This is a genomic window from Streptomyces blattellae (assembly GCF_009709555.1).
GTDB lineage: Bacteria > Actinomycetota > Actinomycetes > Streptomycetales > Streptomycetaceae > Streptomyces > Streptomyces blattellae.
Genome location: NZ_WJBG01000003.1, coordinates 57672 through 100645 on the forward strand (window position 1 = coordinate 57672; position 42974 = coordinate 100645).

Below are 42974 nucleotides of genomic sequence, written 5' to 3' on the forward strand. Positions count from 1 at the left end.
GGGCCACTGGTCGAGATGGCTGAAGGCGCGCGGCAGGGACTCCATGACGTCCAGGAACCACGCGCGGTCCTGGTGGAGGCGGACCATGTCATGGCGCAGGCCGGCGGGGAAGTGGTCTCGGACCAGAGGCTGTTGCCAAGCCTCGCCGTCGTCGAGCAGTTCCTGGCCGAGCGTGTTGCTGCTCACGTACTGCCGCAGGAAACCGCGGGTCAGCCACGGCATGTCGTCCGGGTGCACGGCTCCCTGGGCGGCGCCCAGGCGGCGGGCGTGCTCGACATGCCGGGCGAGAGGCCAGGCGGTGCCCGGTTCGCCGGGCACGTCTTCCAGCCACAGCGCCACATCGCCGTCCGCACGTTCGACGCAGGCCAGCAGCCGGGGCGCGCGGATGCCGTACTGCTGCCAGAGTTGCGCGAGCCCGGACTCGTAGAGATGGGCCTCGCGGCGCCAGTGGTTCCAGTGCCGGGGTTCGTCCGAGGCGGCCCACCGTCCGGTGGCCGCCTTGTTGCGGGTGAGCAGCTTCAGAACGGCCGAGCGGTCCCCGGCGGTGACCCGCCAGACGCCCGCCGTGACACCGTTCTTGGGGTTGTGGACGAGAGGTTCGAAAACGGCTTCTTCGGTTCCGAGGACCTCGCGCGCCTCGGCGTCTCCATCCAGGACAGGCATGCGGCAAGGCTAGCTATGGCCTGTTCTGAGTTGCCCCGTCGTCCGCGCGGAACGCGGGCGCAGCGGCGGAGTGGGGGGGGAGCGAGCGGCGCCGTGCGGCATGGGGGTCCCCCGCTCAAGCGAAGGGGGCGCAGTTCAGGGGGTGCGTAGCTAAGCGGTCATGGCTAGGTCAAGTGCTGATCCCTCTCGGCGCCCGAGCCCCCGACCGCGGGCCCGCGCCGCGGTCCGCCGCCGGGTGTGGAAGCTGCTCCAGCAGCGCGAGGACGGCTTCCCCTGGATCACCGTGAACGGCAGGCCGCTTGAAGGCTGGACCGTGCTGGACTCCGACGCCGCCCCGGTGGCCGGCGCATCCGAGAAAGAGGGCGCCGCCGGCACCTGCAAGAAGGGCGTCTTCGGCCTGTGCCCGTGCTGGTGTACTGCGACACCCGCGGCGAGATGCTCGCCCAGAAACTGCGGCCCGGCGACGCCGGCTGCAACGACACCGACGACAACATCGGCACCTTCGTGCAGGCCGTTGAGCAACTGCCCGGCCCCCACCGCAAGAAGATCCTGTTCCGGACCGACGGGGCCGGGTTCTCCCACGGCCTGCTCGCCTGGATCGCCTCCGCCGGTGGATGACTCCACCCCTGCTACACCTGGGAGTACTCCACCAGTTGGACCTTCACCCAGCGAGATGGACGCCGTGCTCGGCGTCGACGCGCTGGAGCAGCGCACCAGCCGCACGCTGTGGGAGGCCGCGCTCCAGGCCGACGGCACGGTGCGCGAGAAGGCGTTCGGGGTGGAGGTCACCGGCCTGCTCGGCGACTTGCCCTCCTGGCCGAAGGGCCTTGACGTCCTCGTGGTCCTGTTCTGTCCCTCTTCCTGCCCTGCGGGTCAAGCCTTGCGGGTCAGCGCCACGCTCCCGACAGGTCCCGGGCGACTACCGCGGTCAGGACCCGTACGCCGTGTGTCGAACCCGGGTCGAGGTCGGTGAGTTCGCTTACGCGGCGCAGGCGGTAGTCGAGGGTACGGGGGTGGATGTCGAGGGCCGCCGCGGCGGGGCCGCGGTTCATGTCGTGGCGGTAGTAGGCGTCGAGGGTGACGAAGAGGTCCGGGCCCGTCTCCAGGAGCCGGGCCGTGGAGCGGAGCCAGCTGTCGACGAACGGCACCTCCACCACGCCCAGTTCGACGAACACGTCGGCCAGGGTGTGCGGTCTCAGCCGGGCCGACGTCCGCAGCGGGGCCGCCCTGCTGATCCGCCGGGCCCGTTCGAGCGCCGAGGCCAGGCCGGTCACCGGCGCGGTGGCGGCACCGGCGGCACAGCGGCGGCCGAGGGCGTCGGCGAAGGGCGGTCCGGGACGAGAGTGGCTACGGCGGGTTCGGGGTCGGAATCCGGCAGTGCGGCAGTGCGGCAGGGGCGGAGTCCGGGATCAGGGCGATCAGTTCGCCGCTCTCCGCTCCCGTGCCTGGGGCGTCGGCGGGCTCCCGTTCCGTGTGCCACCTCATCGGTACCTGGTGGGTCTTCAGCAGGGCCTCGATGTCGTTCTCCGGGTCGCGGTCGCCCGGTGGGCGGCCCGGGACCCGGACCACCAACACCGTGTAGGCGTCGGCCAGTTCCATGTCGGCGCGCTGGGCCAGCTCCGCCGCTGCGCCGTTCTCCGACGGCAACGCCCTTGCCAGCATGGCGACTTGTTCGGCGTACGGCATACGGCGGCGCAGCACCGACTCGTAGCCGCCGCGGTAGGCGTGGATGCCGCGCTCGCCCTGCGGGGGCGATCCAGCGCATGAGGCACATGAGTTCGTCGAGGTCACCCCCGCGCAGGGTGTCCGTCGCCTCGTTGATCTCGCGCAGCATCAGCTCGGTGTGGATGCCCAGGACGAGTTGGCGCGAGTCCAGCGACATGCCCGCCTCGGCCCGCACCTCGCCCATCGACGCGATGAAAGCCAGGTCCTCGTCGGTCAGCATGCCGTTCACCCAGGGCGAGGGGGGTGCCGACAGACGAAAACCGGATGCCCGTTTATCACTCCGGGTGAAACCGTGAAGGGTGTGCGGGCACGGTGTTTGTCACAGTGCGCAAAGTTCGTTTATCGGGGCGCACTTGTGGCTCGATTCCCTTGTGAGCGGGCTGGGGCCTCGGCTTAATGAGACCCGTGCCCGCCGCCCGAGCAGGGACCGATTCGGAAAAGGGACCACTCCGAATTCGCGGGGCGCGGGCCACCCACTGACCTGTGTTCAAACGGGAGGCCAACAATGCTGAAAGCCATGAAATCCGGGACCCGGAAGAGAATCGCGACCGCCGCCGCCGTCGTGACCGCGGCCACCGCGCTCATCGTGACCTCGCCGGGCTCCGGCTCCGCCGCCGTCACCGCCACTCCCAGCCTGCAGGCGTTCGGGATCACCGGTGACGGCCTGACCATGGCCAGCTTCTCCACCGACGCCCCAGGGATCCTCAACTGGGTCCGGGATGTCACCGGACTCAGCGGCGACACCAGGCTGGTCGGTATCGACCACCGGGTGCAGAACGGTCTCATGTACGGCCTCGGTGAGAAGGGCGGCATCTACACGATCACCACCCCGCCGCCCGGTAGCAGCAACAACGTGGTCGTCACCAAGGTCTCCCAGCTCCAGGTCGCGCTCTACGGCACCACCTTCGACATCGACTTCAACCCGGCGGCCGACCGGCTGCGGGTGATCAGCAACAACGGCCAGAACCTGCGCCACAACCTGAACGACGGCACCACGGCCACCGACAGCAGCCTGAACATCCCGCCGGCGACCACGGCCGCCACCGGCGTGACCGGCGCCGCGTACACGAACAACGACCTGGTCGGCTCCACCGGCACCACGCTCACCAACGTGGACACTTTCAACGACCAGATCACCATCCAGTCGCCTCCGAACGCCGGCAACCTCGTCCCGACCGGCCTGCTCGGCTTCGACGCGAACCTCGACGCCGGCTACGACATCTTCAGCACCCTCACCAACGGCAAGACGACCGCCAACACCGCCTTCGCCACCATCACGCCGTACAACGGCAGGGCGTCCTTCTACAGCATCGACATCCTCACCGGCGCACCGACGCTCATCGGTACGTTCCCGAACTCAGTCCAGATCACGGACTTCACCATCACGATCAGCGGCAGCTGACCCCGCCGGGTCATCGCCTCACCTTCTCGCCGCGGCCCGCTACCTGGGCCGCGGCGAGTCCGTCTGCCTGCCCCGGCGCAGGGCGCGGGCGCACCAGCCTCATCTCGCCTGGCGGCTTCCGGGCTGAGAGGGCCGAAGAGGACGGGCGCGTCTGGGAAGGGCGTGATCGTAACCCGGCATCCCGCATCGTGAGCCACCCGTCCATCTACTGGACCCAGTCGGCTGTTCGTCGCGTGTTCGACTAGCGTCGGTGCATGACCAGCGACACCCCCGATGCCGTGTCCTTCGCGGACGCCACCCTCACCGAGGCCCTTGCCGCCGGAACCGTCGTTCTCGACGGCGGTATGTCCAACCAGCTGGAGTCCGCCGGGCACGACCTGAGTGACGGGCTGTGGTCGGCGCGGCTGCTCGCCGAGGAGCCCGAGGCGATCACCGAGGCCCACCTCGCCTACTTCGAGGCGGGCGCGAACGTGGCGATCACCTCCAGTTATCAGGCCACCTTCGAGGGCTTCGGCAAGCGGGGGATCGGACGGGCGCGGGCGGCCGAACTGCTCACGCTCAGTGTGGAGCTGGCCCGCGAGGCCGCTCGTCGCGCGCGGACGGGCCGGCCGCTGTGGGTGGCCGCGTCGGTGGGCCCGTACGGGGCGATGCTCGCGGACGGCTCCGAATACCGGGGCCGGTACGGGCTGAGCGTCGATGAGCTGGAGCGTTTCCACCGGCCACGGCTCGAAGTGCTGGCCGGCGCCCGGCCCGACGTACTGGCGCTGGAAACGGTTCCCGACGCCGACGAGGCCGCCGCGCTGCTGCGGGCGGTGCGTGGACTCGGCGTCCCGGCCTGGCTGTCGTACACGGTCGACGGGGATCGTACGCGTGCCGGGCAGCCGTTGGCGGAGGCGTTCGGGCCGGCCGCCGAGGCGGACGAGGTGATCGCGGTCGGGGTGAACTGCTGCGCGCCCGAGGACGTCGACGCCGCGATCCGGATCGCGGCCCGGGTCACCGGAAAACCGGTCGTCGTGTATCCCAACAGCGGTGAGGCCTGGGACGCCGGGGCCCGCGCCTGGACCGGCCGGTCCAGCTTCGCGCCCGAGCAGGTGCGGGGCTGGCAGGAGGCGGGGGCGCGGCTGATCGGCGGGTGCTGCCGGGTGGGTCCGGAGGCGATCACGTCGATCGCGCGGACGCTGGCGCCCGCGTAAACGCTCCGCTGGAAGTGCGGCGCTGTGCCGTCGGCCGTCTGCGGCGCCGTCATGGCTGGTCGCGCGGTCCCCCGCGCCCCTACAGGGCGCCTCCGAACCGCAGCCGGCTTCGCCCGGCCCGCGTGCGCAGCGTGAGATCCCGGCGTTCCGCCCCTCGTTCCTGCCGCTTCCCACTGCTAGCCTCCGGATTGGGAACCGGTTTCCACCGTGTTGCCGCAGCTGACGAAGGGGGCGGGGCGGAGCATGACGAGGAAGAGCGCGGACGCGAGTCGCAGCACCATCCGGGACGTGGCGGCGCGCGCGGGTGTGTCCGCGTCGACGGTGTCGCGGGTGCTGGGCGGGGTGTATCCGGTGAGTTCGGCGACCCGCACTCGGGTGATGCGGGCGGTGCGCGAGCTGGACTATGTCGCCGACGCGCGCGCCAAGGCGGTGGCGGGTGTCGCCACGCCCACGCTGGCGTTCGTGCTGGAGGACATCACCGGACCGTCGTTCGCGCACATGGCGCACGGCGTGGAGCGGGAGGCGACCCGGCTCGGGCATCTGTGCGTGGTGTGCAGCACGGACGGCGACGTCCGGCACGAGCTGGAGTTCGTCGAGATGATGCGCGCCCAGCGGGCCGCCGCCGTGATCCTGGTGGGCGGCTCCGCCGACACCCCCGAGTACCGCGAGCGCACCCGCCGGATGGCCGACCAGCTGGCGTCGGCGGGCTCCCGGCTGGTGCTGTGCGGCCGCCCGCCGCTGGGGCCCGGGGCGCCGGTGACGGTCATCGAGTACGACAACGAGGGCGGCGCCTACGCCCTGGTCGCCCATGTCCTCTCCCGGGGCCACCGCCGGGTGCTGTTCCTCGGCGGCAAGCCCGACCACACCACCGCGCAGGGCCGTGAACGCGGTTACCTCGCCGCGCACCGCGCCCGCGGTCTGGAGCCGGACCCGGCGCTGCTCCTCCACGGCGACTTCACCCGCGACTCCGGTCACCGTCTGCTGCGCGAGGCACTGAAACGGGGACTGGAGTTCACGGCCGTGGTGGCCGCCACCGACATGGTCGCCGCGGGCGCGCTCACCGCCCTGCACGAGGCGGGCCTGGACGTTCCCGGCGATGTTTCGCTGGCCGGTTACGACGACATTCCCTTCGCCCGTGACCTCCACCCGGCCCTGACCACGGTCCACGTCCCCTACGAGGAACTGGGCCGTCTCGCCGTCCGCACGGCACTGGGCCGCACCCCCGAAACCCCGGACGAGCACCTGCTGTTGGGCACGCACGTGGTGGTGCGGGACTCCGTCGCGGCGAGGTGACCGGCCCCGGTATCGTCCCCCGGCCTCAGGGCCGCCCGCCCGGTGTCAGGAACGCCCGCCCGATCTCAGGATCCTCCACCTGACCTCAGCAACACCCGCCCGACCCCAAGACCCTCCACCCCACCCCAGCAACACCCACCCGACCCCAAGACCCTCCACCCCACCCCAGCAACACCCACCCGACCCCAAGACCCTCCGACCAGCCGCAGGATGCTCCGGCCCGCCTCAGGACCCTCCGACCAGCCGCAGGAGGCCCGCCCGGCGTCAGGAACGCCGTACCGACCCCGGCAGCCGCAACCGTCGTACGACCGACCGGATTTCCGCGCCGCGCGCGAGCGCACCGTCCGCGGGAGCCGAGTCCGGAACCGCTTCCCGCGCCCGTGCGTCGGCCGCCCACAGGGCGAGTTCCGCGTCGCGCGGGCCGAAGGCGATCTCCGGCTCGCCGTCGCCGAACAGGCGGACCGGATGGGTGCCGTCCCAGTGCCGCCAGCCGGGGTCGCCATCGGTCGCGAACCGCACCCACGCCGAGTGCATCGCGTCCGCCAGCTCCTGCGGTCCACCCTCGCCGGCCAGTTTCCGCGCCTCGGGGAGGTCGCCGGTGCCGAAGACGAAGCCGAGTTCCAGGGCGTGGCAGGAGCCGAGGCCGGGGAGGCCGGAGGGCCAGGTGAACTCGTAGACGTACGACGACTGCGGGCGGGCGTCGGCCAGGCGGTGCAGCGGCAGGCGCAGCAGGTGGTCGGTGACCATCTGGCCGACGATCTCGGCGGTGCCCGCGTCGGGGTGGAGGGCGCGGTAGCCGCGCGGCACCTCGTGACCGCAGCGGCAGCGGGCCATGGCCCCGGCCAGGGCGACCGGGCCGAGCCGGTCGACGCGCTCCAGGAGCCCGCCGGGCACCAGCCACAGCCGGTACTCGTCGCGGGTCCAGCCCATCATCAGCTCGACGTCCCGCGCCGCGTCGCCCTCGGTCAGGGCCGCCAAGGGGTCGCGCGGGACGACATCGCCGTCGACCACGATCCCGAAGGCGGGCCCGCCGAGCACCGGGCTGCTGAGCCTGCCCACGTCGGCCTGGGTGCGCAGGAGGAGTTCCCGGTCGACGTCGGCGAAGGCCGCGGCGGTGGCGGGGATCTTCAGCCGGGTGGCCATACGGCGCACCATCCGCCGTACCTTGTCCCGCTCGGCGGCCTCCGGCGGCCCGCTCTGCAGCACAGCCCGCCGGATGAGGCCCTGCGCCTGCGGGGCGGCGAGCAGCGCTCCGATGCTGATCGCCCCGGCCGACTGGCCGAACAGGGTCACCCGGTCGGGGTCGCCGCCGAAGGCCGCGATCGAGGCGTGCACCCACTGCAGTGCGGCGAGCTGGTCGCGCAGACCGGGGTTGGCCGGGGTGTCCGGAAACAGTCCGTAACCCTCTACTCCCAGTCGGTAGTTGACCGAGACGAACACGATGCCGTCGCGGGCGAAGTGGCTCCCTTCGTACACGGGCACGCACGAGGAGCCGCGGGTCAGGGCGCCGCCGTGCAGCCACACCATGACCGGGAGCCGGGCGCCGGGGCCCGGCTCGGGGGTCCAGACATTCAGGTTGAGGCAGTCCTCGCCGGGGACGACCGGGTCGGACAGGTACTGCCCGAAGGCCTCGGAGTACGGCGGTTTCGGCGGGGTCGGCCCGAAGGCGCCCGCGTCCCGCACCCCGTCCCAGGGTTCCGGCCGCTCGGGCGGCCGGAACCTGCGGGTGCCGAACGGGGGCGCCGCGTACGGGATGCCCCGGAACACCGCGACGCCGTGCTCGTACCGGCCGCGCACGGCCCCGTACGGCGTCCTGATCACCGGGTCTTCGGCCGGCTCCGTCACCTGTCCCGTCTGGTCCGCCGTCATGCGCCCACCTGCTCTCGCCGCACTTCGTGCACCCTGCACATGTCAGAGCACCACATCACGAACGACTATTCCGGTGCGCGAGACGGCCTGGCGGGCGATGGGGCATACGCCCCGGAAACAGCTACTTGGCGTACATCAGCGTGCCGAAGCCGAGCTGGTCGTAGCCGCCGCTGGCGGAGCCGTAGTCACCTCCTCCGCCCTCGGGCGCGATGGAGAAGCACATCTGCGAGATGTACCTGTCGTCGAGGTACAGGCGCCGGTTGTAGTGGTAGTGGAGCATCGCCCAGACCGGGCGGACCTCGCCGCGGGCGGTGGCGGAGATCGCCGTCTGGGACTGCTGGGCGCAGTTCTGCCCGGTGCCCCAGGTGTAGGTGGTGAAGGGGACGCTGCTGCCCAGGTTGTACTTGGCGACGTACTGGGCGGCCTTCATGAAGCGCCGGCTGTCGTAGGAGTACAGGTCGTCGCCCTGGTTCCAGGCCATCTCGCAGAGGGCGCCCATCTGGCCCATGCCCATCATGGTGTGGCCCTGGTCGCGTCCGGACTCCTGCCACTGGCCGAGGTCGTAGCCTTCGACGTTGCTGTACAGGAACGGCACGGCGCGCTGGATGGAACCGTTTCCTCCGCCGGTCTTGAAGTAGTTGACGGCCTGGTCGTACTTGGCGCCGTCGTCGCACAGGATCCCGATGGCCATGATCGAGGCCATGTTGCACAGGTCCCAGTTGGCCCAGTAGTTGGTGATGCAGGCGTCGTTGTGCTGGCGGAGGAACTGGTCGTTGAGCGGGTAGAAGACGTTGAGCATCATCGTCTTGAACCGGTTCAGGTCGAACCCGGCGTAGCCGCGCATGAGTTCGGCGACCTGCGCGAACTGCCAGCCGTAGAGCCCGGCTGCCAGGAACCGGTCGGCGTTGCCGGTGACCGAGGTGAGCCTGCCGGACCAGGCGTTGAGGATGCGCACGGCGCAGTCGCCGTGCGCGGCGGTGCCGCCGACGTGCCAGCGCAGCGCGTTCTGGTAGGCGGCGTGGATGTCGTTGTAGAGGATGCCGTAGTTCTGGCCGTCGCCGCCGCGGATGATGGTGGCCTGCGGGTTTGCCGCCCAGGTCGACTGGGAGTGGGAGTTGGCGGTCAGCCGGTTCCACCCGGACAGCCAGGGGTCGGTGCCCTCGGCCACCCGCACCCGGGCGCGGTTGATGTCACCGGCGTTGTGGAGCATGCCGGGGTGGGTGAAGGTCGCGGGGGCCGCGCCGGCCGTGCCGCCCGTCAGCACGGCCGTGGACCCGCCGACGGCGAGGGCGGCGGTGAGACCGCCGGCGGTCTTCAGCAGACCGCGGCGGCTCACCTCTGGTGTGTGGAGTTGCTCGTGGGGGGAAGTGCGGCTCATGGGTGCATCTCCATTCCTTGGAGGATCTAGAGGATCTACATGGGGGTGATGCTCACCTCGTCGAACTCGGTGGTGCAGCGGGCCAGCTGGTTGCGGGAGCAGACCACGAGGCCCACGTAGTAGGGGGCGTCACCGAACCCGGGGACCTCGCCGGTGGCGACGGTGGTCCAGGTGGCGCCGTCATCGGTGGACAGCGCCGCGGTGAAGGCGGTCCCGACGCGCTTCAGCCGCAGCAGGGAGGGAAGGGCGGCTGCCCCGTTCCCGGTGAACGCCGACCGGCCGGCGACGGCCGTGCGCAGCATGAGCTGCGCGGTGGTCCCGCCGGTGACGATCGCCCCGGCGGCCTGGTCGAACGGTGACAGCGACTTGGCCATCAGCAGGCCCACCCGGTCGGCATTCGCGCCCGTGCGGGAGACGAGCCGGGCGGTGATCTCGCAGTCACCGGTGACGGGCTGTCGTACGAACTGACCGGTCATGCCCTGGTTGTTGGCGGTGAGTTCGTACCCGGCACCGCGCACCGTGAAGGTCCCGTCCCTGTGGGCGGTGCTGCCGGGCGTCCGGACCGCGACCACCCCGAACGCGCCGTAGTCGCGGTCGTCGAGGATCACGTCTCCGAGGTCGCCGTACGTCCAGGGCGCGGGCGGCGGGGTGCCGACCGTGAGGGTGAGGGTGCCGGTGGCCTCACCGGCGGCGTTGCCGGCGGTGGTGGTGACGGTGAACTCGCCGGCCTGGGTGGGTGTTCCGGAGATGAGTCCGGTGCGCCTGTCGACGCGCAAGCCGTCCGGCAGACCGTCCGCGGTGAACCGTATGGGCTCGTGCGAGGCGCGCAGGAGGTGCTCGAAGGGCACGCCCTTGTTCGCGAACGCCGCGCCGGCGGAGGTCAGTCGGGGCACCGAGGGGGTCGGCATCGTCGCCGTGGCGGACTCCGACAGGGGCCCGCGTCCGGCGCAGTTGGTCTTGGCCACGGCGTAGTGGTAGGTCGTGCCGGGCGTGCCGGTGGCGTCCGCGTACCGGGTGCGGGTGCCGAAGCCGACCGGGCCGATGCCGGTGGCGATCGTGTCGTAGGGGCCGTCGGCCGCGGTGGAGCGCAGCACCTTGTAGCGGGCGGAGAGGTCCGGGTCGGTCCAGGCCAGCTCGACCGCGTCGGCTCCGGCGGTGGCCGTGAGGCCGGTCGCGGCGCGGTCCGGGCGCGGCACGGACCAGACCTCGCCGAAGGCCCTGGAGACCACGCTGACGTTGTCGAAGGCGCCGGTGCCGGTCTCGGCGTACTCCGCGTCGACACCGAGGCAGGAGGTGAGGACCAGACCCGCGTAGGCGATGCGGCCCAAGTCGACCTCGGACGTGCCGACTTCGGTCCAGTGGACGCCGTCCGGCGAGATCGCGCCGGTGCAGCTGCGGCCCCTGCGGGTCACCCGGACCCAGTAGGGCGCCCGCAGCCGGTATCCGTCGCCCGCCCCTTCGACGTACGGGGCCTCAAGCGGTGTCGCCGACTCGGGCAGCGTGCCGAGGTCGGAGATCGGGAACGCGGCGGCGCTGGTGATCGCCGTCTGCTGGGACGGCGGCACGGGGGTACTGCCGGTGCCGGAGACGGGCGCCCCGGCCTTCGGGCGGACGCTCCACACTCCGCTCCAAGTGTGCAGCGGCAGCCCCTGGATCAGCATGGCGGCGCTCGCCGCGTCCGCGTCGAGGGAGTCGCGCAGAGTGACGCCGATCTTGGAGTACTGCGAGCTGAGCGGGAAGACGACGCGTGCGGTGATCGCTCCGTCGCCGGGCAGCGGGAGGTGGGCGATGCGGTACGTGTCGGCGGTGCCGCTCGCCTCCAGCACGAACCGTTCCCCGTCGAAGGCCGCCCAGCCCGGGATCCGCACCTCACCGAGGTCCTGGGTGGACCAGGGCTCGGGAAGGCCGGCGGTGAGCGCGGTCGGCAGGGAATCGCCGCTGCTGCCCTGGGAGTTGGCGGCTGCGACGGTGTAGTAGTACGTCCGTCCCGGGCGTACGCCGGTGTCCTTGTAGGCCGGCGTGCCGATCCCGGAGGCGACCTCCTCGTAGGGGCCGTCGAGGCGGGTGGCCCGGCGGACCGTGTACGTCGTCGCCCACGCGGACGGCAGCCAGGTCACGGTGACGGAGCGGCCCTCGCCGCTCGCGGTGACCCCGGCGGGGGCCGACGGCGCGGTGGGCGAGGCGGCCGTCGTCCCGGCGTAGGTGAGCGTGCCCCAGCCCGGGTGGTCCTCCTGGTAGCCCTCGACCACACGCGTCCCGCCGGTGCCGCGGAAGACGGCCTTCTCGGTGTACGGGGCGGGCTTGCCGAGGCGTCCGGCGTAGTGCGCGTACGCCATCTCCCACAGCGGTCGCCACGCTCCGCGCTGCCGGTCCGACACGGCCGTCTTGATGTACTTGCCGGTGCGGTCGAGGTCGGGGGTGAACGGTACGGAGTCGTCGCCGAGGTTGTAGCGGGCGAAGTACTCGAAGTTGGCGAGGATCCGGTCGTCCGCGAAGCCGTACAGGTCCACGCCCTGCTGCCAGGCGATCTCGGCCGCGTCCGCGAGCAGGCCGACGGCGAGCTGCTCGTGGGCCTGGTCGCGGCCGGACTCCTGGCCCTGGCCCGCGGCGGTGACGATGCGGTGCAGGACCGAGCCGTTGCCGGTGCCGGCGGCGGCGAAGCGCAGGGCGTCCTCGAACATCACCCGGTTGTCGCAGAAGACGGCGATGGCGAGGATGGTGCGCAGCGCCGCGACGTCCCAGTTGCCGTTGGCGTAGAGGCAGTAGCCGGACAGGGCCGGGTACCAGACGTCGGTGAAGGAGCGCTCGCAGCGGCGTATCGACTCCTCGGGCCAGCCGTCGTAGCCGCTGTGCCGGAGGATCTCGGCGGCGTTGACGAGCTTGAACCCCTGGATTCCGGCGCCGAGTTGGCCGTCGGCGCCGGTGATGCCGGTGAGCGAGGCGGCCCAGGCGTCCAGGATGTCCCGGGCCTTGTCGGCGTGGCGGACGTCGCCGGTGACCGCCCACATGAGGGCGTTCTGGTAGGCGGCGGCCGCGTCGGTGACGGCCTGGCTGGTGTTGTCGGTGGGGCCGCGGCCCCAGGTGGTGATCTGTCCGGTGTTGCGGACGGCGTAGCCGTGCTGGGAACGGGAGTCGGCGGCCAGCGCGGCGAAGCCGGCGGCGATCGGGGCACGGCCGTCCGCCACCGCGGACTTCATCCGGTCCAGGTCGGCACGGGAGTGGAGGAGGCCGGGGTGCGCGAAGGAGAACGCCGCGTCGGCGGCCTGGGCCCATGCGGGCGTGGCGGCGAGGGCGGACAGCAGTCCGCTCCCGGCCAGGCCCGCGAGTCCCGCCGCTCCGAGGAACGTTCGTCTGCTGAGAGGGCTGAGGGCTTGCACGGTTTCTCCTGGGTTACGGGTGCTGCACGGTGAGCGTGACGGACTTGGTCGCCGTGCCCACGCTGTTCGTGGCGGAGACGGTGACCGGGTAGGCGCCGGGGACCTGCGGGGTGCCGGAGATCTGGCCCGTGGCCGTGTCGATGTCCAGGCCCTTCGGCAGCCCTTCGGCGCTGAACGAGGTCGGCAGTGCGCTCGCGGTGACGAGGTGGTTGAAGACCTGGCGTGCGGTGGCCGTGGCCTCACCGGCGCTGGTGATCTCGGGCGCGGTGGTGGAGGCCGCCGTGGCCGAGTCCAGGAAGCGGAGGTTCTTCACGTGCTCGTTGGCGTACATCGGGACCATGTCGGTGGTCAGGTACCAGCCCGGCTTGCGCATCTTGTCGTAGACGACCGTGCCGTTGATCGCCAGGTTCTGGAACGTGACGCTGTCGATCGGCCGGTCCGCGTTGTAGCCGGTCATGATCGCCATGTTGGCGTGGGTGCCGTCGTACGTGAGGTTGCGCACGTACACGTTCTGGATGCCCCGGCCGGGCGCGGCGTTGTACCGGTTGGCCATGACCCGCATGTTGATCAGCTGGCCCCAGGTGAAGTCCTCCACCCGGACGTCCTGGATGCGCACGTTCCGGATGAGGTTGCTGTCGCCGGGGTTGAGGGCGAAGCAGCCCTGGTAGAGGACCTGCGGCTCGCGGTGCTGGAGGATGTCGATGTTGCTGAAGACGATGTTCTCGATCGTCTCCGGCTTCTCCGGGTTGCCGTGCGTGCCCATGTTCACCGGGTGCGCGACGTCGGCCCACAGGGTCGAGTTGCGGACGGTGACGTTGCGGCAGTCGCCGTAGTAGTCCCAGCGGTGGGCGTAGATGGCGATGCAGTCGTCGCTGTTGCGCATCCAGACGCCCTCGATGAGGACGTCCTCGCTGCTGAACACGTCGATGCCGTCGCCCCACTGGCCGCTGCTGTAGGAGTGCAGGTTGCGGACGGTCACCTGCTTCGACTGGCCGATGGTGCACGAGTAACCCGTCTTGAGGTTCATCACGAGGATGCCGTCGATCTCGATGTTCTTCGAGAACGCGACCGTGGTGCCGCCGTCCGTCTCGGCGATGATGCCGCGGCCGGTCAGCCGGGCGTTCTCCACGTTCTTGAACGACACCTGGGCCTTCAGCACGGCGCCGCCGGCCAGGTAGACCGTCTTGCCGCTGGGTACCTGCAGCAGGTTGTTCGGGACGGTGTGGACGCCCGGACCGAAGTAGATGACGTCGGGGTCGTCCGCTTCGGGCCGTGTCATCTCGATCGGGTTGGCGTGCAGTTGCAGGTTGCCGTAGATGTCGCCGTCGATCTCGATGGAGAGGTTGCGCGGCTCGGTGAGGCTGAAGGTGAGGGTGTCGCCGCTGACCTCGGGGGTGATGCCGTACGACAGCGGGCGGATCCGTGCGGAGGGGATGGCGCCCTTGGACCAGGTGACCTGCACCTCGACGGTGCCGGTGAAGTCGAGGCCGGCGACCGAGGTCTGCCGGATGATGCCGCCGCCGGTCTTCTCGTTGATGGTCTTCGTGCCGACGCGCAGCACCGGTACCGGCTTCCACTGGCCGCCGGGCGTGCGGGCCTTGACGACGAAGGTGGTGTTAATCGGCATCGAGCCCGGGACGGGGTGGATCACCAGCCGGTCGGCGGCCTCCGGTCTGTCGTCCGCCGCCGCGGTGCCTGCCGCGGTTCCGACCAGGGAGTAGGCCGCCGCGGCGGCTCCCGCGGCCTGGATGACGGTGCGCCGGGACAGGCCGGTGCTCTGAGTGTCGTTCATCAAAAGCTTCCTTGAGTAAAGGGGGGGTGCGGAATAGAGGGGGGTGCGGAATAGAGGGGGGTGCGGAATAGAGGGGGGTGCGTTACTTGAGTCCCGAGGTGGACATCCCGGCGACGAAACCGCGCTGGGCGACGAGGAAGATCAGCAGGATCGGGATGACGTACATCACCGAGGCGGCGGCCTGGAGGTTGGCGATGGGTGTTCCGGCCGAGGAGATGTAGGTGGTCATGACGGCGACGGAGAGCGTGGTCTTGTCGGTGGACAGCAGCAGCTGGGGAGCGATGTAGTCGCCCCAGGTCCAGGTGAAGGCGATCACGAAGCTCGCGCTGAGCACCGGCCAGGACTGCGGCAGGAAGATCCGCCAGAAGATCTGAGCGTAGCCGCAGCCGTCGACGATCGCGGCCTCCTCCAGCTCGCGGGGCAGGCCGGCGAAGAACTGGCGGAAGAGGAAGACCAGATAGGGGGCGGACGACAGGCCCCACAGCACCCACGGCCAGTAGGTGTCGACCATGCCGAGCTTGGCGAAGATCAGGTAGGTCGGCAGCAGGGTGATCATCTGCGGCAGCATCATCGAACCGAGCAGTATGCCGAACAGCGTCTTCTTGCCGGGCGCGTCGAGGCGGGCGAAACCGAAGCCGACCCAGGCGGAGCTGAGGGTGACCAGGACGGCGTAGATGGAGGCGATGATCAGGGAGTTGCGGGCGTAGCCGAGGAAGTCGATGAGCTGGTAGGCGTCGGCGAAGTTGTGCCACTGGAAGGTGTCGGGCAGCCAGTGCACGGGAGCGGCGGCCAGTTCGTCCGGTGCCTTCAGGCCGGTGAGCACAAGCCACCCGAAGGGGCCGAGGAACAGGCCGGTGACGACGACGAGGACCGTGTAGAGGACAAGGCGGTTGACACGTATCCGCACGCGGAGCGGCGGCTTGGGGTTCAGACTGGTGGCCGTCACTTCTTCGCCTCCGGGTCGACGTTGTAGAACACCACGCCCGACGTGAACTTGAAGATGAGGCCGGTCGCGATGAGGATCAGTACGAAGAGCACCCACAGCAGTGCGGAGGCGTAGCCGTAGCGGCCGAGCGCGAAGTACTGCGAGAACACGTGGATCATGTACGTGTAGTTGGACTGCGGGACCGTGGTGAGCCCGGCCGGGGTGCTGAGCGGCGCCAGCAGCATCGGCATGATGGTCTGGACCGAGGCGATCATGCCGGTCACCGTCTGGAACAGCAGCACCGGCGACAGCAGCGGCACCGTGATGCTGCGGAAGGTCCGCCAGGCGCTCGCCCCGTCGATGCGGGCGGCCTCGTGGAGTTCACGGGGGACGTCCTGGAGCCCGGCCAGCGAGATGATCATGATGTTTCCGGCGGCCCAGAGCACCGTCATGACGAGGACGTAGCGGGCGTAGGGGTCGGCGAGCCAGCCGACGGCGTCGAAGCCGAAGAAGGTCAGCGCACCGTTGGCGGCACCGGAGTTCTGGTCGAAGACGTTCTTGAAGGCGATGCCCGCGCCCACCGGCGGCACCACGGCCGGCAGATAGAGCAGGGTGCGGAACACCCCGCGCGCCCTGATGGGCCGGTTCACCAGGACGGCGAGCCCGAGTCCGGCGATGATCGACAACGGCACCGAGATCACCGCGAACAGGCCCGCGCGGCCCAGGGCGTCCCAGGTCACCGAGTCGTTCATCAGCTCGCGGTAGTTGCCGAGTCCGACGTAGTGCCAGTTGGGCGAGATGCCGTCGAACGTCGTGAAGCTCAGCCACAGCGCGTACCCCATGGGCGCGATGGTCAGCAGCAGGAACCCGATGATCCACGGTGAGGTGAACACGTAGAACGCGCGGTGTCTGCGGGCGGTCATCGAGGCACCCGGCCGCCTGGCGGGGCGCGTCCGGCCGGCGTCCGCGGACGAGCGCGGCCGGTCCGCCACGGAGGAGATCTGATCGACGCTCATCCCACTTGCTCCTTACCGCGCTTGAGCTGGTCGTTGATGACCGTGTTCAGGTTCTTGGCAAGCGTGTCGACAGACATCTGTCCGTTCATCGCGGCCGGAGCGGCCCGGCTGAAGAGCGCGTCGATCGCGTCCGCCGTGGCGTAGGGGGTGAAGGCGACCACCGAGAAGTGCTTGAGTTCGTTCTCCTGCACCTGCAACGCCCGTCTCTGGTAGTCCTCCTGGGCGGGCATCAGCTCGCGCAGGGACTTCAGGGTCGGAATGCCCCAGCCGCCGGACGCCCGGGACTTGGCCGGTGCCTCGCCGAAGTACCACTCGAAGATCCGCCACGCGGCGTCCTTGTTCTTCGCCTTCCTCGGCATCCACAGGCCGGTGCCGCCCTGGCAGGCGCTGATGCGGGCGCCGCCCGCGAAGACCGGGGCGGGGGCGAGCCGGGCGACTTTCGCCAGCTTCGGGTCGGTGTTGATCATGCCGCCCAGCCAGTAGCCGGAGTTCGACATGGCCATCCGTCCGGCCTGGAAGGTCGGTCCGTCCCAGCCGTTGGGGTCGGGCTGGATGAGGCTGGGGCCGACCTTGAGCTTGCAGTAGTCGATGTACCAGGCCAGCGCCTTGCGGGCCTCGGGGGTGGTGAAGTCGACCTTGGAGAAGTCGTCGTTGAAGAGGCTGCCGCCGGCGGAGGCCGTCATGGTCGCCAGCAGCGTGGTCCGGGTCAGACCGCTGTAGCTGCCGCCGAAGACGAGCGTCTGGCCCTGCGACCGGCGTACGAGCCGCTTGGCGTTGTCGATCCACTCCTCGAAGGTGATCGGCTCGGTCTCCGCCGGGTACGGGACGTCCCTGTCGTCGAAGACCGTCGTGTTGTACCAGAACATGGAGTCCTGGGAGAAGTCCTTCGCCATGCCGTAGCGGGGGCCCTTGCCCTGTGACCGGCCGTCGTAACGCCACAGGTCGTTGACCGGGTCCAGGTCGTCGAGCCTCAGCACGTCACTCTTGGCGAAGTACGGGTCGAGGTCCTGCATCACGTCCCGGGCCGCGAAGTAGGCCCCGTCGGTGGCACCGACACCGCGCACCAGGTCGGGCGGGTTGCCCGCGGTGAGCATCGCGATCAGCTTGGTGATGTCGTAGTCCACCCGCTCGATCGTGATGCCGGTGTCCTTCTGGGCCTGCTGGACCAGTTCGGGCGTGATGTCGTCGGCCTTGACCATCATCGTCACGGTCTCGCCCGAGCCGCCGCCGACCCCGGTGGACACCTCAAGGGCGCAGCCGCTCAGCGCTGCCGCGCCGACCGTGGCACCTGCTGTGGACAGGGCGAGGAATCGGCGGCGGCTCAGGGAGGCACCGGCACGTGGGTGCATGAACGCACTACCTCTCACTTCGTTTTGTTCGATATTTCGAACGTGAGTCGAAAGCCGACCGTGAGGTTGGACAACCGGTTGTCGAGCAGTGGGGCAGAGCTTCTTCCTGTCCGGAAACCACGTCAAGACTCTTGGCGAACTTTCGAAAAGTCTGTGTAACCTCAGCGACATCGGCCACAGGTCGGGAACCGGTTGCCGCGAGGCATGGCACAGCCCAGCTCCGGCCGGTTCCACGTCGGCACCACCAAAGCCTGGGAGCCACAAGTAACCGATTTCAAGTCTGCTCCCCCACCAACCGATTGACCACTGCTTCCCCGCAGACCTACGGTAGAAGACGCTTTCTGAAACCGTTTTCCGTCAGCTGTTCCACTCAGCGCCTCAGGAGAGACATGCCCAGCCCACAGCCGCCGCGGGCCGTGTTCGCGATGGATCCGGTGCACCTGCCCCTGCTCTTCCCCCCGCCCCTCATGGCGCGGCTGCAGAAGGCCACCGACCTCGACACGGCACTTGTCGTACGGGACTTCACCGACCCCGCGGCAGCAGCCACCCTCGCCGCCACCGAAGTGCTGATCACCGGCTGGGGCTGTCCGCGCCTCGACGCCGACGCCCTCGCCGCGACCCCCCGGCTGCGCACCGTCCTGCATGCCGCGGGCTCGGTGCGCTCACTGGTCGGCGAGTCCCTCTGGGAACGCAAGATCACCGTTTCCAGCGCCGTCACCGGCAACGCGCTGCCCGTCGCCGAATACACCCTCGCGATGATCCTGCTGGCCGGCAAGGACACCTTCACCCACCGGGAACGGTTCCGCGCCACCCACGCCCAGCCGACCCACGCCGAGACCGCGCACACCGGCAACGTAGGCCGCCGGATCGGCGTCATCGGCGCCTCGCGCGTAGGCCGCCGCCTCCTGGAGCTGCTCCGCCCGTTCGACTTCACGGTGCTGCTGCACGACCCCTACGTCACGTCCGCCGAGGCCGAGGCCCTGGGCGCCCGCCTCCTGCCGCTGGACGACCTCCTCGGCGCCAGCGACATCGTCACCCTGCACGCCCCCGACATCCCCGAGACCTACCGCATGCTCGACGCCGGCCGCCTCGCCCTCATCAAGGACGGCGGCGTCCTCATCAACACCTCCCGCGGCGCCCTGATCGCCCCTGACGCCCTCACCGAAGAACTCGTCTCCGGCCGCCTGCACGCCATCCTCGACGTCACCGAACCCGAACCGCTGCCCGCCTCCTCGCCCCTGTACCGGTTGCCGAACGTGTTCCTCACGCCGCACATCGCCGGCTCGCTGGGCAACGAGCTGGAGCGGCTGGGCCGGATCGTCGTAGAGGAGTCGGAACGCCTGGCGGCGGGGCTACCGGTGATGCACGAGGTAAGACAGGCGGACCTGACCCGTGTCGCCTGAACCGCACCCGAATGAACCACACCCGAAACGCACCCGCGGTCGCGCACGGCGGCAAGGGGACGCGCCGGGTGTGTCCGCCGGCGGCGGTTGCCGCGTCAGCGCCCGCGACCTGCCCGGAGAACGCTCCGCGACGTTCCGGGGCCGGACACCGTCGGCAAGGCCCCGCCCCACCACGCCCCGCAGGCGCTACGCGAATCCCCGCCCATCCGCACGGGCCGCCGCAGGCATCGCCGTCACACACCCACCCACCTGCACGGACCGCCGCAGGCACCACGCACACCCCACACACCCCGCACCCACCTGCGCGGGTCCGTGCAGGCACCACGCACACCCCACCCGCACAGGCCCACGCCAGCGCTACGGCTACCCCGCACCCACCAACGCGGACCCGCGCAGGCACCACGCACACCCCACCCCCACCCGCACAGGCCCACGCCAGCGCTACGGCTACCCCCGCAGCGGCTACAGCCACCCCCACCCACCCGCACAGCCCGCCGCAGGCACCCGCACCGCACCCCACCCACCCGCACAGCCCGCCGCAGGCGCCCGCACCCGTTATCCACAGGCCAAGTGGCCCGGTGCAGGCATGGGATACGGTTTCGGAACCCGGCGTCGGGGTGGGCCGGCCGCGGGTGTGAGGAGAGCACGATGGTGAAGGAGCCGCAGGGGTGAGTCAGCGCAAAGCGGCCGGGGATGCCGGACGGGCCACCATCCGTGACGTCGCTTCACGGGCGGGCGTCTCCGTCGCGAGTGTCTCCCGGGTGCTGTCCGGCAACTACCCGGTCTCCGAGGACCTGCGCCGCCGGGTGATGAAGGTCGTCCGGGACCTGGACTACGTGACCAACGCCCACGCCCGTTCCCTCGCGGGCGGCGGCACCCCCACCGTGGCCATACTGATCAACAACATCACCGGCGCGGCGTTCGCCCACGTGGCCAAGGGAGTCGAGGGCGCCGCCACCCTGCGCGGCTGGCTCTCCCTGGTCGGCACCACCGGAGACGACCCCGAGCGAGAACTCGCCCTGGTCAACCTCATGCGCCAACAGGGCGTCGCGGCGGTGGTGTTGCTGGGCGGGGCCTACGACTACGACGAGTACCAGCTGCGCATGGCCCGCTTCGCCCGTTCCCTGGACGCGGCCGGCTCGCATCTGGTGCTGGTCGGCCGCCCCCCGCTGGAGGGCGACGTCCCGGCGACGACGGTCGACTACGACAACGAGGGCGGCGCCTACGCCATGGCCAGCCATCTGCTCTCGGCCGGACACCGACGGGTGCTCGTCCTGCCCGGACACGCGGAACTCACCACCGCCCAGGGCCGGCTGAAGGGCGCCCAACGCGCCTTCGAGGCGTACGGCGTGGAGCTTCATCCGGATCTGGTGCGGCACGGCCAGTACGACTACGAGCACGGGTACGCGGCCGTCGCGCGGGCACTGTATGAGACGCCCGGCTTCACCGCGGTGCTCGCCGGTACGGACGTGGTCGCCGCCGGTGCGATGCAGGCGCTGCGCGCGGCCGGGCTGCGCGTGCCCGAGGACGTCTCGATCGTCGGTTACGACGACATTCCGCTCTCCGCCCAGCTGACGCCGCAGCTCACCACCGTGCACGTGCCGTACGAGGAGATGGGCCGGGTCGCGCTGCGTGCGGTCGCCGACCGCCGCGAGGTGGGCCCGGACCGCCGCAGGGGCGCCGACGGCGACCACCTGGTGCTGGGCACCCATGTCGTCGTACGCAACTCGGTGAAACCCCCGTCTACGCTGCGCGGCTAGGGCTGCCACCGGCCCGTCCTCACCCCCACGGTCGTTCGTTTCGTAAACGCTTTCCCCGCAGTTTCTCGACTTGGCCCAACAAATCGCGCCGTACCTCTTGCTAGGACGGCATCAATCCGCCTACCGTCCACAGCAACCGGTTACTACAGCTTGCGCTTGGCCGGCCCGACCGGGCCGTGAGCCAACGCCCTTCGGCCGTCTTTCCTGGCCAGTACCGAGCCGCCGTCCTCTCGTTCTGAGACGCCTAATTCCGAAGGATCACGGTCAGATGAACTTCAGCAGCCCCCGGAGAAGAATCGCCCACGCCACCGTGGCCGGGCTCGCGCTCACAGGTCTGCTCTCCGCATGCGGGGGGTCGGACTCCGGGGACACCGGGGACTCGAATGCCTCGGGTCCGGTCACCCTCCCCTACTGGGGCTGGGCCAACGGCCAGGAGGCCGTCGTCAAGGCGTTCAACGCCAGTCACCAGGACGTCAAGCTCAAGTACACCAAGGTGACCGACCAGCTGGCCATGCAGACCCAGCTGACCAACGCGGTCAAGGCGGGCAACGCGCCCTGTCTGGTCCAGAACACCGCCGAGTATGTGACCAGCTGGGTGTCGGAGGGCGCGCTCGCCGACATCACGCAGTACGTCGAGGGTGAGAAGGACAAGTTCAACACCGGCTCCTGGGCGAGCGCGCAGGTGCAGGGCAAGGTGTACGGCGTTCCCACCAGCTCGTCCCCCAACTTCACGATCTACCGCACCGACATCTTCGAGAAGTACGGCATCGAGCCGCCCGCGACCTGGGACGACTTCATCGCAGCGGGGAAGGAGCTGAAGAAGCACGGCGTCAAGATCACCAACTTCGCCGGTGAGGACCCGAGCACCCTTGAGGTGCTGGCCATGCAGGCCGGGGCGCACTGGTACTCGGTCGACGGCGACTCCTGGAAGGTGAACTTCCAGGACGAGGGCACGCTCAAGGCCGCGGAGGTGATCCAGGAGATCATCGACAACGACCTCAACTCCAAGCTGTCCTTCGCCGACTACGCGGCCGTGCAGCGCAACTACGACGACGGCGGCACCGCGACCCGGCAGATCTCCACCTGGCAGATGGCGGGCATGGTGCAGAACTTCACCAAGTCCTTCGGGGAGTGGGCGCTCGCGCCGTGGCCGACGTACACGGGTGAGGCGGCGAAGACCCCGGCGGGCACCAACCTGACCGGCAGTGTGACGCTGGTGACCGAGCAGTGCGAGCACAAGGAGCAGGCCGCCGAGGCCGCGCTGTGGATGTCCACCGACCTGGGCGCCGTGAAGACGATGGCGAGCCCGGAGACGGGCAACGGCGTGATGCCGGCCCTGGCCGACAGCGACGCGTATGTCGGGGAAGCGGTTTCCCAGAAGCTCCTCGGCGACAACTACGAACCGGCCCAGCAGGTCGTGAAGGACAGCCTGAACACGGTCACCACCGACTGGACCTTCGGCCCCAACTGGACCGCGATGTTCACGGAGATGCAGAGCGGCTGGGCCAAGGTCGTCAGCAAGGAGCAGAAGGTCACCGATCTGCTGGCGCACATGCAGGAGTGGACGGTCGACGACCTGAAGTCCCGCGGTATCAGCGTCAAGGGCTGAGGCATTCCTGATGATTCGTTCCCTGCGCTGGAAGGGTGCCGCGTTCACGGTGCCCTTCCAGCTCGGCTTCGTGTTCCTGTACCTCCTCCCGATCGGGTACGCGGTCTACCAGTCGCTCTTCGTCGAGCAGCAGTCCGGCCTGGGGCTCGGCGGCTCGACGGAGGAGTTCGCGGGTCTGGACAACTACCGAGAGGGCCTGACCGACTCGGCGTTCATGGGCGCCGTGCTGCGTGTGGTGCTGTTCGCCTGTGTGCAGATCCCGGTGATGCTGCTGATCAGCCTGGTGCTGGCGCTGTTGCTGGACGCGGTCACCTCGCGGGCGGCGAGCCGGTTCCGGGTGGTGCTCCTGGTGCCGTACATGATCCCGGGTGTGGTCGCCGCCGTCGTGTGGGTCAACCTCTACAGCCCGGACGTCGGCCCGCTGACGCCCCTCGGTGACGCATTCGGTTTCGACTGGAACTTCTTCGCGCCGTCGATGGTCTGGCCGGCCATCGGCAATCTGCTCACCTGGCACGGCATCGGTTACAACATGGTGATCATCTACGCCGCGCTGCAAGGCGTGCCCCGCGAGCTGTTCGAGGCGGCGCGGCTCGACGGTGCCTCCGAGCGACGGATCGCGCTGAGCATCAAGATCCCGTATGTGCGGGGGGCACTGGTGCTGACCGGCATGCTGTCGATCATCCAGATGCTGCAGATCTTCAACGAGCCCGCGCTGTTCCGGAACGTGACACCGCAGACGGTCGACGGCAACTTCACCCCGATCATGATCATCTACAATCAGGCGTTCAACGCCGGCGACTACCACTACGCCGCGACCCTGTCGGTGCTGCTCGCACTCATCCTCGGCGTGGCCTCCTTCCTCTTCTACCGGCTCACTTCGAGGGAGGCGGACTGATGACGCTCACCGAAAACCGCGCCCAGCAGCCCCCGACAGACTCGCGCTCCGTCCGGCGTCTCACCCACCCGGATCCGGCGGCCCGCACGCGCGGCGGGCAGCGGTTCCTGCTGATCGGACTGGTCCTCGCAAGCGTGTACAGCCTGTTCCCGGTGTGGTGGCTGATCGTCGCCGCAACCAAGGACCGGACGGGGCTGTACCAGAGCAACGGCCTGTGGTTCTCCGGCTGGCATCTGTGGGACAACCTGCATCAGCTCTTCACCTACGAGGACGGGATCTTCCTGCGCTGGACGGCCAACTCGTTCCTGTACGCGGGCGTCGGTTCCCTCGGCGGCACGCTGATCGCCCTCGCAACCGGTTACGGACTGGCACGCTTCCAATTCCCCGGCCGTAACCTGGTGTTCGCCTGCGTGGTCGGCTCGTTCCTGATCCCGATCGCCCTGCTCACCCTCCCCCTCTATCTGCTGTTCTCGGAGATCGGGCTGGTCGACACGCCCTGGGCGATGCTGATCCCCTGTCTGATCAACCCGTTCAGCGTGTATCTGGCCAAGGTGTACACCGAGGCCACGGTCCCCTTCGAGCTCCTCGAAGCGGCCCGCATCGACGGCGCCGGCGAGCTGCGGATCTTCTTCAGCATCGTGCTGCGCATGATGACGACGGGCGGTGCCACCGTGTTCCTGCTCGCCTTCGTGAACACCTGGAACGCCTTCTTCCTCCCGCTCACGGTGCTGCGCGGCGAGGAGAACTGGACCCTCAACCTGGGCCTGTACAACTGGTCCGGAAAACGCCTGGAATCCGGTGTCGACCTGACCAGCCTGGTGCTGACCGGCGCGCTGCTGTCGATCGTCCCGATGGCGATCATGATGGTCGCGATGCGCCGTTACTGGCGGACCGGCGTCACCCTGGGGGCCCTGAAGTGACCCTGCTGCGCAATCCGGTCATCCGCGGTTTCGCTCCCGACCCATCGCTTGTGCGCGTCGGGGACTGGTATTACGTGGCCACCAGCTCCTTCGAGTGGTTCCCGACCATCCCCGTCCACCGCTCCCGGGATCTGGCGCACTGGCAGTACGCGGGCCATGTCCGGGGCGCCGTCCCCGGCGACTCGCTGGCCGGGGTGCCCGATTCCGGCGGCGTCTGGGCGCCGTCCCTGAGCTGGGACGGAGAGCGGTTCTGGATGACGTACTCGATCGTCCGGTCGGTCGGGACGCCGTACTTCGATCTGGACACATACGTCACCACGGCGACCGAGATCGACGGCAAGTGGTCGGCACCGCGCCGGGTGGTGAGCCACGGTTTCGACCCGGCGCTCTTCCACGACGAGGGGCGGCTGTGGCTGGTCAACCTGCAGAGTGATCACCGCCCCGGCGGCAGTCGCTTCGCGGGCATCGTCCTGACCGAGCTGGACCGGGACACGCTGGCGCCCGTCGGCGGTACGCATCTGCTGCTCCAGCACGAACGGCTGGTCGAGGGGCCGAAGTTGCTCAGGCACGACGGCTGGTACTACCTCGTGCTCGCCGAGGGCGGCACGGGGTTCGAGCACGGGGTGCTGGTGGCGCGCAGCCGCCGCGTGACCGGACCGTACGAGCTGGACGACCGGCCGCTGCTGACGTCACGGGACGATCCGTCACTGCCGCTGCAAAAGGCCGGACACGCCGAACTGGTGCAAACACCGGGCGGGGACTGGGTGTTGAGCCATCTCGCCGCCCGCCCGCTGCAGACGCCGGACGGGCCGCGCTGTCCCCTAGGCCGCGAGACGGCGATCCAGCCGGTGACATGGGACGCGGAGGGCTGGCCGAGGCTGCGGCACGGGGGGCATCATCCGGCGGTCGAGGTCGACGTACCGACTCAGCCGGATGATCTGGAGCCCGGTGCACCCGCTGTATCGACACAACCGGTGGATCTGGAACCCGGTGCACCCGCTGTATCGACACAACCGGTGGATCTGGAACCCGCTGTATCTACACAACCGGTTGCTTCGGAATCCGCGTTGGGCTGGCCCTGGAGTTCCCCTCGCGGATATCCCGACCCGTCCTGGGCCGACACCACCGCACGCCCCGGCTGGATCCGGCTGCGCGGGCGGCACGGTCCCGAGTCGCGCTGGGCGCACAGCCTCCTCGCACAGCGCATCACCGAGCACCGCGCGGAGGCCGAAGTCACGCTTGACGCAAGGCCGTTCAGTTTCACGCAGGGTGCCGGGCTGGTGCTCTGGTACAACACGGAGGCCTACGTCGCCCTCGACCTGACCTGGGCGGAACCGGAGGGCGAGGGGCAGCACGGCCAGCAGTGGCGGGGCGCGGGCCGGACGGTGCTTCGTCTGGTGGAGCGGGACGAGGAGGGCACCGCGCAGACAGCGGTTGCCGACGCGACGACGCCCGTCACCCTGGGCGTGACCGTCGAGGAAGCCGAGGCCCGGTTCTGGTACGTACGGGACGGTAACCGTATTCCCATCGGGTCGCCGCTGGACTTCGGCAAGCTCTCCGACGACCACGGTTCGCGGCTGCGTTTCACCGGAGTCATGGTCGGAATCCACGCGTGGGACCTCGTCGAAGCGGAGTTCACCGCCGACTTCACGGGTTTCCGGCTGGACTGCGCGGCCGACTGACCGGACCGCACGTCCGGCTGACGGGCAGGCCCGCCGGACGGCCGCCTGAAATGGCCGCCAAATTCCGTTCGAGGCTCGAAGTTTCGAAAGCCGAGCCCGCGGACCCCTCTGAACTCCGGCCTCTTCCCGAGGAACTGCAGCGAACCTACTGTAGGAAGCGCTTACTGTCTGCTCGAAACGTTCGAAGGCCCTCGGGCGGGCCGGAGAGGTGGTTCCCGATGGTCCGTACGGGGAGTGCGAGCGTGACGGCCGGGCCGACCCTGGCGGTCGTGGCCCGGGAGGCCGGGGTGTCGGTACCGACCGCCTCCAAGGTGGTCAACGGCCGCGAGGACGTCGCACCGGAGACCCGCCGTCGGGTCACCGAGGCGCTGCACCGGCTCGGTTATGTCCGCAGACCCCGCTTCGACGCGGGCAAGCCGCCGGGCCTGGTCGACCTGGTGGTGCATTCGCTGGAGAGTTCATGGTCGGGGGCCGTACTGCACGGGGCGGAGGAGGCCGCCCATGACTCGGGCCTGGAAGTGGTGGTGTCGGCCGGCCTCTCGCGGAGCCGGGGTGACCAGCCGGACCGCGGCTGGCTGGACAAGCTCACCGCGCGCGGTTCGTCCGGAGTGCTGTTCAACCTCGCGGAGCTGACGCCGTCCCAGTACTCCTGGCTCGACCAGCACCGCATCCCGTTCGTGATGATCGACCCGGTCCTGGAACCGCCGCCGGGCGTGGTGTCGGTGGGCGCGGCGAACTGGCACGGCGGCGTCACCGCGACCGAGCACCTGCTGTCGCTCGGCCATGAGCGCATCGGCGTCGTGGCCGGCCACCGGCGCACCATGGCCGGCGACGCCCGCCTCGCCGGCTACCGCTCGGCACTCGCGTCGGCCGGGCTGCGGCAGCGCCCCGAGTACGTCCGCCACGCCGGCTTCGACGAGACGGCCGCCCGCGTGCGCATGCTCGAACTCCTCGACCTGCCGGAGCCGCCGACGGCCGTATTCGTATGCTCGGACCGGATGGCTCTGGGGGTGTACGAGGCTCTGTCCGAGCGGGGTTTGAAGGTCCCCCACGACATGAGCGTCGTCGGCTTCGACGACCTGCCCGAGTCCCGGTGGGTCACCCCCGCCCTCACCACCGTCCGCCAGCCCGTCTCCGAGATGGCGGCCACCGCCCTGCGCCTCCTGGTCCGGATGATGGACGGCCACCGTCCGGAGAGCACCCGGACGGAACTGTCCACACGGCTGGTGGAGCGGTCGAGTACGGCGGGCCCCGCCGAACGGCGCAGTTGAACGGCTCCGAGGGACCCGCCCCCCTCAGCCGGTGTCCCCACCTCGCTGTCGGGCGCCCCGTTGTCAGGCGCCCCGTTGTCCAGGCGCCCCGATTGTCGGGCGCCCGTCTCCGACGGGGGGCGCCGCGGTCCACGGGTTCGCCGGCGTCCGGGGGCGGCAGCGGGCAGGAGGGGGTGTCGAGTTCGGCGTCGGACGGCTGGTGGGCGGCGAGAGCGGCCTCGCACAGGACGTCGCGCGGAACACGGGTGCCGAAGGCTCCGGGGCCGAACTGTCCGATTCCTTCAAGACCCACGGCCGCGGCGCTGCCTACGGTGACCGCATGACTCCACGTTTCGATGCCATCGGCCTGGTCGTCGCCGACCTGGCCGCCTCCGTGGCCTTCTACCGCCGCGTCGGCTTCGCCTTCCCCGAAGGGGCCGAGAACGAGCCGCACGCCGAGGCCCGACTGCCCGGCGGAGTGCGGCTGATGCTGGACACCGAGGAGATGGTCCGGTCCATCGTTCCCGGGTGGCAGCCGCCGGCCGGTGGCGGCCGGCATTCGCTGGCGCTGCTGTGCGATGGCCCGGGCGAGGTGGACGCGGTGTACGAGGACCTGGTCGGTGCCGGGTACCACGGGGGACAAAAACCGTGGGACGCCCCCTGGGGCCAGCGCTACGCGGTCGTCCACGACCCCGACGGCCACGGGGTCGACCTGTTCGCGCCGCTGGCGCCCGAGTGACTCCGCCGGCGGCGCGAACAGGTCGACAGATCCGTCAGCGTCCCCGTGTCGTCTTCCGGGCCGGGACGGCATGGCCGGACATACGGCGAGCGCGCGTGCAGCGCGAGCGTCCGCTGCCGCGCCCGGCCGCACCGTGGCGTAGACCCTCCCCCGGCCGCACTGTGGCGTAGGCCCAACCCCCGGGCCGGGCGGGGGCGGGCTCCCAGCCGCTCGGCGGGCCGCTGACGAGATCAGTGGTAGGCGTGAACGACGGCATGGCCCTTGCCACGGCCGATCATCCACTTGTTGAGCGGGGTGGTGATCACAAAGGCCACGGCGAAGCCGCCCAGCAGCGCACCCCAGAACAGCGCCTCGTCCAGGTGAGCGTCCATCGCACCGGGCGTGAGGGCGATGATCCCGTTGTCGACCAGCTCCATCACCGCGATGGAGACGGTGTCGGCGGCCAGCGCCACCTTGATCGCGGCCTTGAGGTCCAGTCCGGCCCGCAGGACGGCGAACAACGTGAGCGAGTAACCGAAGAGGAACGCCAGCCCGACCGCCAGCGCCATGGTGGGGACATTGCCCCACAGCAGGGCGGTGCCGATCGCCATACCGGTGATCTCACCGACGGCGCACCCGGTCAGGCAGTGCAGGGTCGCCTTCGCCGCCGTACTCCAGGACGCGCCGGCAGGCCCGCCCTGGTGACCCTCGTGCACTGCGCTGGCTTCGTGAGCGGTGTGGTCCATGGCCTTCATCCCCATTCCCGTCCAGTGTGGTCCGTTCCCGGGCCCCCTCACCAACCATATACCCCCCAGGGGTATCATTCCAGTGATGGCTGATCCCGCGAAGGGCCGTTGGAGCACTGTGCGGGGCGCTGGATTCGCGGACGGTATCGGGGCCCACCGCGGGGCCTGGCAGACGCCTCCCGGCCCCGCGGTGGGCACGTCGGTACGGGGTCAGTCCTTGCCGAGCAACTCGTTCATCCGGCTGATCTCGGCGGTCTGCGAGGTGATGATGTCCCCGGCCAGCTTCTTGGCGGGGGCGTAGGCACCGTCGGCCTGCTCGGTCTTGGCTTGTCCATCTCCTCGGCGCTCATCATGCCCTCCATGTCGCCGTGCATGGAGTAGTCCATGGCGCCCTCGGCGGGCACCTCCTCGCCCCAGGACGTGAGCCAGCCGGACATGGTCTCGATCTCCGGATCCTGGGCCTTCTCGATGTCCTCGGCGAGCTTCCTCACCTCCGGCGACCGCGTCCGGCCGGGGGCGAGGCCGGCCATCTGCACCGCCTGGCGGTGCGGGGGATCATCCCCTGGGCGAACGCGACGTCGGCGGCGTCGTGCCGGCCCTGGTCGGCGGACGCCGACACCGAGGGCGACTTCGAGGCGTTACCGCCGTGCCCGGCCGAGCTGTCGCCGTCGCCGTCGCTGCCACAGGCGGCCAGGACGAGCGCGCCCCCCGACTGGGCGGTTCCTGGACGCGATGCCTACGGTCACGCGATCACCGTACGGTCACGCGCCCATCGATACGGTCACGCGCCCATCGTGCGGTCACGTGCCACAACCCGTACGTCACCGCAGCAGTGGGCGGTGCCACGCGCCGGAACCCGGTGTCCCAGCACAGCGAAACTTCATGCTCAACCCGTCGGACTTGACAGAGAAAGCTCCGTGAGCGTCCTGCCCGCCAACTCCCTTACGTCACGGGCGAGATGGGCCTGGTCGGCGAAGCCCGCCCGAGTCGCCGTCTCGGCGAGGGACAGGCCGCCGCGGGCCAGCGCCAGGGCGCGTTGCAGTCGCAGTATCCGAGCGAGCGTCTTGGGACCGTAGCCGAAGGCGGTCAGACAGCGGCGGTGCAACTGGCGGGCGCTGAGGCCGAGTTCGTCCGCGGTGGCAGCCACCGTGCGGCCCGTGTCGAGCGCCGTGACGACCCGAAGCAGCAACGGGTCGGGCGGCTCGGCGTCGGCGGCCCGCCGCAAGGCCACGTCCTCCAGCGCCGTCATGGGATCCGCGGCGGCGTCGATACGATCCCGCAGGCGCCGGACCTCCGCGGCGGGCCACAGGTCGGCCAACTCGACGCGTCGGTCGCGCAGTTCGTGTGCGGGCACGCCGAGGAACGTCGGTGCGGTGCCGGGGTGGAAGCGGACGCCCGCCCACTGCCGCGGGCCGCCTCCGGGAACGTACGCCTGTGTGTCGGGTCCCGCGACCAGCAACCGGCCGTCGTTCCACAGCAGGTCCATGCAGCCGTCGGGCAGCACGGGCCGGACGACGGGATCCTCAAGCGTCCGGCGCCACACCACCGCACCCGGCAGCCTCGACGCCCGCTCCGCATACACAGGGACAGGCTACGAGACGCCCCACGGCAAGGGCACCGCGCTCCCGCGGCCCGTCCCACGCGGCCCGCCGCCCGCCACAAGCACTTCGGTGCCGCACCCGCGCCCGCGCCCCCACGGCGTCGGCTGCCGAACCCGCCCCACCCGCCTGCCGCCTGCCGCCTGCTGCCTGCCGAACACCCAGACGCCGGGTCCGGCCTGCTACCTGGCGCCCCCGCCCCTTCCCCCCGGGCCCACCGAAGCCCTACCCCACCCGCGTCCGATGCTCCTGCGGGCTGACTCCGTACACCCTCTTGAAGGCGCTGGACAGGGCGAATGCGCTGCCGTAGCCGACTTGGCGGGCGATCGCGGCGATGGTGTCGTCGGTGTCACGGAGGCGGTCGGCGGCGAGGGCCATGCGCCAGCCGGTGAGGTAGGTCATCGGGGGCTCGCCCACGAGGTCGGTGAAGCGGCGGGCGAGGGCGGCCCGGGAGACGCCGGCCTTGGCGGCGAGGGAGGCGACCGTCCAGGGGTGGGCCGGGTCGTCCTGGACGAGGCGCAGGACCCGGCCGACGACGGGGTCGGCCAGGGCCCGGTACCAGGCGGGGGCCTCCGCGTCGGGCCGGGAGAACCAGGCCCGCAGCGCGGCGATGACCAGCAGGTCCAGGAGCCGGTCCAGAACGACCTCCTGGCCCGGCTCGTCGCGGACGATCTCCTCCATGAGCAGCGGGGTGAGCGGGCACTGCCAGACGTCGGAGGTGAGGGTGAGCAGGGGCGGCAGCGCGTCCAGCAGCCGGCCGCTGATCTCGCCCTGCATCGGATAGGTGCCGATCAGCATCACGGCGGAGCCGTCGAGCCGGTCGCCCCAGGTGCGGACGCCGAGGTCCATGGTGCCGTTCAAGGGCCGGCCGTCGGGGTAGCGGCACTCCTGGCCGGGCAGGATGAGGGCCTGCGGGGCGGTGCCGGGGTCGTCGGCACAGGTGTACGGGTCCGGGCCGCGGGCGATCGCCAGGTCGCCGGGCCTCAGCCGGACCCTCCCCCGGCCTTCGGCCGTCGGGGCCCCCGTCTCGCCGTGCTCCCCCGCGTCCGGCAGGATCCAGGCGGCGCCGCGGACCATCAGCATCACCGTCAGCGGGGCGCGGTCCTCGATCCGAATCGCCCACGGCGGCTCGAAGCACGCACGGATCATGAAGGCACCACGCGCGCGTGGACCTTCGAGGAGACCTGCGAGAGCGTCCATGGTGCCAGCGTAGACGCGCACGTATGCCAATGAGCCGCTCAGCGATGGGCTGTTGGGGCGCGCGGCCGTTGACTTGAGGCATGACGAAGAACACGCAGAACACGACAGTGAACACGCAGAACACGACGGTTGTGGTGACCGGCGCCTCCGGGCGGACCGGCAGCCGGGTCGCCGACGCGCTGCGGGGCGCCGGCCTGACCGTGCGCGCGGCGTCCCGCACCCGCGGTTTCGACTGGGAGGACCCGACGACGTGGGCGGAGACTCTGCGCGACGCCGACGCGGCGTATGTGGTGTACCCGTCCGATGTCGGTTCCCCGGCGGCGGCCGAGGGCGTCGGCGCGCTGGCCCGGGAGGCGGTGGGGCTCGGTGTCCGGCGGCTGGTGCTGCTGTCGGCGCGCGGTGAGGAGCAGGCGCTGGCGGCCGAGGAGGCGCTGATGTCGTCCGGGGCGGAGTGGACGATCGTGCGGTGTGCGTGGTTCGCACAGAACTTCAGCGAAGGACTGCTGGCGGAGGGGCTGGTGCAGACGGGCGAGTTCGTGTTCCCGGCGGCTGAGGTGCCCGAGCCGTTTCTGGACGTGCGGGACATCGGGGACGTGGTCGCGGCCGTGCTGACGTCCGGGGACCGTTATGTGGGGCGGACGCTGGATCTGACCGGGCCGCGGATGCTGAGCTTCCGGGAGGCGGTGGCGGAGATCGACGCGGCCACCGGGTCCGGGCTGACGTACACGCCGGTGCCGGCCCGGTCCTACGGGAAGATCCTCACCGGCATGGGGGTTCCGGCCGAGGAGGCGGACTTCCTGGTGGAGGTCTTCGAAGGGCTGCTGGACGGGCGCAACGCCCACGTCACGGACGGGGTGCGGCAGGTGCTGGGGCGTCAGGCGCGGGACTTCTCGGAGTTCGTACGGGAATCCGCGGCGGCCGGAGCCTGGAAACGCTGACCCGGACCGAGCGGACCTCACTTTCCCTCCGGCATCCCCGCTTCCTCCCCCTTCGGCGCGTTCTTCGCATGGGTGCGCAGGCGCGATGTCACGTCCTCCGGGGGGAGGAAGCGGGACCAGCGTTCGGGGAACTCGGACGGCATGTCCGGGTCGTCGGGGTCGGGGTCGCCGCGGTGGGCGGCGACGCGGGCGACGTACTCGGCGACCTGGGCCTCGCGCATCCGCTCGTTGGCGGCGCGGGCCGCGGCGGTGGCGGCGGCCGGCCAGACCCGGTCGATGGCGGCGTTGACGGCGGCGCCGAGGAGGACGGCGAAGGCGGACACGCCGATCCACAGCAGGACGGCGACGGCGGCGGCCAGCGAGCCGTAGATGGTGGCGCCCTCGACCGTGTTGCTGAGGTAGATCCGCAGCAGGAAGCTGCCCAGGACCCACATGCCGAGGGCCACCAACGCGCCCGGCACGTCCTCGATCCAGGGCGAGCGCACCGGCACGGACACGTGGTACAGCGTCGTCAGGAACGCGATGGACAGCACGATGACGACGGGCCAGTACAGCACCTGCACCAGGGTCTCCGACCACGGCAGGATGTTCAGCACCGCGTCCGGCCCCGCCACCATCAGCGGCAGCGCGACCGAGCCGATCACCAGGGCCACCAGGAACAGCAGGAAGGAGAGCAGCCGTGTCTTGACGATGCCGCGGACGCCGTCGAGCCCGTACATCACGGTGATCGTGTCGATGAAAACGTTTACCGCACGCGATCCCGACCACAGGGCGAACAGGAAGCCGATGGAGATGACGTCGGGGCGGCCACCTTGCATCACGTCGTCCAGGATCGGCTGAGCGATCTGCGAGACCCCCCGGTCCGACAGGACCGTGTGGGAGGCCTCCACGAGGTTCGCCTCCAGGCTGCTGATGGTGTCGGTGCCGGTCCAGTCGTCGACGTAGCCGAGCAGTCCGATCATGCTCAGCAGCAGCGGGGGGACGGACAGCAGCGTGAAGAACGCCGCCTCCGCCGCGAGACCCAGGATCCGGTACTCGATGGACGAGTTGACGGTGTCCTTGAGCAACAGCCAGGCGGTCCTGCGCTTGGAGACGTTCCGGTAAAGGGCACGAGCGCGGTGGAGACGGCCTGAGGGGGCCGTCTCGGCGGATTCACTTGCTGGCTGCACGAACTAAAGGTATCCGCCGCGCCGGGCTCGGCTCATCCCCCGGTGGCACGGCCGTCACCGCGTCCGTCCCTGGTGGGACGTGGCGTGCCAGTGTGGCGGATACGATCCGTGCGCGCCGGACGGGGAGCGCCACGAGGGCCGACGCGGGGGGCCGACGCGGGGAACCGGCGTGCCCGACACCGTTCGGGGCACGCGGCTGAGCATGAGCGCCGGCAACAGGACTCACTCCCGCTCCGTCTCTGAGAACGGTATGTTCACAGACATGTCCGGCATTACCCATACCGTGACCAACCAGACCCCACCGCTGGTCGGATACGACGTCTACAGCTCCGACAAGGCCCTGACCGCGGGAGTCGAACGGCATCTCGACCCCGTCCTGCTCGACGAGGTCCGGGGCGAGCTCGCGGCGCTCGGCCGCACGTGCGGCTCGGCGCAGGTGCAGGAGTGGGGCGTCCAGGCGAACGAGTATCCGCCGCGGCTGCGGACCCACGACCGCTATGGCCGCCGGGTCGACGAGGTCGACTTCCATCCGGCCTGGCACCGGCTGCTCGGCAAGGGCGTCGCGGCCGGCCTGACCGCGGCCTGGGGACGGCCCGGCGGTCAGCTGCGGCGGGCGGCGGCCTTCCTGGTGTGGACGCAGGTCGACGCGGGCAACTGCTGCCCGCTGTCGATGACTCACGCCGCGGTGCCCGCGCTGCGCACCGACCCGGCCCTGGCCGCCGAGTGGGAGCCGCGGCTGACGTCCATGGTCTACGACCGTGAGCTGCGCCCCGCGCGGTCGAAGGCCGGGGCGCTGTTCGGGATGGGCATGACGGAGAAGCAGGGCGGCAGCGACGTACGCTCCAGTACGACGGTCGCCGTGCCGCTGGCCGAGGCCGGGACGTATGCGCTGACCGGGCACAAGTGGTTCTGCTCGGCACCGATGTCCGACGGGTTCCTGGTGCTGGCGCAGGCATCCCCGGCAAAGGGAGCGGGCGGGCTGACCTGTTTCCTGGTGCCGCGGGTGCTGGAAGACGGTTCCCGCAACGTTTTCCTCCTCCAGCGGCTCAAGGACAAGCTGGGCAACCGGTCGAACGCCTCCGGCGAGGTCGAGTTCGACGGGACCTGGGCACGCCGGGTCGGGGACGAGGGACGCGGAGTGCGCACCATCATCGACATGGTGGCCGCGACCCGGCTCGACTGCGTGCTGGGTTCGGCGGGCCTGATGCGGCAGGCCGTCGCACAGGCGGTGCACCACTGCGCCCACCGCGAGGCATTCGGCGGAAAGCTCCTCGACAAGCCGCTCATGCGCAACGTACTGGCCGATCTGGCGCTGGAGTCGGAGGCGGCGACCACGCTCGCGCTACGGCTCGCGGCCGCCTGCGACGGCGGCGAACAGGAGCGGGCACTGCTGCGGTTGGCGGTGCCGGCCGCCAAGTACTGGGTGACGAAGCGCTGTACGCAGGTGGCGGTGGAGGCGGCCGAGTGCCTGGGTGGAAACGGTTACGTCGAGGAATCCGGCCTGCCGCGGCTGGTACGCGAGTCGCCCCTCAACTCGATCTGGGAGGGCGCCGGCAACGTCCAGGCGCTGGACGTCCTGCGGGCGCTGCGCCGGGAACCCCAGGCCCTGAACGCCTACCTCCAGGAGGTCGGCCAGGCACGCGGCGCCGACCACCGCCTGGACGCGGCGATCAAGGACCTGCTGACCGAACTCGCCGACCTGGACGGCATCGAGGCCCGCGCCCGTCGCCTGACCGAACGCCTGGCACTGGTACTCCAGGGCTCCCTGCTCGTCCGCTACGCCCCGCCGGAGGTCGCCGACGCCTTCTGCGCCTCACGACTGGGCACCGACGGCGGCGCGGCTTTCGGCACGCTGCCGCCCACCCTGGACTTGGCGACGATCGTGGAACGGGCCAGGCCAGTGGCCTGAGAGACGTCCAACTACCGGCCCGGGGCCCGGACACCAACCCAGGGGCGCGGGGCTGTACCGATATGCGGCTCCGCCGCGAACCGGCCCGACCGCCGGAAGCAGGGGTGGTGCTGCGCCGACACGGCACCACCCCCGCCATTGGCCCATTCGAGGCCACGCACGCCACCCGGGGGCGGCGCTGCTCAAGTTTCGGTCAGGGCACGCGCAGACCACCAGGGTTGCAAGGGGTTGCAACTTGTTGGCGTCTGTGTGCGGAGTGTGTGCCTCCACTCGCCGTGGACGGCACTATGAGACGAACATTCAACAAGGGACCGGAACCGTCGGCGCAGCGGCCCGACAACCGGTTCCTAACAGGTTGCTGCTGGGAGGGCCCGTGGCGAACTCGCCGATGAACGTGACGCAACTCGCCACCGTCGACGCGGCACAGGCGGCGCGAGTGCTCAGCGAGGTCCGGAACGCGACCCTCGCCGGACAGCCCAGCCGTCTGCTCCCGCGCCCGGTGATCGGCGAGTCGTGGGGGCGCATGCTGCGCGGCGGCGTCGACCCGGACCACGACTTCAGGTCCGGGCTGCTGGACACCGGGGAGATCCGGCGGCGCCGGGAGGACTCGCCGCTCAGGCATGTGCTGCCGGTGCTGCGGGAAGGGCTGTTGTCGGTCGCGGACGTCACCCGCCACATCATGGTGGTCGCGGACGCGGAGGGCCGGGTGCTGTGGCGCGAGGGGTCTTCGCCGGTGCTCCGCAAGGCCGACGGGCTGGGCCTGCAACTCGGCGCCGACTGGAGCGAGGACGTCGTCGGCACGAACGGCGTGGGCACGCCGGCGGTGGTGCGCCGGCCCGTACAGGTCTTCGCCGCGGAGCACTTCGTACGGTCACACGCTTCCTGGACGTGTACGGGCGCCCCGATCACCGATCCCAGGAACGGCCGGCCGATCGGTGTCGTCGATGTGAGCGGCCCCCTGGAGACCATGCACCCGGCCACGCTCGCCTGGGTCGACTCGGTGGCCAAGCTCGCCGAGGCCAGACTGCGCGAACTGCACCTGGTTTCGCTGGAGCGGCTGCGCGCGGTCGGGGCGCCGGCGCTGGCCCGGATCGCCGGCCGGGCCCTGGTGGTGGACCGGGACGGCTGGACGGCGGCGGTGACCGGGATGCCGTACACGAACCAGATCGCGCTGCCCAAGTCCCTGGCGCCCGGCCGCCGGTGGATGCCGGCGCTGGGCTTCTGCTCGGTGGAGCCGCTGGCCGAGGGCTGGCTGGTGCGGGCACTGGGATCCGAAGACGAGCCGGTGGCGCACGGCGCCGCACGGATCGCACTGGATCTGACGCAGCCGCGCCGCTGGTCGGTGACGGTGACCGCGTCGGGCGGCGCGGGCTCGTGGACCCATGAACTGAGTCCCCGGCATGCCGAGTTGCTCTATCTGCTGGCCCTGCACCGCACCGGCCGCAGCGCGGCCGGGCTGGCCGAGGACCTGTTCGGCGATCCGGGCCGTACGGTGACGGTGCGCGCGGAGATGTCCCGGGTACGCCGCTATCTCGGCGGATTCCTGGAGCACCGCCCGTACCGCTTCCGTGAGGACGCCGAGGTCGACATGGCCCTGCCGGACGACCCGCACGCGGTGCTGCCGCACTCCACGGCTCCGGCGGTGGCCAGGGGACGGATGTCGATTCATGTGCCCTGAGGGGCACAAGGGGTGGCATCTTCCGCATAATTGCAGGGTCTTCGTCATGGGCCACCGCGGACTGCCGTAGCATCCAGGGACAGGCCACCCCAGCTGCTCCTCGGTCAACGTACGGATCACCGGGCGCAGTTGGCTCGCCTCTGGAGGTTGGATGATGAGTCGCGGCCGACACCGCCGACGCAAGCGCGGCAGGGTGCTGCGCGCTGCCCTGGCCGGGACCGCCCTCTCGCTGACCGCGGCCGCCACCATCGTCAGCGCCTCGCAGGCCACGGTCGGCGAGGACCCCGGAGCGCTGAAGCCGCTCGCCTCCGCCGCGGACACCGACCCGCTTCGGCTCCGGGAAGACCTCGTGCCCGAGCGCACGCTCGACCGGCTCGCCGAAGAGATGGGCACGCCCGTCGGTGTCGGCGCCGTCCTCGACAGCGCCGACCACACCCTGCGCCCCGCCTCGGGCTGCACGGCCGCCGAGCGCACGGCCCTGCCCGTCGAACCGGCGGCCACGCGCGCGTACTGCTGGGACGAGGCCGACACCGAGGGCTGGCAGCCCGGTGCGGTCACCACCTCCGGGGACGCCGACGACGACGGATGGTGGGGCGGCAACCGGGCGATCCTCTCCGGCTGGAGCGGGTCCGACGCCTCCGGGGCGAGCGCGGCCGGCGCACAGGACCTCGCCCGGGTCGCCTTCGTCGACGCGAACGACCTGGGCCGGCTGAGCTACACCTGGGCGCTGCTGGCCGTGCCGGTCGACGGCGGACGTGACTACCGCGCCCTCTCCTCCCAGGTGTCCGGCATGGTCTGGTACCAGGACAAGCTCCTGGTCACCGCGGACGGCGGCAAGGGCACCGCGCTGTACGTGTACGACATGGACCGCGTCCAGCGCGCCACCGTCGCCGGTGCCGCGGTCGGCCGGGTGCGCGGCGGCTGGTCGGCGCACGGCAACCGGTGGGTGCTGCCCGCCGTCGGCTCGTACCGGCTGACCGGCGGGGCCTGCGACACGGACTCGGACGCCGGCGTCCCCTGCCTCGGCGGTATCTCCCTCGACCGCAGTTCCAGGCCCGACAGCCTGGCCGTGAGCGAACGGGCCGGCGAGGACGACGACCGGCCCACCCGGCTGTGGCGCTACTCCTTCAGCACCGACCCGGAGCGCGCCGGGCTGCTCGCCACCGACTCGGCCGGACGCGTGCACGCGGACGAGGCGTACCGGACGAAGGCGGCCGGCATAGGGGGCGTCCTGTCCTACCAGGAGGTCGGTGCCGCCCGCCCCGACTGGTACCTGGCCGGTACGGGAGCCGGGCGCGGCACGCTGTGGCGGCAGAACAGCGAAGGCGCCGGGGCCACGGAGTGCGGGGTGGACGAGACGCGCCGCTGCTGGAGCGCGCACACCTTGTCCCTCTCCTACTGGGGGGCGCTCGGCGAGGTCTGGTCGCAGTCGGGCCGGGCGCTGTTCGCGCTGCCGCTGGCCGCGGTCGACCGGTCCCTGGGCGGGGAGTGACGCAGCCGATCGACAGATCCCTCGGCGGGATGATTTCCTGGCGGTCATGACGAAGATCCCCGTGACCACCTGGTCCCTGGAGCAGACCGACCCCGCCGACCTCCGCCCGGCCGCCGCCCCCGAGGGCGATGTGAGGGTCGTCCGCGCCGAGGTGCCCTCCCCCGAGCTCAGCCGGTTCCTGTACGCGTCCGTCGGCGGGGACATCCGCTGGATCGACCGGCTCGACTGGACGTACGCGCGGTGGCAGGAGCACCTGGACCGGCCGGGTGTGGAGACATGGGTCGCCTACGACCGGGGCACGCCCGCGGGGTATGTGGAGCTGAGCCCGCAGGACGACGGCGTCGTCGAGATCGAGTACTTCGGGCTGATCCCGGCCTTCCGCGGGCGGCGGATCGGCGGGCATCTGCTGTCGTGCGGCACCGCCCGCGCGTGGGATCTCGCGGACCGCTGGCCGGGGCGGGCGTCGACGAAGCGGGTGTGGCTGCACACCTGCAGCAAGGACGGCGAGTTCGCGATGGCCAACTATCAGCAGCGGGGCTTCAAGCTCTTCGACACCAAGGTCGAGGAGGAGCCCGAGGCAGCCCCAACAGGCCCCTGGCCTGGGGCATACCCCGTCTGACCTGGGCAGACATCAGCCTTTCCGGCCATGTGACCGACGCCACCCTCGTCCCATCATCCGAGACATGGGTGTCCACATGGCAGACGAAGCTGGACTGTGTCCAGATCGCCGTGACACGCTTCCGCCATGTCTGGAACTGGAATTGCCTTGGTGAGTCGGCGCCACGTCGACCTCGGCCGCATGTCCAGCGCCATCTGTCCGGCACGCTGAGAGCCAGCCGAGCCGACGTCTCCCAGTTCCATCTGATGTCCGCGCGATGCCGCGTCCGTATGCCCCGTGCGCCGCATCGCGCAGTTCAGAGCCTCTTCCCGCCTGTCCCGAAGGACTTACCACCATGGCCGCCACCCCGCAGAAGCCTGCCGCCGCGACTCCCCGCCGCAAGGTGAGCCGTCACCGCGGTGAGGGCCAGTGGGCCGCGGGGCACTTCACCCCGCTCAACGGCAACGAGCAGTTCAAGAAGGACGACGACGGTCTCAATGTGCGGACACGCATTGAGACGATCTACTCCAAGCGTGGCTTCGACTCGATCGACCCCAACGACCTGCGTGGCCGGATGCGCTGGTGGGGCCTCTACACCCAGCGCAAGCCCGGGATCGACGGCGGCAAGACCGCGATCCTGGAGCCGGAGGAGCTGGACGACGAGTACTTCATGCTGCGCGTCCGCATCGACGGCGGCCGGCTCACCACCGAGCAGCTGCGTGTGATCGGTGAGATCTCGCAGGAGTTCGCCCGGGGCACCGCCGACATCACCGACCGGCAGAACGTCCAGTACCACTGGATCCGGATCGAGGACGTGCCCGAGATCTGGAACCGCCTGGAGGCGGTCGGCCTGTCCACCACCGAGGCCTGCGGTGACACGCCCCGTGTGATCCTCGGCTCACCCGTGGCCGGTATCGCCGCGGACGAGATCATCGACGGCACCCCGGCGATCGAGGAGATCCACCGCCGGATCGTCGGCAACAAGGACTTCTCGAACCTGCCCCGCAAGTTCAAGTCCGCGGTCTCCGGCTCGCCGCTCCTCGACGTGGCGCACGAGATCAACGACATCGCCTTCGTCGGCGTGCACCACCCCGAGCACGGCCCCGGCTTCGACGTCTGGGTCGGCGGCGGGCTGTCCACCAACCCGAAGATCGGCCAGCGCCTCGGCGCCTGGGTCCCGCTCGACGAGGTCCCGGACGTCTACGAAGGCGTCGTCTCGATCTTCCGCGACTACGGCTACCGGCGGCTGCGCACCCGCGCCCGGCTGAAGTTCCTGCTCGCCGACTGGGGCGTGGAGAAGTTCCGCCAGGTGCTGGAGGACGAGTACCTGAAGCGCAAGCTGGTCGACGGCCCGGCGCCCGCCCAGCCCGTGGCACGCTGGCGCGACCACGTGGGTGTGCACCGGCAGAAGGACGGCCGTTTCTACGTCGGTTTCGCCCCGCGCGTGGGCCGCGTGGACGGCGCCACCCTGACCAAGATCGCCGAGCTGGCCGAGGCGCACGGCTCGGGCCGGGTGCGGACCACCGCCGAGCAGAAGATGCTCGTCCTCGACATCGCCGAGGAGCAGGTCGAGTCGCTGGTCGAGGGTCTTCAGGCGCTGGACCTCACGGTGAAGCCCTCGCCGTTCCGCCGCGGCACCATGGCCTGCACCGGCATCGAGTACTGCAAGCTCGCCATCGTCGAGACCAAGGCGCGCGGAGCCTCGCTGATCGACGAACTGGAGCGCCGTATCCCGGACTTCGACGAGCCGATCACCATCAACATCAACGGCTGCCCGAACGCCTGCGCCCGTATCCAGGTGGCGGACATCGGTCTCAAGGGCCAGCTGGTCCTCAACGACCAGGGCGAGCAGGTCGAGGGCTTCCAGGTGCACCTGGGCGGCGCGCTCGGTCTTCAGGCCGGATTCGGCCGCAAGGTGCGCGGTCTGAAGGTGACCTCGGAGGAGCTGCCGGACTACGTGGAGCGCGTGCTCAAGCGTTTCGAGGCCGAGCGCGAGGAGGGCGAGCGGTTCGCCGCCTGGGCCTCGCGGGCCAGTGAGGAGTCCCTCTCATGAGCGAGCGCGCGGCACCCTTCTACTGCCCCTACTGCGGCGACGAGGACCTTCGGCCCAGTGAAGCCCCGCAAGGCGGTCACGGCGCGTGGGAATGCGCGGCGTGCAACCGCGCATTCCAGCTGAAGTTCCTCGGGCTGCTGGCCCGGGGGCTGCGGCAGAACGACGCAGGGGGAGAGCAGATATGAACACCGTTCAGGAAGATCGAGCGACCGAGGATCTCAAGGCGCTCGCCGAGCAGGCGGGCCGTGACCTGGAGGATGCCTCGGCGCTGGAGATTCTCCAGTGGGCCGCCCGCACCTTCGGCAACCGTTTCTGTGTCACCTCTTCCATGGAGGACGCGGTCGTCGCGCACCTCGCCTCCCGTGCTCTGCCCGGTGTCGACGTGGTGTTCCTGGACACCGGCTATCACTTCCCGGAAACGATCGGGACCAGGGATGCGGTGGAGGCGGTGATGGACGTCAACGTCATCACCCTGACCCCACGCCAGACGGTCGCCGAGCAGGACGCGGAGTACGGCCCGAAGCTGCACGACCGCGACCCCGACCTGTGCTGCAAGCTGCGCAAGGTCCAGCCGCTGGAGGAAGGCCTCAAGGGCTATGCGGCCTGGGCGACCGGATTGCGCCGCGACGAGTCCGACAGCCGGGCGGACACCCCGGTCGTCGGCTGGGACGACAGGCGCCAGAAGGTCAAGATCTCGCCGATCGCCCGCTGGACCCAGGACGACGTGGACGCGTACGTTGCCGAGCATGGCGTCCTCACCAACCCTCTGCTGATGGACGGCTACACCTCCATCGGCTGCGCCCCCTGCACCCGCCGCGTCCTGGAGGGCGAGGACACACGCGCCGGCCGCTGGGCGGGCCGCGCCAAGACCGAGTGCGGGCTGCACCTGTGACCGAGACCGTGGAATCTACGGCCCCTTCGAGCAACCAGGAGATCCAAGTGACGACCGGAGCCACCGTCTGGCTCACGGGTCTGCCGAGCGCCGGCAAGACCACCATCGCGTACGAGCTGGCAGGCCGGCTGCGCGAAGAGGGCCACCGTGTCGAGGTGCTCGACGGCGACGAGATCCGCGAGTTCATCTCGGCCGGACTCGGCTTCAGCCGCGAGGACCGGCACACCAATGTGCAGCGCATCGGCTTCCTCGCCGAACTGCTCGCCCGTAACGGCGTCAAGGCCCTGGTCCCGGTGATCGCGCCCTACGCCGACAGCCGCGAGGCGGTGCGCAAGCGGCACCAGGACAGCGGGGCGGCGTACATCGAGGTGCATGTGGCGACCCCGGTGGAGGTGTGCAGCGAGCGGGACGTGAAGGGGCTGTACGCCAAGCAGGCCGCGGGCGAGCTGACCGGGCTGACCGGCGTCGACGACCCGTACGAG

37 protein-coding genes and 1 pseudogene (1 of these 38 only partly in view) are annotated in these 42974 nt (G+C 70.5%); 22 read left to right on the forward strand and 16 right to left on the reverse strand.

What is annotated here, in order from left to right:
* On the reverse strand, positions 1 to 663 hold the 5' portion of the coding sequence (locus GFH49_RS00250) for an aminoglycoside phosphotransferase family protein (protein ID WP_155053675.1). The gene continues 441 nt to the left of window position 1, outside the view; the window shows 663 of its 1104 coding nt (coding positions 1-663); it begins with the start codon at positions 661 to 663; its stop codon lies beyond the left edge, outside the window.
* Positions 664 to 1062: 399 nt separating this feature from the next.
* On the opposite strand from GFH49_RS00250, the gene GFH49_RS00255 reads away from it, so the two are divergent.
* Positions 1063 to 1281, forward strand: a complete 219-nt coding sequence (locus GFH49_RS00255) for a hypothetical protein (RefSeq protein WP_155053676.1) — start codon at positions 1063 to 1065, stop codon at positions 1279 to 1281.
* A 43-nt stretch (positions 1282 to 1324) separates the two neighbouring features.
* Here GFH49_RS00255 and GFH49_RS00260 read toward each other — a convergent pair whose 3' ends face one another.
* The 3 genes from GFH49_RS00260 to GFH49_RS39650 form a co-directional block, all read right to left on the reverse strand.
* The gene (locus GFH49_RS00260; RefSeq protein ID WP_155053677.1) at positions 1325 to 1540 is read right to left on the reverse strand and encodes a hypothetical protein; all 216 of its coding nucleotides are present in this window, start codon (positions 1538 to 1540) and stop codon (positions 1325 to 1327) included.
* A 10-nt stretch (positions 1541 to 1550) separates the two neighbouring features.
* On the reverse strand, positions 1551 to 1937 hold the full coding sequence (locus tag GFH49_RS39645) for a helix-turn-helix domain-containing protein (RefSeq protein ID WP_230396079.1): 387 nt from the start codon (positions 1935 to 1937) through the stop codon (positions 1551 to 1553).
* Between the two features lie 73 nt (positions 1938 to 2010).
* Positions 2011 to 2454 (reverse strand): hypothetical protein, encoded by a 444-nt coding sequence (locus GFH49_RS39650; RefSeq protein WP_230396080.1) that lies wholly within the window; start codon positions 2452 to 2454, stop codon positions 2011 to 2013.
* Between the two features lie 451 nt (positions 2455 to 2905).
* Here GFH49_RS39650 and GFH49_RS00270 point away from each other — a divergent pair, with 451 nt between their 5' ends.
* The 3 genes from GFH49_RS00270 (at position 2906) to GFH49_RS00280 (ending at position 6276) form a co-directional block, all read left to right on the forward strand.
* On the forward strand, positions 2906 to 3790 hold the full coding sequence (locus tag GFH49_RS00270) for a DUF4394 domain-containing protein (protein ID WP_196217803.1): 885 nt from the start codon (positions 2906 to 2908) through the stop codon (positions 3788 to 3790).
* Positions 3791 to 4044: 254 nt separating this feature from the next.
* Positions 4045 to 4983 (forward strand): homocysteine S-methyltransferase, encoded by a 939-nt coding sequence (mmuM, locus tag GFH49_RS00275; protein ID WP_155053679.1) that lies wholly within the window; start codon positions 4045 to 4047, stop codon positions 4981 to 4983.
* Positions 4984 to 5226: 243 nt separating this feature from the next.
* Positions 5227 to 6276: a LacI family DNA-binding transcriptional regulator gene (locus GFH49_RS00280; protein WP_155053680.1), complete on the forward strand. Its 1050-nt coding sequence runs from the start codon at positions 5227 to 5229 to the stop codon at positions 6274 to 6276.
* Between the two features lie 264 nt (positions 6277 to 6540).
* Here GFH49_RS00280 and GFH49_RS00285 read toward each other — a convergent pair whose 3' ends face one another.
* From GFH49_RS00285 to GFH49_RS00315, 7 genes are all read right to left on the reverse strand, one after another.
* Positions 6541 to 8145 (reverse strand): carboxylesterase/lipase family protein, encoded by a 1605-nt coding sequence (locus GFH49_RS00285; protein ID WP_196217804.1) that lies wholly within the window; start codon positions 8143 to 8145, stop codon positions 6541 to 6543.
* A gap of 121 nt (positions 8146 to 8266) precedes the next feature.
* The gene (locus GFH49_RS00290; RefSeq protein WP_155053681.1) at positions 8267 to 9523 is read right to left on the reverse strand and encodes an alginate lyase family protein; all 1257 of its coding nucleotides are present in this window, start codon (positions 9521 to 9523) and stop codon (positions 8267 to 8269) included.
* A gap of 35 nt (positions 9524 to 9558) precedes the next feature.
* Complete coding sequence (locus GFH49_RS00295) at positions 9559 to 12900, reverse strand: alginate lyase family protein (protein ID WP_230396081.1); 3342 nt, start codon at positions 12898 to 12900, stop codon at positions 9559 to 9561.
* Between the two features lie 13 nt (positions 12901 to 12913).
* On the reverse strand, positions 12914 to 14692 hold the full coding sequence (locus GFH49_RS00300; RefSeq protein WP_155053682.1) for a putative Ig domain-containing protein: 1779 nt from the start codon (positions 14690 to 14692) through the stop codon (positions 12914 to 12916).
* Positions 14693 to 14774: 82 nt separating this feature from the next.
* Positions 14775 to 15638: a carbohydrate ABC transporter permease gene (locus tag GFH49_RS00305; RefSeq protein ID WP_155053683.1), complete on the reverse strand. Its 864-nt coding sequence runs from the start codon at positions 15636 to 15638 to the stop codon at positions 14775 to 14777.
* Entirely contained in the window at positions 15635 to 16633 is a 999-nt protein-coding gene (locus GFH49_RS00310; RefSeq protein WP_155053684.1) for a carbohydrate ABC transporter permease, read from the reverse strand. The genes GFH49_RS00305 and GFH49_RS00310 overlap by 4 nt, the downstream gene beginning before the upstream one ends.
* Complete coding sequence (locus tag GFH49_RS00315; protein WP_155053685.1) at positions 16630 to 17982, reverse strand: extracellular solute-binding protein; 1353 nt, start codon at positions 17980 to 17982, stop codon at positions 16630 to 16632. Before GFH49_RS00315 ends, GFH49_RS00310 begins: the two co-directional genes overlap by 4 nt.
* A 389-nt stretch (positions 17983 to 18371) precedes the next feature.
* Here GFH49_RS00315 and GFH49_RS00320 point away from each other — a divergent pair, with 389 nt between their 5' ends.
* From GFH49_RS00320 to GFH49_RS00355, 8 genes are all read left to right on the forward strand, one after another.
* Positions 18372 to 19385 carry a hydroxyacid dehydrogenase gene (locus GFH49_RS00320; RefSeq protein WP_196217805.1) on the forward strand — a complete coding sequence of 338 codons (1014 nt, stop codon included), beginning with the start codon at positions 18372 to 18374 and terminating at the stop codon, positions 19383 to 19385.
* Positions 19386 to 20053: 668 nt separating this feature from the next.
* Positions 20054 to 21145, forward strand: coding sequence for a LacI family DNA-binding transcriptional regulator (locus tag GFH49_RS00325; RefSeq protein ID WP_155053686.1), 1092 nt, complete (start codon positions 20054 to 20056; stop codon positions 21143 to 21145).
* A gap of 268 nt (positions 21146 to 21413) precedes the next feature.
* Positions 21414 to 22754 (forward strand): ABC transporter substrate-binding protein, encoded by a 1341-nt coding sequence (locus tag GFH49_RS00330; RefSeq protein ID WP_155053687.1) that lies wholly within the window; start codon positions 21414 to 21416, stop codon positions 22752 to 22754.
* Positions 22755 to 22764: 10 nt separating this feature from the next.
* Positions 22765 to 23649, forward strand: a complete 885-nt coding sequence (locus GFH49_RS00335) for a carbohydrate ABC transporter permease (RefSeq protein WP_155053688.1) — start codon at positions 22765 to 22767, stop codon at positions 23647 to 23649.
* Positions 23649 to 24569 carry a carbohydrate ABC transporter permease gene (locus tag GFH49_RS00340; RefSeq protein WP_155053689.1) on the forward strand — a complete coding sequence of 307 codons (921 nt, stop codon included), beginning with the start codon at positions 23649 to 23651 and terminating at the stop codon, positions 24567 to 24569. Before GFH49_RS00335 ends, GFH49_RS00340 begins: the two co-directional genes overlap by 1 nt.
* Positions 24566 to 26251 (forward strand): glycoside hydrolase family 43 protein, encoded by a 1686-nt coding sequence (locus tag GFH49_RS00345; protein WP_155053690.1) that lies wholly within the window; start codon positions 24566 to 24568, stop codon positions 26249 to 26251. The genes GFH49_RS00340 and GFH49_RS00345 overlap by 4 nt, the downstream gene beginning before the upstream one ends.
* 218 nt (positions 26252 to 26469) lie before the next feature.
* Positions 26470 to 27522, forward strand: coding sequence for a LacI family DNA-binding transcriptional regulator (locus GFH49_RS00350; protein WP_155053691.1), 1053 nt, complete (start codon positions 26470 to 26472; stop codon positions 27520 to 27522).
* 319 nt (positions 27523 to 27841) lie between these two features.
* The gene (locus tag GFH49_RS00355; protein WP_155053692.1) at positions 27842 to 28240 is read left to right on the forward strand and encodes a VOC family protein; all 399 of its coding nucleotides are present in this window, start codon (positions 27842 to 27844) and stop codon (positions 28238 to 28240) included.
* Between the two features lie 230 nt (positions 28241 to 28470).
* Here the strand turns inward: GFH49_RS00355 and GFH49_RS00360 are convergent, their stop codons facing one another.
* The 4 genes and pseudogenes from GFH49_RS00360 to GFH49_RS00375 all read right to left on the reverse strand — a co-directional run bounded on the left by GFH49_RS00360 (position 28471) and on the right by GFH49_RS00375 (position 31763).
* Complete coding sequence (locus GFH49_RS00360; protein ID WP_155053693.1) at positions 28471 to 28965, reverse strand: DUF4396 domain-containing protein; 495 nt, start codon at positions 28963 to 28965, stop codon at positions 28471 to 28473.
* A gap of 210 nt (positions 28966 to 29175) precedes the next feature.
* A pseudogene (locus tag GFH49_RS00365) lies at positions 29176 to 29659 on the reverse strand (DUF305 domain-containing protein).
* 192 nt (positions 29660 to 29851) lie between these two features.
* Entirely contained in the window at positions 29852 to 30547 is a 696-nt protein-coding gene (locus GFH49_RS00370) for a helix-turn-helix transcriptional regulator (protein WP_155053694.1), read from the reverse strand.
* A 241-nt stretch (positions 30548 to 30788) separates the two neighbouring features.
* On the reverse strand, positions 30789 to 31763 hold the full coding sequence (locus GFH49_RS00375; protein WP_155053695.1) for an AraC family transcriptional regulator: 975 nt from the start codon (positions 31761 to 31763) through the stop codon (positions 30789 to 30791).
* 80 nt (positions 31764 to 31843) lie between these two features.
* On the opposite strand from GFH49_RS00375, the gene GFH49_RS00380 reads away from it, so the two are divergent.
* The gene (locus GFH49_RS00380; protein WP_155053696.1) at positions 31844 to 32701 is read left to right on the forward strand and encodes an NmrA family NAD(P)-binding protein; all 858 of its coding nucleotides are present in this window, start codon (positions 31844 to 31846) and stop codon (positions 32699 to 32701) included.
* Between the two features lie 17 nt (positions 32702 to 32718).
* On the opposite strand, the gene GFH49_RS00385 is transcribed toward GFH49_RS00380, so the two are convergent.
* Positions 32719 to 33870, reverse strand: coding sequence for a YihY/virulence factor BrkB family protein (locus GFH49_RS00385; protein WP_155053697.1), 1152 nt, complete (start codon positions 33868 to 33870; stop codon positions 32719 to 32721).
* A 262-nt stretch (positions 33871 to 34132) separates the two neighbouring features.
* Here GFH49_RS00385 and GFH49_RS00390 point away from each other — a divergent pair, with 262 nt between their 5' ends.
* The 9 genes from GFH49_RS00390 to cysC form a co-directional block, all read left to right on the forward strand.
* A complete protein-coding gene (locus GFH49_RS00390; RefSeq protein ID WP_155053698.1) occupies positions 34133 to 35779 on the forward strand; it encodes an acyl-CoA dehydrogenase family protein in 1647 nt (548 codons plus the stop codon).
* A 388-nt stretch (positions 35780 to 36167) separates the two neighbouring features.
* Positions 36168 to 37457 carry a GAF domain-containing protein gene (locus tag GFH49_RS00395; RefSeq protein WP_408055872.1) on the forward strand — a complete coding sequence of 430 codons (1290 nt, stop codon included), beginning with the start codon at positions 36168 to 36170 and terminating at the stop codon, positions 37455 to 37457.
* Positions 37458 to 37608: 151 nt separating this feature from the next.
* Positions 37609 to 38949: a hypothetical protein gene (locus GFH49_RS00400; protein WP_155053700.1), complete on the forward strand. Its 1341-nt coding sequence runs from the start codon at positions 37609 to 37611 to the stop codon at positions 38947 to 38949.
* Positions 38950 to 38995: 46 nt separating this feature from the next.
* Positions 38996 to 39568 carry a GNAT family N-acetyltransferase gene (locus GFH49_RS00405; RefSeq protein WP_155053701.1) on the forward strand — a complete coding sequence of 191 codons (573 nt, stop codon included), beginning with the start codon at positions 38996 to 38998 and terminating at the stop codon, positions 39566 to 39568.
* Between the two features lie 126 nt (positions 39569 to 39694).
* The gene (locus GFH49_RS41145) at positions 39695 to 39778 is read left to right on the forward strand and encodes a putative leader peptide (protein WP_310591794.1); all 84 of its coding nucleotides are present in this window, start codon (positions 39695 to 39697) and stop codon (positions 39776 to 39778) included.
* A gap of 124 nt (positions 39779 to 39902) precedes the next feature.
* Positions 39903 to 41600: a nitrite/sulfite reductase gene (locus tag GFH49_RS00410; protein ID WP_155053702.1), complete on the forward strand. Its 1698-nt coding sequence runs from the start codon at positions 39903 to 39905 to the stop codon at positions 41598 to 41600.
* Positions 41597 to 41785: a hypothetical protein gene (locus tag GFH49_RS00415; RefSeq protein WP_155053703.1), complete on the forward strand. Its 189-nt coding sequence runs from the start codon at positions 41597 to 41599 to the stop codon at positions 41783 to 41785. The genes GFH49_RS00410 and GFH49_RS00415 overlap by 4 nt, the downstream gene beginning before the upstream one ends.
* Entirely contained in the window at positions 41782 to 42492 is a 711-nt protein-coding gene (locus tag GFH49_RS00420; protein WP_155053704.1) for a phosphoadenylyl-sulfate reductase, read from the forward strand. Before GFH49_RS00415 ends, GFH49_RS00420 begins: the two co-directional genes overlap by 4 nt.
* Before the next feature lie 47 nt (positions 42493 to 42539).
* Positions 42540 to 42974: adenylyl-sulfate kinase (gene cysC / locus GFH49_RS00425; protein WP_155053705.1), on the forward strand; the 435-nt coding region annotated here is incomplete at its 3' end.

Coding starts and splice junctions, on each gene's coding strand:
- GFH49_RS00270 (WP_196217803.1), top strand. CDS start 2,906: ATGAAATCCGGGACCCGGAAGAGAATCGCGACCGCCGCCGCCGTCGTG.
- mmuM (WP_155053679.1), top strand. CDS start 4,045: ATGACCAGCGACACCCCCGATGCCGTGTCCTTCGCGGACGCCACCCTC.
- GFH49_RS00280 (WP_155053680.1), top strand. CDS start 5,227: ATGACGAGGAAGAGCGCGGACGCGAGTCGCAGCACCATCCGGGACGTG.
- GFH49_RS00285 (WP_196217804.1), bottom strand. CDS start 8,145: ATGACGGCGGACCAGACGGGACAGGTGACGGAGCCGGCCGAAGACCCG.
- GFH49_RS00290 (WP_155053681.1), bottom strand. CDS start 9,523: ATGAGCCGCACTTCCCCCCACGAGCAACTCCACACACCAGAGGTGAGC.
- GFH49_RS00300 (WP_155053682.1), bottom strand. CDS start 14,692: ATGAACGACACTCAGAGCACCGGCCTGTCCCGGCGCACCGTCATCCAG.
- GFH49_RS00310 (WP_155053684.1), bottom strand. CDS start 16,633: ATGAGCGTCGATCAGATCTCCTCCGTGGCGGACCGGCCGCGCTCGTCC.
- GFH49_RS00315 (WP_155053685.1), bottom strand. CDS start 17,982: ATGCACCCACGTGCCGGTGCCTCCCTGAGCCGCCGCCGATTCCTCGCC.
- GFH49_RS00320 (WP_196217805.1), top strand. CDS start 18,372: ATGCCCAGCCCACAGCCGCCGCGGGCCGTGTTCGCGATGGATCCGGTG.
- GFH49_RS00330 (WP_155053687.1), top strand. CDS start 21,414: ATGAACTTCAGCAGCCCCCGGAGAAGAATCGCCCACGCCACCGTGGCC.
- GFH49_RS00335 (WP_155053688.1), top strand. CDS start 22,765: ATGATTCGTTCCCTGCGCTGGAAGGGTGCCGCGTTCACGGTGCCCTTC.
- GFH49_RS00340 (WP_155053689.1), top strand. CDS start 23,649: ATGACGCTCACCGAAAACCGCGCCCAGCAGCCCCCGACAGACTCGCGC.
- GFH49_RS00350 (WP_155053691.1), top strand. CDS start 26,470: ATGGTCCGTACGGGGAGTGCGAGCGTGACGGCCGGGCCGACCCTGGCG.
- GFH49_RS00355 (WP_155053692.1), top strand. CDS start 27,842: ATGACTCCACGTTTCGATGCCATCGGCCTGGTCGTCGCCGACCTGGCC.
- GFH49_RS00360 (WP_155053693.1), bottom strand. CDS start 28,965: ATGGACCACACCGCTCACGAAGCCAGCGCAGTGCACGAGGGTCACCAG.
- GFH49_RS00375 (WP_155053695.1), bottom strand. CDS start 31,763: ATGGACGCTCTCGCAGGTCTCCTCGAAGGTCCACGCGCGCGTGGTGCC.
- GFH49_RS00380 (WP_155053696.1), top strand. CDS start 31,844: ATGACGAAGAACACGCAGAACACGACAGTGAACACGCAGAACACGACG.
- GFH49_RS00390 (WP_155053698.1), top strand. CDS start 34,133: ATGTCCGGCATTACCCATACCGTGACCAACCAGACCCCACCGCTGGTC.
- GFH49_RS00395 (WP_408055872.1), top strand. CDS start 36,168: ATGAACGTGACGCAACTCGCCACCGTCGACGCGGCACAGGCGGCGCGA.
- GFH49_RS00400 (WP_155053700.1), top strand. CDS start 37,609: ATGATGAGTCGCGGCCGACACCGCCGACGCAAGCGCGGCAGGGTGCTG.
- GFH49_RS00405 (WP_155053701.1), top strand. CDS start 38,996: ATGACGAAGATCCCCGTGACCACCTGGTCCCTGGAGCAGACCGACCCC.
- GFH49_RS41145 (WP_310591794.1), top strand. CDS start 39,695: ATGTCTGGAACTGGAATTGCCTTGGTGAGTCGGCGCCACGTCGACCTC.
- GFH49_RS00410 (WP_155053702.1), top strand. CDS start 39,903: ATGGCCGCCACCCCGCAGAAGCCTGCCGCCGCGACTCCCCGCCGCAAG.
- GFH49_RS00415 (WP_155053703.1), top strand. CDS start 41,597: ATGAGCGAGCGCGCGGCACCCTTCTACTGCCCCTACTGCGGCGACGAG.
- GFH49_RS00420 (WP_155053704.1), top strand. CDS start 41,782: ATGAACACCGTTCAGGAAGATCGAGCGACCGAGGATCTCAAGGCGCTC.